48 protein-coding genes and 2 tRNA genes (1 of these 50 only partly in view) are annotated in these 57671 nt (G+C 72.9%); 29 read left to right on the forward strand and 21 right to left on the reverse strand.

The genetic code is table 11. The features are described from left to right. Positions 1-234 precede the first annotated feature (234 nt). Both Cch01nite_RS19950 and Cch01nite_RS19955 read left to right on the forward strand, forming a co-directional pair. Complete coding sequence (locus tag Cch01nite_RS19950; protein ID WP_203758255.1) at positions 235-1515, forward strand: threonine/serine exporter family protein; 1281 nt, start codon at positions 235-237, stop codon at positions 1513-1515. Positions 1516-1566: 51 nt separating this feature from the next. Then, positions 1567-1655 (forward strand) — tRNA-Ser (locus Cch01nite_RS19955). A 69-nt stretch (positions 1656-1724) separates the two neighbouring features. On the opposite strand, the gene Cch01nite_RS19960 is transcribed toward Cch01nite_RS19955, so the two are convergent. Further along, complete coding sequence (locus Cch01nite_RS19960; protein ID WP_203758256.1) at positions 1725-2963, reverse strand: low temperature requirement protein A; 1239 nt, start codon at positions 2961-2963, stop codon at positions 1725-1727. Positions 2964-3071: 108 nt separating this feature from the next. On the opposite strand from Cch01nite_RS19960, the gene Cch01nite_RS19965 reads away from it, so the two are divergent. Then, positions 3072-3144 (forward strand) — tRNA-Arg (locus Cch01nite_RS19965). 199 nt (positions 3145-3343) lie between these two features. Here Cch01nite_RS19965 and Cch01nite_RS19970 read toward each other — a convergent pair. Continuing rightward, complete coding sequence (locus tag Cch01nite_RS19970) at positions 3344-4300, reverse strand: hypothetical protein (RefSeq protein ID WP_203758257.1); 957 nt, start codon at positions 4298-4300, stop codon at positions 3344-3346. Next, positions 4297-5925 (reverse strand): hypothetical protein, encoded by a 1629-nt coding sequence (locus Cch01nite_RS19975; protein WP_203758258.1) that lies wholly within the window; start codon positions 5923-5925, stop codon positions 4297-4299. The genes Cch01nite_RS19970 and Cch01nite_RS19975 overlap by 4 nt, the downstream gene beginning before the upstream one ends. A 744-nt stretch (positions 5926-6669) precedes the next feature. Between Cch01nite_RS19975 and Cch01nite_RS19980 the strand changes: the two genes are divergently transcribed. Both Cch01nite_RS19980 and Cch01nite_RS19985 read left to right on the forward strand, forming a co-directional pair. Further along, the gene (locus Cch01nite_RS19980) at positions 6670-7227 is read left to right on the forward strand and encodes a hypothetical protein (protein WP_203758259.1); all 558 of its coding nucleotides are present in this window, start codon (positions 6670-6672) and stop codon (positions 7225-7227) included. A 204-nt stretch (positions 7228-7431) separates the two neighbouring features. Next, entirely contained in the window at positions 7432-7881 is a 450-nt protein-coding gene (locus Cch01nite_RS19985; RefSeq protein ID WP_203758311.1) for an NUDIX hydrolase, read from the forward strand. A 24-nt stretch (positions 7882-7905) separates the two neighbouring features. Here the strand turns inward: Cch01nite_RS19985 and Cch01nite_RS19990 are convergent, their stop codons facing one another. Then, positions 7906-8841, reverse strand: coding sequence for an NADP-dependent oxidoreductase (locus Cch01nite_RS19990; protein WP_203758260.1), 936 nt, complete (start codon positions 8839-8841; stop codon positions 7906-7908). A gap of 166 nt (positions 8842-9007) precedes the next feature. On the opposite strand from Cch01nite_RS19990, the gene Cch01nite_RS19995 reads away from it, so the two are divergent. After that, positions 9008-10084, forward strand: coding sequence for a sodium:calcium antiporter (locus Cch01nite_RS19995; protein WP_203758261.1), 1077 nt, complete (start codon positions 9008-9010; stop codon positions 10082-10084). Positions 10085-10169: 85 nt separating this feature from the next. Here Cch01nite_RS19995 and Cch01nite_RS20000 read toward each other — a convergent pair whose 3' ends face one another. Next, positions 10170-11534 carry a CHAP domain-containing protein gene (locus Cch01nite_RS20000; RefSeq protein WP_203758262.1) on the reverse strand — a complete coding sequence of 455 codons (1365 nt, stop codon included), beginning with the start codon at positions 11532-11534 and terminating at the stop codon, positions 10170-10172. 228 nt (positions 11535-11762) lie between these two features. Here Cch01nite_RS20000 and Cch01nite_RS20005 point away from each other — a divergent pair, with 228 nt between their 5' ends. The 5 genes from Cch01nite_RS20005 (at position 11763) to Cch01nite_RS20025 (ending at position 17192) form a co-directional block, all read left to right on the forward strand. Further along, positions 11763-12668 carry a dihydrodipicolinate synthase family protein gene (locus Cch01nite_RS20005; RefSeq protein ID WP_203758263.1) on the forward strand — a complete coding sequence of 302 codons (906 nt, stop codon included), beginning with the start codon at positions 11763-11765 and terminating at the stop codon, positions 12666-12668. Between the two features lie 148 nt (positions 12669-12816). Next, positions 12817-12984, forward strand: a complete 168-nt coding sequence (locus Cch01nite_RS20010) for a hypothetical protein (protein WP_203758264.1) — start codon at positions 12817-12819, stop codon at positions 12982-12984. A gap of 60 nt (positions 12985-13044) precedes the next feature. Continuing rightward, positions 13045-13557: a hypothetical protein gene (locus Cch01nite_RS20015; RefSeq protein WP_203758265.1), complete on the forward strand. Its 513-nt coding sequence runs from the start codon at positions 13045-13047 to the stop codon at positions 13555-13557. 78 nt (positions 13558-13635) lie between these two features. Beyond that, positions 13636-16146, forward strand: a complete 2511-nt coding sequence (locus Cch01nite_RS20020) for a sodium-translocating pyrophosphatase (protein ID WP_203758266.1) — start codon at positions 13636-13638, stop codon at positions 16144-16146. Continuing rightward, positions 16143-17192, forward strand: coding sequence for a glycosyltransferase family 1 protein (locus Cch01nite_RS20025; protein WP_203758267.1), 1050 nt, complete (start codon positions 16143-16145; stop codon positions 17190-17192). Before Cch01nite_RS20020 ends, Cch01nite_RS20025 begins: the two co-directional genes overlap by 4 nt. Positions 17193-17197: 5 nt before the next feature. Here Cch01nite_RS20025 and Cch01nite_RS20030 read toward each other — a convergent pair whose 3' ends face one another. From Cch01nite_RS20030 to Cch01nite_RS20040, 3 genes are all read right to left on the reverse strand, one after another. Continuing rightward, positions 17198-17611 (reverse strand): hypothetical protein, encoded by a 414-nt coding sequence (locus tag Cch01nite_RS20030; protein ID WP_203758268.1) that lies wholly within the window; start codon positions 17609-17611, stop codon positions 17198-17200. Between the two features lie 523 nt (positions 17612-18134). Beyond that, on the reverse strand, positions 18135-18350 hold the full coding sequence (locus tag Cch01nite_RS20035) for a hypothetical protein (protein ID WP_203758269.1): 216 nt from the start codon (positions 18348-18350) through the stop codon (positions 18135-18137). A gap of 329 nt (positions 18351-18679) precedes the next feature. Next, entirely contained in the window at positions 18680-19447 is a 768-nt protein-coding gene (locus Cch01nite_RS20040) for an alpha/beta fold hydrolase (RefSeq protein ID WP_203758270.1), read from the reverse strand. Between the two features lie 287 nt (positions 19448-19734). On the opposite strand from Cch01nite_RS20040, the gene Cch01nite_RS20045 reads away from it, so the two are divergent. From Cch01nite_RS20045 to Cch01nite_RS20075, 7 genes are all read left to right on the forward strand, one after another. Continuing rightward, complete coding sequence (locus Cch01nite_RS20045) at positions 19735-20778, forward strand: LacI family DNA-binding transcriptional regulator (RefSeq protein WP_239071134.1); 1044 nt, start codon at positions 19735-19737, stop codon at positions 20776-20778. A gap of 58 nt (positions 20779-20836) precedes the next feature. Then, complete coding sequence (locus Cch01nite_RS20050; RefSeq protein WP_203758271.1) at positions 20837-22210, forward strand: ABC transporter substrate-binding protein; 1374 nt, start codon at positions 20837-20839, stop codon at positions 22208-22210. A 67-nt stretch (positions 22211-22277) separates the two neighbouring features. Next, positions 22278-23219 (forward strand): carbohydrate ABC transporter permease, encoded by a 942-nt coding sequence (locus Cch01nite_RS20055; protein ID WP_203758272.1) that lies wholly within the window; start codon positions 22278-22280, stop codon positions 23217-23219. Next, positions 23216-24157 carry a carbohydrate ABC transporter permease gene (locus Cch01nite_RS20060; RefSeq protein ID WP_203758273.1) on the forward strand — a complete coding sequence of 314 codons (942 nt, stop codon included), beginning with the start codon at positions 23216-23218 and terminating at the stop codon, positions 24155-24157. Before Cch01nite_RS20055 ends, Cch01nite_RS20060 begins: the two co-directional genes overlap by 4 nt. A 15-nt stretch (positions 24158-24172) precedes the next feature. Continuing rightward, positions 24173-26302, forward strand: coding sequence for a beta-galactosidase (locus Cch01nite_RS20065; protein WP_203758274.1), 2130 nt, complete (start codon positions 24173-24175; stop codon positions 26300-26302). Beyond that, the gene (locus Cch01nite_RS20070) at positions 26299-28308 is read left to right on the forward strand and encodes a beta-galactosidase (RefSeq protein ID WP_203758275.1); all 2010 of its coding nucleotides are present in this window, start codon (positions 26299-26301) and stop codon (positions 28306-28308) included. Before Cch01nite_RS20065 ends, Cch01nite_RS20070 begins: the two co-directional genes overlap by 4 nt. Positions 28309-28398: 90 nt before the next feature. Then, the gene (locus Cch01nite_RS20075; protein ID WP_203758276.1) at positions 28399-29451 is read left to right on the forward strand and encodes a helix-turn-helix transcriptional regulator; all 1053 of its coding nucleotides are present in this window, start codon (positions 28399-28401) and stop codon (positions 29449-29451) included. On the opposite strand, the gene Cch01nite_RS20080 is transcribed toward Cch01nite_RS20075, so the two are convergent. Continuing rightward, entirely contained in the window at positions 29429-30013 is a 585-nt protein-coding gene (locus Cch01nite_RS20080; RefSeq protein ID WP_203758277.1) for a mycothiol transferase, read from the reverse strand. The genes Cch01nite_RS20075 and Cch01nite_RS20080 overlap by 23 nt on opposite strands. A 298-nt stretch (positions 30014-30311) precedes the next feature. Here Cch01nite_RS20080 and Cch01nite_RS20085 point away from each other — a divergent pair, with 298 nt between their 5' ends. Then, positions 30312-30596, forward strand: a complete 285-nt coding sequence (locus Cch01nite_RS20085; protein ID WP_203758278.1) for a hypothetical protein — start codon at positions 30312-30314, stop codon at positions 30594-30596. A 17-nt stretch (positions 30597-30613) separates the two neighbouring features. On the opposite strand, the gene Cch01nite_RS20090 is transcribed toward Cch01nite_RS20085, so the two are convergent. The 3 genes from Cch01nite_RS20090 to Cch01nite_RS20100 all read right to left on the reverse strand — a co-directional run bounded on the left by Cch01nite_RS20090 (position 30614) and on the right by Cch01nite_RS20100 (position 33144). Next, positions 30614-31450: an aldo/keto reductase gene (locus Cch01nite_RS20090; protein WP_203758279.1), complete on the reverse strand. Its 837-nt coding sequence runs from the start codon at positions 31448-31450 to the stop codon at positions 30614-30616. Positions 31451-31535: 85 nt separating this feature from the next. Continuing rightward, the gene (locus Cch01nite_RS20095; RefSeq protein WP_203758280.1) at positions 31536-32714 is read right to left on the reverse strand and encodes an RtcB family protein; all 1179 of its coding nucleotides are present in this window, start codon (positions 32712-32714) and stop codon (positions 31536-31538) included. A 43-nt stretch (positions 32715-32757) separates the two neighbouring features. Continuing rightward, positions 32758-33144, reverse strand: coding sequence for a DUF4406 domain-containing protein (locus Cch01nite_RS20100; RefSeq protein WP_203758281.1), 387 nt, complete (start codon positions 33142-33144; stop codon positions 32758-32760). 40 nt (positions 33145-33184) lie between these two features. On the opposite strand from Cch01nite_RS20100, the gene Cch01nite_RS20105 reads away from it, so the two are divergent. The 3 genes from Cch01nite_RS20105 to Cch01nite_RS20115 all read left to right on the forward strand — a co-directional run bounded on the left by Cch01nite_RS20105 (position 33185) and on the right by Cch01nite_RS20115 (position 37084). Continuing rightward, positions 33185-33943, forward strand: a complete 759-nt coding sequence (locus tag Cch01nite_RS20105) for a DeoR/GlpR family DNA-binding transcription regulator (protein ID WP_239071135.1) — start codon at positions 33185-33187, stop codon at positions 33941-33943. 198 nt (positions 33944-34141) lie between these two features. Beyond that, positions 34142-36613 carry a glycogen/starch/alpha-glucan phosphorylase gene (locus tag Cch01nite_RS20110; protein WP_239071136.1) on the forward strand — a complete coding sequence of 824 codons (2472 nt, stop codon included), beginning with the start codon at positions 34142-34144 and terminating at the stop codon, positions 36611-36613. A 99-nt stretch (positions 36614-36712) separates the two neighbouring features. After that, positions 36713-37084, forward strand: coding sequence for a DUF5997 family protein (locus Cch01nite_RS20115; protein ID WP_203758314.1), 372 nt, complete (start codon positions 36713-36715; stop codon positions 37082-37084). 42 nt (positions 37085-37126) lie between these two features. Here Cch01nite_RS20115 and Cch01nite_RS20120 read toward each other — a convergent pair whose 3' ends face one another. From Cch01nite_RS20120 to Cch01nite_RS20135, 4 genes are read right to left on the reverse strand one after another with little or no spacing between them, the layout of a single operon-like run. Continuing rightward, entirely contained in the window at positions 37127-38023 is an 897-nt protein-coding gene (locus tag Cch01nite_RS20120) for a YhjD/YihY/BrkB family envelope integrity protein (RefSeq protein ID WP_203758283.1), read from the reverse strand. Between the two features lie 5 nt (positions 38024-38028). Further along, positions 38029-38844 carry a LysR family substrate-binding domain-containing protein gene (locus tag Cch01nite_RS20125; RefSeq protein WP_203758284.1) on the reverse strand — a complete coding sequence of 272 codons (816 nt, stop codon included), beginning with the start codon at positions 38842-38844 and terminating at the stop codon, positions 38029-38031. Beyond that, entirely contained in the window at positions 38841-39584 is a 744-nt protein-coding gene (gene trmB / locus Cch01nite_RS20130) for a tRNA (guanosine(46)-N7)-methyltransferase TrmB (RefSeq protein ID WP_203758285.1), read from the reverse strand. The genes Cch01nite_RS20125 and trmB overlap by 4 nt, the downstream gene beginning before the upstream one ends. A 5-nt stretch (positions 39585-39589) precedes the next feature. Beyond that, positions 39590-40375 (reverse strand): VOC family protein, encoded by a 786-nt coding sequence (locus tag Cch01nite_RS20135; protein WP_203758286.1) that lies wholly within the window; start codon positions 40373-40375, stop codon positions 39590-39592. Positions 40376-40601: 226 nt separating this feature from the next. Here Cch01nite_RS20135 and Cch01nite_RS20140 point away from each other — a divergent pair, with 226 nt between their 5' ends. Together Cch01nite_RS20140 and Cch01nite_RS20145 are read left to right on the forward strand one after the other, a co-directional pair. Then, positions 40602-41609: a cation diffusion facilitator family transporter gene (locus tag Cch01nite_RS20140; RefSeq protein WP_203758287.1), complete on the forward strand. Its 1008-nt coding sequence runs from the start codon at positions 40602-40604 to the stop codon at positions 41607-41609. Between the two features lie 99 nt (positions 41610-41708). Then, complete coding sequence (locus Cch01nite_RS20145) at positions 41709-43106, forward strand: ion channel protein (protein ID WP_203758288.1); 1398 nt, start codon at positions 41709-41711, stop codon at positions 43104-43106. On the opposite strand, the gene Cch01nite_RS20150 is transcribed toward Cch01nite_RS20145, so the two are convergent. Beyond that, on the reverse strand, positions 43021-44049 hold the full coding sequence (locus Cch01nite_RS20150) for an alpha/beta hydrolase (protein WP_203758289.1): 1029 nt from the start codon (positions 44047-44049) through the stop codon (positions 43021-43023). The two genes, Cch01nite_RS20145 and Cch01nite_RS20150, sit on opposite strands and share 86 nt — an antisense overlap. Before the next feature lie 127 nt (positions 44050-44176). Here Cch01nite_RS20150 and clpB point away from each other — a divergent pair, with 127 nt between their 5' ends. From clpB to Cch01nite_RS20165, 3 genes are all read left to right on the forward strand, one after another. Beyond that, complete coding sequence (clpB, locus tag Cch01nite_RS20155; RefSeq protein WP_203758290.1) at positions 44177-46795, forward strand: ATP-dependent chaperone ClpB; 2619 nt, start codon at positions 44177-44179, stop codon at positions 46793-46795. Between the two features lie 359 nt (positions 46796-47154). After that, a complete protein-coding gene (locus Cch01nite_RS20160) occupies positions 47155-51009 on the forward strand; it encodes a tandem-95 repeat protein (RefSeq protein WP_203758291.1) in 3855 nt (1284 codons plus the stop codon). 88 nt (positions 51010-51097) lie between these two features. Beyond that, on the forward strand, positions 51098-52147 hold the full coding sequence (locus tag Cch01nite_RS20165; RefSeq protein WP_203758292.1) for a Gfo/Idh/MocA family protein: 1050 nt from the start codon (positions 51098-51100) through the stop codon (positions 52145-52147). 16 nt (positions 52148-52163) lie between these two features. On the opposite strand, the gene Cch01nite_RS20170 is transcribed toward Cch01nite_RS20165, so the two are convergent. From Cch01nite_RS20170 to Cch01nite_RS20180, 3 genes are all read right to left on the reverse strand, one after another. Next, on the reverse strand, positions 52164-52757 hold the full coding sequence (locus tag Cch01nite_RS20170) for a DUF4190 domain-containing protein (protein WP_373309971.1): 594 nt from the start codon (positions 52755-52757) through the stop codon (positions 52164-52166). A 104-nt stretch (positions 52758-52861) separates the two neighbouring features. Continuing rightward, positions 52862-54079, reverse strand: coding sequence for a DUF4190 domain-containing protein (locus Cch01nite_RS20175; RefSeq protein WP_203758293.1), 1218 nt, complete (start codon positions 54077-54079; stop codon positions 52862-52864). A 67-nt stretch (positions 54080-54146) separates the two neighbouring features. Next, complete coding sequence (locus tag Cch01nite_RS20180; protein WP_203758294.1) at positions 54147-54944, reverse strand: exodeoxyribonuclease III; 798 nt, start codon at positions 54942-54944, stop codon at positions 54147-54149. A gap of 174 nt (positions 54945-55118) precedes the next feature. On the opposite strand from Cch01nite_RS20180, the gene Cch01nite_RS20185 reads away from it, so the two are divergent. Then, the gene (locus Cch01nite_RS20185; protein ID WP_203758295.1) at positions 55119-55874 is read left to right on the forward strand and encodes an SDR family NAD(P)-dependent oxidoreductase; all 756 of its coding nucleotides are present in this window, start codon (positions 55119-55121) and stop codon (positions 55872-55874) included. Between the two features lie 21 nt (positions 55875-55895). On the opposite strand, the gene Cch01nite_RS20190 is transcribed toward Cch01nite_RS20185, so the two are convergent. Then, the gene (locus Cch01nite_RS20190; protein ID WP_203758296.1) at positions 55896-56486 is read right to left on the reverse strand and encodes a TetR/AcrR family transcriptional regulator; all 591 of its coding nucleotides are present in this window, start codon (positions 56484-56486) and stop codon (positions 55896-55898) included. 106 nt (positions 56487-56592) lie between these two features. Between Cch01nite_RS20190 and Cch01nite_RS20195 the strand changes: the two genes are divergently transcribed. Continuing rightward, positions 56593-57671 carry the 5' end (the start) of an MMPL family transporter gene (locus Cch01nite_RS20195; protein WP_203758297.1) on the forward strand. Its footprint extends 1516 nt past the window's final position, so only the first 1079 of its 2595 coding nucleotides appear in the window; the start codon lies at positions 56593-56595; its stop codon lies beyond the right edge, outside the window.

A 57671-nucleotide genomic window follows, 5' to 3' on the forward strand; every position in this document is an offset into this window, starting at 1 on the left:
TGCGGCGTCGTCGCCGGATGAGGTGGGGATGTGAGCCGCAACGCTAGCGGCGCCCTCTGACATCCCCGTCTCGCAGGGATTGCCGCTGGTCAGCACATCAGCGGCCGCGACGGAGGGTCAAGGGAGATTCGCCGGGAGCGGACAGGGGACTCTCAGGAACCTCTCAGGTGTTCGCCGACCCGCCTCGGGCCCCTGGTCCTGCCGGGAGGCCCGGGTCCCGGCCATGATGGGCGGGTGCCCACCGCGCCCACGGACGACGAGCTCGAGCTGATCCGACGTTCCGGCGTCGCCCTGCGGGTGGGCCGCCTCAGCCTGTCCGCGGGCACCGGCTCGTACCGGGTGAAGGCGTCGATGGCCCGCATGGCGCGTGCGCTGGGCGTCGACCGGCACGAGGCGCAGGTGACGCTCACCGAGATCACCACGACGTCCCACCGGGGCCGCAGCTTCCGGACGGAGGTGTCCGAGGTCCGCCGGGTCGGCGTCAACGCGGACCGGCTCGCCGACCTGGAGATCCTCGTCAGCGACCTCGAGCGGGAGGCGACGACCACCGGCACGGAGGTCACGGTCGAGCGGGCCACGGCCGAGCTCGACCGCATCGCCGCCAAGCCCCCGCTGTACCCGGCCCTGCTCAACGCGCTCTGGTCGGGCGTCGCGTGCGCCGCGTTCGCGTTCCTCAACAACGGCGGCCCGGTGGAGATCGGCGCCGTGGCCGTCGGCGCCACGCTCGGACAGCTCGTCCGCCGCGCGATGCTGCACCGCGGGTACAACCAGTTCGGCGTGACGATGCTCGCGGCCGCCGTCGCGGCGTCCACCTACCTCGGGCTCGTCGAGGCCCTGCAGGCGCTCGGGGTCGTCGAGGGACGTCACCAGGCGGGCTACGTCTCGGCCGTCCTGTTCCTCATCCCCGGCTTCGCGCTCGTCACCGCGGCGCTCGACCTCGCCCGCCTCGACTTCTCCGCCGGCCTGACCCGCCTGACGTACGCGCTGATGATCCTCGTCTCGGCCGCGCTCTCGCTGTGGGCGGTGTCCAGCATCGTCGGCCTCGCACCCGACCCGGCGACCCCGCTCGACCTCGACCCGGGCGTGCTGCTCGCGCTGCGGTTCGCCGCGAGCTTCCTCGGCGTGCTCGGGTTCGCCCTCATGTTCAACAGCCCGTGGCGGATGGCGCTGCTCGCCGCGACCGTCGGCATGGTCGCGAACGTCGGACGCCTGATGCTCGTCGACGCCGGGTTCGCGACGCAGAGCGCCGCCGCCGTCGCTGCGCTCGCCGTCGGGGTGCTCGCGGCGTACGCGGCGCCGCGGATCCACGTCCCGCGCGTGACGATCTCCGTCCCCGCCGTCGTCATCATGGTCCCGGGCGCGACCGCCTACCGGGCGGTGTTCCACCTGGCCGACGGGGCGACGATCCTGGCGCTGTCCTACACGGTGCAGGCCGCGCTCGTCGTCGTCGCGCTGTCCATCGGCCTCGCCGTCGCACGCATGCTCACCGACCGGACCTGGGCTTTCGACCGCTGACGGACGGCTTTGGTGCAGGGCCCTGCGCCCGGGTACCCTGTCCCACGTCTTGGAGACGTCGCATAGCCAGGTCTAGTGCGCGACCCTGCTAAGGTCGTGAAGGGGCAACCCTTCCGTGGGTTCAAATCCCACCGTCTCCGCTTCACGAAGGCCCGGTCCACGACGGACCGGGCCTTCGTCGTGGGCGTTCCGGGCAGATCGGGGCGGGCTCAGTCCGCCGCAACGGTGCGCCGGCGGCGCTGCGGGACGACGTCGCCCACGATGACGGCGAGCAGCACCGCGTTCGTCGCCCAGCTCAGCGTCAGCGGCGTGACGACCCCGTGCAGCGCGACCAGGCCGACGGACGCCGCGACGCCGACGAGGTGCGGCACCGACCACGGCCCGCCCGTCGCCCGCCGGAACAGGGCGTTGCCCAGCAGGTAGACGGCCGCCGCGCCGCACATGATCCACGCGGTCCACGCGTCGGTCGCGCCGCCCTCCGCGCCCAGGTGCACCAGCACGAGGTCGTCGGCCACGGCCGTGAGGACGATCCCGGTGATCAGCAGGAACGGCACGTACGTGTAGGCCGTCTGCGCCACCATCCCGGGCTGGTCCTGCGCGGCGAAGTACGCGGCCGCCTTCTGCTCGGACCGGTCGAAGAACAGCAGCCACATGAGCACCGTGCTGACGAACGCCGCGAGGAACGCGACGACCGTGACCACGTCGACGTCGAGCTCGGAGAACGCCGCGCCCGTCACGATGATCGACTCGCCCAGACTGATGATGATGAACAGCGACACCCGCTCGGCCATGTGCGAGCTGCGGACCTCCCACGTGTCCGGGTTCGTCGGGCCGAGACCCGGCACCCAGAACAGCGCACGCGGCCCGACGACGTCGAGGAGTGCCGCCACGACCCACAGCGCGACCCGCGCGTCCTCGACCAGTGCGCCCGCGATCCAGAACGCGCCCGACGCGCACTGCCAGATCGTGATGCGCACGAAGTTCATGGCGTTGTCCGGCCAGTGCCGCCCCATCGCCCACGTCGTGAACGCCGTCCGCCCGACCTGGATGATCACGTACGGCACGGCGAACAGCAGGGCCTTCTCGCCGAACGCCTCCGGGATCGCGCTCGACATCATCAGCCCCAGCAGCATGAGGACGATGAGCATCGTCCGGACCGGGACCCGGTCGGGGTCCAGCCAGTTCGTCACCCACGTGGTGTCGATCCAGAGCCACCAGATCGCCCACGCCAGCACGAGCACCTGTCCCAGGTGCTCGACGTCCGGGTGCGCGATGAGCGTGTGCGACAGCTGCGTGACCGCGAAGACGAACACGAGGTCGAAGAACAGCTCCACGAACCCGACCCTGCTCGAGTCGTGCCCGCCGCCGTGCCGCAGCACGTCGGCCCGCATGCCCCACCGGCCGCCGCCCGTGCCGAGCCGACCAGTGTCCGCCGTGGGTGCCGTCATGCGCGCGATCCTGCCAGGGGCTGCGGGGACGTGGGCAGGGTCACCCGCATCCGGTTTGGGCGGCGGGCCGTCGACCTGTATCGTCTTACGCGGCCCGCAGAGGGCCATGCGCCCGTAGCTCAATGGATAGAGCATCTGACTACGGATCAGAAGGTTGGGGGTTCGAGTCCCTTCGGGCGCACATCAGCCCCTCATCAGGCACCACGCCTGGTGAGGGGCTTTTCGTTTCCCGGCCACCGAGGACCGTTCCCCAGTCAGCGCCCCTCGCGGTACGTCCCGCGTCAGGTCGCCAGCTCGCCCGCCAGAAGCCGGAGTGGTCGCCTGTCGTCGTCCACAGCCTCACCCGTTCGCGCCCGCGCCGGGACCGTGCCCCCGTGCGCTCACGGCGTCCCGAGGTGCAGGGATGCCCGCGAGAGGTCACCGTCCTCGAGCGTGAGGACCTGCAGCTGGTGGTCGTGGTCGACGTAGGCCGCGGTCGCCCGTGCGTCGTTCCCGACGGCCAGCGCGGTCGGCCGTTCGATGGGGTCCGTCGCGGCCTCCGCGACGGTCGTGCCGTCGTCGGACCGGAGCACTCGGAGGACGGTGCGCTCGGAGTCCTCGGCACCTTCCGAGACGAGCATGACGACGTGGCTGCCATCGGCCGAGCCGGCCGAGTACGCCACTCCGTCCCAGCGTCGCCTCCCGGCCTCGACCCAGCCGCCGTCGTGCTCCACCAGCTCGACGAGCGTGTCCACGTCGTGCACGGCCAGCCGGCCGTCGCCGAAGGGGTAGAGGAGGCCGGCCGGCGTGAGGTCGAGGCCGTCTCCGTGCCACGTCTCCTCGTCGGGCTCGCCCAGCTCGCAGACCCGGAGCCAGGGCGTGCCGGCGGAGAAGTCGAGGTCGGGCCCCTGACGTCCCCAGAGCACGGCACGGCGGCCGGCGGCGAGCAGACCGTCGACCTCGACACCGGACCAGCGCGGGCCCGAGGCGTCGGGGGTGAGGTCCGGGCCTGACCACGCACGAAGCGCCACGTCCCGGGCGTCGGCGACGACGGCGACCACCGTGCCGCCGAGCAGCCGCAGCCGCGTGACTCGCTCGTGCGCGTCGAGAGTCACGGACCGTGCCGGGGCTGTGCCGCCTACGGGGATGAGGCTGAGCCGACCGTCGCCGCACACCGCGACCGCGTCACCGTGCTCGTCGAGGGCGCACAGCGAGACCGGGTGCCCGGCGTCGAGCAGCTGCGGCTCGTGCTGCGGGGAGCGCGCGCGTACGACGAGTACGGTCGAACCGGTCGGGACGGCGACGTGAGACCCGTCCGACGAGACGACCGGCGACGGCGGTACGGGGACGTGCGTCACCGGAGCAGCCTCCTCACATCCACGAGCGGCTGTCCGGTCAGGTGCGCCCTCAGCAGCGACGTCATCGCCCCGCCGGCGCGGATGTCGGTCTTGTCGTCGGCGGTGAGCGCGGCGGCTGCCGTAGAGATCGCGGCCAGCCTCGGGTTGCCGGGCGCGGCCGCGGCCGTGCAGTCGGCGTGCGACGCGGCCTCGACCGCGGTGACGAACGCGTCGATGCGCACCGAGTTCGTCGGGTTGACCGTCTCCGGGTGCCAGTAGTCGCGCACGGCGGTCCGGAACGTCCTCGCTGCGGGCGGCAGCCCAGCCTCGCTGTCCCAGGCGGTCTTGACGTAGGCGTACGCGGTGTCGTGGTACAGGTGGTCGAAGATCGCCCACTGGCGGGCCCTCCAGCTCCGGCCCCAATGTTGGACGACGCGTGTCGGGGACTCCGCGTCGTACTCCCTGCTGCCCAACCAGTACGCGTTGAACTCGGTCCGGTAGAGCTCGAAGTTGCCGGTGCCGTGATGGTCCGCGCCGTGCTGCGCCTCGTGCTTGAGCACCGACCAGAGGTAGTCCCTGCCGCGCGCGAGCGCGGTCTCCATCAGCGCGATGTCCGAACCGTTCTGGAAGCCGTCGACGTTGGCATCGTCCTGGACGTCGACGTTGGTGTTGTCGAACCCCTCGGTCGGCATCTTCCTGCGGTAGTACACCGCGCTGCTGTACAGGTCGCCCGCGGGATAGGAGAACCATGTCGCACCGGCCGGAAACCCCGAGGCCGCCGCCCGGGCCGTCGAGTCGTGGGTCGCGGAGAGGATGAAGACCTTCGACCTGCCCGTCTTCACCCACTCGCAGGAGTTCTTCAGCGTGCGGTCGGCGACCTGGTTGAAGCCCTCGTCGACCCATGTCGTGGCCTGCGTGCGGTTGGCGTCGTGGTGCGTCTTGGCGGCCTCGTACGCCGCGATGTCGGCAGTCTCGCTCGCGGCGAGCGGGCCCGTCAGACCGGCGCCCAGCGGGTTGCGGAACGCCGTGCTCGTCGTGAGCATCTGCATCGCCGTCCGGAGCGCGGCTGCCGTCCGCGGGACGGTGGCGAGGTCCACCGTGGCCCCGGAGCCCATCACGACGGCACGCTCAGCCGGTGCCGTCGCCGACCCGTAGTCGTCGTTCGACAGCAGCCACTGGGCGTGCACGAAGTCCTGCACCGCCGCCACGTCGTCCTTCTTGTTCGCCAGGCCCACGCCGATACCGTCGCTGATCGCCACCCGCATCAGGTTCTGCGCGACCGGAGCCGCCAACGTCGGCAGCACCAGCCGTCGCCACGCGGCGATCGTCGCACCGATCTGGGCGACCGGCACCGCCGCCCCCGCAGGCAGTGCGGTCACGCGGGCGTGCTCGGTGCCGTAGTCGGCGTCGTTCAGACCCCACATGACGTGCAACCGGTCCATCCAGCGCAGGACGTCCTCGCGGATGTTGACGCCCGTCGCATCCGCGTCCCCGACCCGGCCACCGCCTGACAGCGTGAGCTCTGCGCGCTGCACGACCGGCCGCGCGCCCGGTGCCGCGGTCGCGACCGCGCGGTTCCCGGCCGAGCGTTGCAGACGCAGGAACGAGGCTGCGTCGCGCAGCGCCGCACCGGAACGCGCGACCACGTCCGGCTCCGCCCGGGCCGGTGGAGCAGCCGCTCGCGAGGTGCCCGGTCGCGGCTGCGCGACCCGGGTTCCGCCCTCGTTGCATGCGCTCGGCGCCACACCCCACCTGCCGGTACCCGTCGACCAGGAGGCCGCGCGTCGCCCGCGAGGAGTCGCTCGACCTGCAGAGGCTCCACGACGGCCTCGGAGCGACACGTCAGGCCTCGGACGGACACTATCGACGGACTGCGGCCGGAGGGCTGCCCGATAGGGCAGGCGCGGGTGCGGGCCTGCGAGACGGCACTGGTGGCCGCAGGCGGCGGAGGTGCTTGGCGCGGTCTGACGTGCGGACCGGCTGCGGCGGGCGTGCACGGATGCTTCGTCGTTCTGCCGAGCCACGACAATGACGCCGGTCGCCGAGGCCCGTCGTTGCACGGTGACCGGCTCGACGCAGGGCCACTTGTGGCGGTGCATCGACGGAGCTGACCCACCCACGCGCGGACGCCCATCCCACGGCCGTCGGGTGAGCTGCCGGCTCGTCGCACCCGCATCCGTCCGAGCACGTCGGGGCCTGCGATCTGGGACCTACGTCCTGTCGGTGGGGTGATGTGGAGAGCGATCGGCCCCGGCTGAGCCCTCGGCGACGACGATGCGCCACCAAGTCCACCCTCGCGCCGTTCCGCCCGTGCCAAGGTGCGACCGGTGACAGCGCGGCGCCCGCCGTGCGACGCCGACCATGCTGTGCCGACGACGGGAGAAACACTCATGCGAAAGCGCCTCATTGCTGCTGCGACCGTGGCCCTGGCCGCGCTCGGTTCCGCCGGCGTCGCGGGGGCCGCGTCCGCCGCGCCGCCGACCGTGCCCGCGCCTCACGCGGTCGACTCGCGTTCGGCCGCGCGGCCGGTCGGCCCCGACGGCAAGCGGATCAACGACGGCACGTTCAGCTGGGGGACGACGAGCGGGATCACCACCTTCGCGTTCCCGGGGAGCCGGGCGTTCACCGGCAGCTTTCGCGCCTCGGTGAACGGCGCGCCCTTCCTCAACGCCGCCGCGGGGAGCATCCAGCTGAACATGACGGCGTCCAACTGCACGGCAGCCGTCCCGTACATCTACGTCCGGCTCGAGCGGAAGGTCGACGCCGCGTACACGGACGAAGGGCCCGCCGTCTACTGGCCCTGCCGAAACGCCGGACAGCTGCAGTACACCTGGACGAACCAGCGGGCGGACGAGTTCCGGTTCGTCTTCTACCGGCCGAGCACGGCGAACGCCGCCACCACGAACAACGACTGGAAGTACATCAGCGGGACCGCGTACTTCAACTGACCCTCGTCTGCCGGCGGTGCGTCCGCGCTGACGGCGTCGCCCCGGGCGGCGCCGTCAGCCGGCTGCCGTGCCTGGTCAGCCCGCAACGAAATCGCCCATGCCGGCCAGGCCGAGGCGTCCACCTCCTGGGGGCCGAACCGACCTCGTCGAGCGGGCGGCTGCCACGTCGGGCCTGGCTCCGCGTACCGTCACTCGGTGCCAGACATGCCGCTGCTCTTGCGCGCCGTCCCTGCTCCCACCTGGCTCCCGCCCGGGAGCAGCGCCGACGTGATGCTCGGCGAGCCGCCCGCCGACGAGCCGACCGGTCTGGTCCGGCTGCTCGTCGTGCGCGACGGCCGGGTCTTCTGCGTGCCGCGGGACGACGGCCGGACGGATATCCCGACCCGGGAGGTCCGCACCGGGTGCGACCCGCGCGAGGAGGCGAACGCGCTCGCGAGGTCGGTGCTCGGCAGGGCGGTCGACATCCGGCCGGTCGGGTACGTCCGGAACCTCGTCGTCGCGCCCGAGCCGGACTACCCGTGGCCGGTGCCCGTCGCATGCTTCGTCGTCTGGACGCCGACGGGTCCGGCGGAGCCGCACGTGCCCGGCTCGTGGTGCGGGGAGGCGGAGCTGCGCGAGCGGCACTGGTGGCCGCTCGTCGCTGCCACGGCCTGAGTGCCCCGCGCCCGGGGGTCGCAGTCAGTCGTCGACGGTGATGACGATCTTGCCGAGCTTGCTGCCGGAGTACGCCGCCAACGCGTCGAGGGCGCCCTCCAGGGAGAACGTCTGGTCGATCAGGGTGCGCACGCGGCCGGTGGCGTGGTTCTCCGCGATCGTCGCGAGCGTCTCGGGTGAGGGGTGCGCGGCGACCGGGACGACCGTGACGGTGTCCGACGGGAGCATCTCGGGCGAGAACACGAGCAGTGAGACGAACCGCCCACCGGGCCTCGCCGCCGCGAGCGCGCCCGCCGCGTCACCGGCGAGGTGCACGACGACGTCGACACCTTCGGGTGCCAGGGCGTGCACCTGTGCGGCGAGGTCGGCGTCGTAGTCGACGACCTCGGTGACGCCCAGCGCGGCGAGGTAGGCGCGCTGCTCGGCGTTGTGGGCCGTGCCGATCACGCGGGCGCCGGCCAGCTGGGCGAGCTGCGTGACGTGCGTCCCGACCCCGCCTGTCGACCCGACGACGAGCACGGTCGTGCCGGGCTCGAGCTCTGCCGCCACGACGCAGTCGTGCGCCGACGACCCGGCGAGCCCGAGCGCGGCGCCGTCGGTGAAGCTGATGCCGTCGGGCAGGTGGGCGAGGCCGACGTCCTGCGCGACCGTCGTGTACTCGGCGTAGGAGCCCTCGCGCAGGAACGTCTTGGTGACGACGCCGAACACGCGGTCGCCGGGTGCGAAGCCGGTGACGTCGTCGCCGACGGCCTCCACCACCCCGGCGAAGTCCTTGCCGACGACGACCGGGGGCAGGTACTCGAAGTACGCGGACATCCACCCGGCGACGACGGCCACGTCGAACCCGTTGACCGACGCGGCTCGCACCCGGACCAGGACCTCGCCCGGTGCCGCGGTGGGGACGGGCAGGTCCTGCAGCGACGGCCGGCCGCCGAGCTGACCGAGGGCGAGGGCGCGCATCGTGACTCCGGTGGCTCGAAGGGGGCGCAGTGCGACGAACGTAGCGCGGGGAGCCGCGCGGGCGGCAGGGGCGTGGCACCCCCGCCATCCGTTGCCGGACCGTGCGGGACCCGACACGCTGGGGTTCGCGTCCGCTCTGCAACGTCGGCCCGGCGGAGGGCTGCCCGTGCTCCCGGTGATCGAGTTCGTGCTCGGTGTCGCGCTGCTCGTGTACAGCGCGGAGAAGCTGATCGGCCACCTGGTGGGTGTGGCGAGCCGGTGGGCGGTGTCCCTGTTCCTGGTCGCGGTCGTCTTCACGGGCGTCGAGCTCGACGACCTCGCGTACGGGGTCGTCGTGAACGTCGAGGGTCAGGAGCAGGTGGCTCTGGGGTCGGTGATCGGGACGTCGATCGCGATGACGGGGATCGTGCTGGCGCTCGCCGCCCTCGTCGCGCCGAGCCGCGTCGAGGTGCCGAGAGACTACCTCGTGCTGTTCGTGGCGGGGCCCGTGGCGATGTTCGTGCTGGCGCTCACCGGGGTGCTGACGCTCGCGGTCGGTGTCGTGCTCGTGGTCCTGTTCCTGGCGTTCGTGGCGTGGGTGGCGGTCCGCGAGCACGCGTCGCGGCGGCCCGTGTTCCGGAACGCCGACCTCTACGAGGAGCTCGAGAAGGTGGGCGCCGGGTCGACGTCAGGCCCGGCCCGGCTGCCCGAGGCGCCCCGCGCGCCGGCCGGGGCGTTCGAGCTCCCCGCCGACCTGCGCGTCGACCAGGCCATCCTCCGGGCCCGTCGACGCTCCGCCCCGGCCGGCCTCGCGCTGGCGGCGGTGGCGCTCGCGGGGCTCGTGGTGGGGTCGGTCGTCGCGGGGCGCGGCACGGGCGGGGTGCTGGAGACGTTCGGCATCGACGGCACCGTGTTCGGCGTGACGATCGCGACGCTGGCGCTCTCGCTGGAGGACGTGTTCCTCACCGTGGAGCCGGCCCGCCGGGGTGTGCCGGAGATCGGCATCGCGAACGTCGTCGGCAGCGTCGTGTTCTCCGTGACCGGCAAGCTCGGGATCGTGCTGCTCGCCGGCGGGGCGATCACGGTCGACCGGACGGTGCTGACCTGGCACCTCCCGGTCCTGCTGGTGATGACGGCGCTCGCGGCGGTGTTCCTAGCGACCGGGCGGCTGCGCCGCTGGCACGGGGGCGTGCTGCTCGGCTCGTACGTCGTCTACTTCGTCGTGAGCCTGGTGGCCTTCGGGGGTGTCCCGCTCGACGACTGAGCCGCACGGCCGCACCGTCGCCGGGGACGGACGACGGCGCCGCCCGTCACGGGGCGACGCCGTCGTCCGGCTCAGGCCGGAGCCGTCACTCGAGGACCATCACCTGCGGCCACGCGCCGCCCTTGTTCACCGCGCTGATCGGCCCGCTGCCGACGGTCAGGCCGGTGGACGCGCTGTGCCACGCGGTGTCGCCGTACGTCTCCCACAGGACGCCGTCGCGCGTCGTCATCACGATCGGCGAGGTGCCGCCCTGGTTCACCGCGCTGATCGACCCGTTCCCGGCGGACTGACCGGTGCTCATGCTGTGCCACCCGTTGGAGTCGCCCCACACGCTCCAGAGGGCTCCGCCGACATTCAGGAATGACACCGGCCACGGCGTCCCCATGTTTACCGACGTGATCGAGCTGTAGGCGTTGGTCATTCCCGTGGTGGCAATGTGCCAGCCCTGGGTGTCGCCCCAGATCTGCCACACCGTCGACGAGTTCACGAGCATCACCTGCGGCCACGTGCCGCCCATGTTGACGGCCGAGATGGGATTGTTGCCGATCGTCAGGCCTGTGCTCGCCTTGTGCCATCCGGCGGAGTCGGCGTAGATCTGCTGGAGGACACCGCCGTCGTTGGTCATCACCTGCGGCCACGTCCCGCCCATGTTGACGGCCGAGATCGCCGCGCCGTCGCTGACGGCGATCCCGGTGTCCATGTCGTGCCAGCCCGACGAGTTCGCGAAGATCTGGTGGAGCGAGCCGCTCTCGACCGCCATGACCTGCGGCCAGGTGCCGCCCATGTCGACCGTGGAGATCTGGCTGCCGGGGACGAGCTGCAGCGCGGTGCTCATGTCGTGCCAGCCGGCCGTGTCGCCGAACACCTGGTGCAGGAAGCTGCCCGACACCCCGCCACCGCCGATGACCGGGTGCAGGTAGTGCGACGGCGTGGAGGCGGTGATGTTCCGCCAGCGGAACGGGCCGGTCTGCGCGCCGCCGTTCCAGGCGTCCTCCGAGATCGTGACGGTGTCGCCGCTCACCGCCTCGACGTAGGCCACATGACCGGCGGACGTCATGCCGCCGGCGTTCGCGTCCCACTGGGCGATCGCGCCCACGGACGGCGAGTGGTCCACGGTGATGCCCGCGGCCGCCGCCATCCGGGCCCACCCCTCGGCGTTGCCGCGGGTGAGGAACGAGGCGACGCCCAGGCTCTGCAGGCGCCACGCGACGTAGTTGGTGCAGTTGTGGCCGCCCGCCTGGCCCCAGTACGAGGCCCACTTGCCGTCGATCTTGCGGGCCGCCGCCCACTGGGCTCCGTTCGGACAGGCGGTCTCGGTGCACAGGTAGCTCGTGGCGGCGTGCGCCGGCTCGCTCGTCGTGACCGAGGCCGAGAAGGTCACGAGCAGCGTGAGGGCGCCCGCAATGAGCGTGGACCGGGACCGTGAAAGGCGCGGAATTCTCGTGGACATGGCATTCCTGTCATTCGGGGACCAACCGCACGGATCGGCGTGGCGGCCACAGCGTGGTGGCAATTCAGGCCCCGTGTCAAGAATCCAGGTTCTTCACAATAATGCCTGCGAAGAACGCCGTCGTGACAGTATTCTGGAGGGTTCGACCGCGCATTGAATTCGAAATGAACATCAGGAGTGGAGCGGATTTCGCCTGACGCGGCCCGAGCGTCTGGTTAGGCTGCCGAGATGCCGCTCCTCGGACCTCTCGTCGTGTACCCGCCCACCCCGCGCACGGTCGACGGTGACGTCGCCGAGGAGGCGCTCGCCGCGCTCGTCGACCGGGCGGTCGACGCAGGCGTGGACGGGATCGCGGTCCTCGGTTCGACGGGCGGTGCGGCCTACCTGGACCGCGCGCGACGCCGGCGGGTCGTCGAGGTGGCCGCGGAGGCGGTGGCCGGTCGGGTCCCGCTCGTCGCGGGCGTGGGGGCGACGACGACGGAGGCCGTGATCGCGCACTCCGACGACGCCGTCGCCGCCGGGGCGGACGCGCTGCTCCTGGGCACGGTGTCGTACCTGCCGCTCACCGACGACGAGGTCGTCGGCCTCTTCGCGGACGTCACGCGGGCGGTCGACCGGCCCGTCTGGGCGTACCACAACCCCACGACGACGCGGTTCTCCTTCACCGTCGAGACGCTGCTGCGGGTCGCGGCGCTGCCGGGCGTCGGCGGGGTGAAGGACCGGGGGATCGACGCGGCGGAGCTCCGGGCGCGCGCCGCGCGGCTCCTCGCGGACGCGCCGACGACGGTGGAGGTCGGGTTCAGCGGCGACCTGCTCGGTGTCGAAGGGCTGCTCGCCGGCGCCCGGACATGGCACACGGGCCTCGCGTCGGTGCTGCCGGGGCCGTACGTCGCGCTCGCCCGGGCGGGTGCCGCCGGGGACCGGGCGGAGGTCGACCGGCTGCTCGACGCGGTGCGGCCCGTGGTCGAGCTCGCGCTCGCGCACGGGGGCCCTCGGGTCGTGCACGCGATCGGCGAGATCCTCGGCCTGGGCACGGGCCGTCTGCCGGCACCTCTGCTGCCTCCGGCGCACGAGGTCGTCACCCGTCTGGAGCAGATGATCCCTGAGCTCGTCGGGACAACCGCGGCCCCCTGACCTGCGACGACGTAGGCGGCCGGCGAGGTCGGGGCGACGAGGTCCGTGGCCCGTGACCTAGGTCCGATGTCCCTGGCGGCGGGCGAGCGCACAGTGAGGGAGCGGCCACAAGCCGTACATCACGATGTGCTCAACGAGGAGACCCCTGATGCATCCCGACCTGGCCATGGCCCTGTACGTCCGCGAGGAGCACGACCTCGAGCTCCGTCTGGAGCGGCGACGCTCCAGCCTCGAGAGCTACGGCCGGCGGATGCCGCGGCCGCACCGGATGCCGTCCTTCCACCTCCACCACGTCGCCGCGTCCGAGCGGCGGTAGCTCCCGGGACGTTCGGCCCTCGCCCCCCGGTGGGGGCCGGACGAGCCTGGAGGTGTGCGGGTGGTCCTCGTGGTCGAGTCCATGTTCGGCTCGACGCTGCGCCTGGCCCAGCACGTCGCCGTCGGGTGTGCGTCGATGGACGCCCGGTGCGACGTGATCGAGGCGGGGTGCGCCGTCGGGCGGGTGCCGCCCGACCGTGACCTGCTCGTGCTCGCGTGCCCCACGCACCTGCGGCGCGCCCCGACGCAGCGGTCACGCGCCGCCGCCGCGACCGACGGACCCGTCCTGTCCCACGCCGGGGTCACGGACTGGCTGGCGACCGCGGGCCTGCGCCGGGGCGAGCCGGTGGCCGTGTTCGACACGCGGGTCGACGCGCGCTTCGCCGGGTCCGCCGCGAAGGAGCTGGCCCGGCAGGTCAGACGTGCGGGCGGTGCGCTCGTGGTGCCGCCGACGTCGTTCGTCGTCGTCGGCCGCCACGGCGGACCCGCCGCCGGCGAGGACGACCGCGCGTACGCCTGGGGCCGCGACCTCGTCCGTACCGCGGCCGCTCCTGACCCGGGGGCCGAGAAGTGACTTTGGTCTCAGATGAGGGCTGACCTGCGCACCTAGGTTCCCAAGCACGTGAAGGACGTGTGACGAGGTGAGGACGCCGTGGTCGGGACATCAGCAGGTGCGGGGATCGGCACGGCCGGCGGGGAGGCGAGCCTCCAGCTCCCGGACCTCGGCGGCGTCGAGGTGCTCTGGGGGGTCTCGGGGCGGGTGCTGCTCGCGCTGGGACTCGTCGTCTGCATGGCGGGGCTCGCGTTCGGGGTGGCGGTGTACCGCGAGCTGCGGAGCCTGCCGGTGCACACGTCGATGCGGGAGGTCTCCGAGCTCATCTACTCGACGTGCAAGGCGTACCTGACGAAGCAGGGGAAGTTCCTGCTGATCCTGTGGGTGTTCATCGCCGCGGTGATCGTCGTCTACTACAAGGTGCTCGTCGGGTTCGGCTGGGGGCGGGTCGCGGTCGTCATCGCGTTCTCGCTCGTCGGCATGGCCGGCTCCTACGCGGTCGCCTGGTTCGGCATCCGCGTCAACACCCTCGCCAACTCCCGCACCGCGTTCGCGTCGCTGCGCGGCAAGCCCCTGCCGCTGCACCGCATCCCGCTGCGGTCCGGCATGTCGATCGGCATGGTGCTCATCAGCCTCGAGCTGATGATGATGCTGCTCATCCTGCTGGCCCTGCCGAGCGACATCGCAGGCGCGTGCTTCATCGGGTTCGCCATCGGCGAGTCGCTCGGGGCCTCCGCGCTGCGGATCGCGGGCGGCATCTTCACGAAGATCGCCGACATCGGCTCCGACCTCATGAAGATCGCGTTCAAGATCAAGGAGGACGACGCCCGCAACCCCGGCGTCATCGCCGACTGCACGGGCGACAACGCGGGCGACTCCGTGGGTCCGAGCGCCGACGGGTTCGAGACGTACGGGGTCACGGGCGTCGCGCTCGTGACGTTCATCCTGCTGGGCGTCCACGACCCCGCCGTGCAGGCGACGCTGCTCGTCTGGATCTTCGTCGTGCGGGCCGTGATGATCGTGGCCGCCGCCGCGTCGTACCAGGTCAACGACGCGTGGACCCGGCGCAAGTACCGGGACGCGGAGCGGATGGACTTCGAGGCGCCGCTGTCGAGCCTCGTGTGGATCACGTCCGGGGCCTGCATCGTCGCGACGTTCCTGACGACGGCCGCGGTGCTCGGCGGCAGCGGGGCCGACGCCCAGTGGTGGCGGCTCGCGCTGATCGTCTCGTGCGGCACGATCGCCGGTGCGCTCATCCCGGAGCTGGTCAAGGCATTCACGTCGACGCAGAGCCGGCACGTGCGTGAGGTCGTCAAGAGCTCGCGGCAGGGCGGCCCGTCGCTCAACATCCTGTCCGGCCTCGTCGCCGGCAACTTCTCCGCCTACTGGCTCGGGATGGTCGTCGTCGGGCTCATGGGCGGCGCGTACCTCATCAGCACGCAGGGGCTCGGCGACCTCATGGTGGCCCCGTCGGTGTTCGCGTTCGGGCTCGTCGCGTTCGGGTTCCTCGGCATGGGGCCCGTGACCATCGCGGTCGACTCGTACGGCCCGGTGACGGACAACGCGCAGAGCGTCTACGAGCTGTCGGTCATCGAGGACGTCGACGACATCGACGCCGAGCTCGACCGGGACTACAGGTTCACGCCCCAGTGGGACCGCGCCAAGCGGATGCTCGAGGAGAACGACGGCGCCGGTAACACGTTCAAGGCGACCGCCAAGCCGGTGCTCATCGGGACGGCCGTGGTGGGCGCGACGACGATGATCTTCTCGATCATCGTCGGCCTGACCGACGGCCTCACGACGGGCCTCGAGAACCTGTCGCTCCTGCACCCGCCGTTCCTGCTCGGCCTCGTCACCGGTGGCGCGATGATCTTCTGGTTCACCGGCGCGTCCATCCAGGCCGTCACCACCGGCGCCTACCGGGCCGTCGAGTTCATCAAGGCCACCATCAAGCTCGACGGCGAGACGAAGGCCAGCGAGGAGGACTCCCGCCGGGTCGTGGAGATCTGCACCCAGTACGCCCAGCAGGGGATGCTCACGATCTTCCTCGGCGTCTTCTTCGCCACCCTCGCGTTCGCGTTCGTCGAGCCGTCGTTCTTCATCGGCTACCTGATCTCCATCGCGATCTTCGGCCTCTACCAGGCGATCTTCATGGCGAACGCGGGCGGTGCCTGGGACAACGCGAAGAAGATCGTCGAGGTCGACCTGCACGCCAAGGGCACCGCGCTGCACGACGCGACGATCGTCGGCGACACCGTCGGCGACCCGTACAAGGACACGTCCTCGGTCGCGCTCAACCCGGTCATCAAGTTCACGACCCTGTTCGGCCTGCTCGCCGTGGACCTCGCCGTCGACATGACGGACCGCGGGCAGCACGGCCTCGCGGTGACGCTGGCGGCGGTGTTCTTCGTCGCCTCCGCGTACTTCGTGCACCGGTCCTTCTACGGCATGCGGATCCGCAGCTCGCTCGAGGAGGATCCGTCGGCCGCCGCCGTCGACGGGACCGCCCCGCTCGTGCCCACGCAGGCGACGGAGAGCGCCGCGCCCGACGCTGCGGCGACCGACGACGCGGCCGCGCAGGCGCCGCTCCTGGAGGCTCCGGGACGATGACCAGGGTCGCGATCCGCTACGGCCACCTGCTCGTCGAGGGCGGGCGGGTGGCCGGGCACGACGCCGGTGCGACGCTGGTCCGGCGCCTCCTGCGGGTGTTCCCCGGGGCGCTCGTGATCAGTGACGGGCCGCGGCGGTGCGACGGGTTCGACATGCTGCCGCTCGAGTTCGTCGACGCCGCGGACACGGTCGTCATCAACATGGACGTCGTCGACTCGGTGAGCGTGTGGCGCCGGCTGCGTGCCGGCTGCGACGAGCCGAAGGTCATGAACTTCGTCTGGTGGGACACCGCGCAGTTCGAGCACCGCGTCGAACGTGCCGCCCTCGCCATGTCGTGCGCCCTGTTCCCGACGTTCGCGAACTCGGAGCGGACCGCGACCGAGGTGCGCGAGATCGTCGCGCAGTGGACCGTGCAGCAGCTCGCCGAGAAGGCCCGCATCGGGTGGGTCAACCTCGGCATCCGGCTGGAGCACGTGCGCCCCCGGCACGAGCCGGACGTGCCCGTCGTGCTGTACCCGGCGATCTACCTGTCCGACCGGAAGGCGCCGGCGACGTTCGTCGACGTCGTCGAGCGCGTCCACCGCCGCACGCCGATCCGCGTCGAGGCCCGGCTCGTCGAGTCCCACCTGGTGTCCGAGCAGGCCATGCGGCTGTCCCGGCACCCGTGGTGCTGGGTCGGCCCGCTCACCGCGAGCCGCGACGACTACTGGGAGGCGCTCGCCCGCACGACGGCCTTCCTCGCGACCGCCACCGAGGAGTCGTACGGCCTGGAGTACATCGAGGCCCTCGTCGCCGGGGCCGTCGGGGTGTTCCCCGACCTGCCGTGGGCGCGCGCGATCCTCCCGCCCGCGTTCCCGTTCTTCTACCGGACACCCGCGGAGGCCGAGGAGCTGCTCCTGCGGGCCGTCACCGACACCGCCGCGTGCCGTCGCGAGCTCGACCGGACCGCGGGCGGCAGCTTCCAGGAGTGGCTGCGGGCCCGGCACGACGACGACGCGTTCGACCGCGCGATCGTCGACCACGTGCGGCGGTGGTTCCCGGGCTGAGGTCGTCAGCCCTGCTGACCCGCCTGCCAGGCGAGCTGTTGTGCGTACCTGACCTGCTCGAACGCCTGGAACCCGGCCGGCGACGCCCGCGGGATCTGGGTGACGTGCACAAGGTGGCCGGACCGGACGGTGACCTCGATGTACCCCTCCATGCGGGTCTCCTTGACCAGGAGGAACAGGAGCCCGAGGAAGAAGAAGAAGCCGACGACGGCGAGGACGATGGCCCACGTCGGGGTCTTCTGGACCGGGAACGACAGGTCGCGGACCGTCCACTGCGAACCGGCCAGCGGTGCTGGGCCGTTCGGTGTGACCACCCAGTGCGCGGAGACGACGATGTCGCCGACCTGGACGAGCGGCTGCTCCGGCGCGCCCTGCGGCGGTAGGGCCGGGTCGCTCGGACCGATCATGTCTGCCGGCATGCGCCAGATCTCTCCGTCCGTGCGGTTCGACGTCGGTCGACTCTACTGGCCGGTCATGCCGCGGAACACCCGGGATCCGCCCTGCCGGTCAGACCGTGAGCTGGCCCGTCATCCAGGCAGTCCGGGTAGGTGCGGAGCAGGACGTTGTCGCGTCCGATGTGCTCCGCGCTCCAGAAGAGGCCAACGCCGTACTCGCCCTCCACGCCGTTCGTCTCCGACAAGAGGTCGCGAAGGTCGTCATGCTCGAGGGGGCCAGTGGTCCACGTCCACCGCCCCCAGGGACGCCCGGCAGGCCCCGACCGAGCGCGCGCAGCAGGATCCGCAGATTGTGAGACTGAACTTCCGCAGATTGTCGAGTGGAACATCCGCACGATGCGGCCTCGAACTTCCGCAGTCTGTGGGATGTGACCGTAGACGCCTGAACGGATGGGCTCGGTCCCGCTGCACTCGCGTCAGCGAGACGCTTGGAGTGGCATGGGACCCCGGTCCGGGGAGGGCCTGGGGCCCGTTCGACGGACGAGCCTCAGGTCTCGGTGGGGTTCGCGCCGTCGGGGTCGACAGGTTCTTCGACCCTTGGGTCGGTGGGCCCAGCCGCAGGCGACGCGAGCGCGTCGCGGAGCGTCGCCCGCCAGATGGCGGCGACGACCTCGTCCTCCGCAGCCGTCAGCGCGGCCTCGTACTCGTCGAGGGACTCGCCGGCCAAGGGCTCGCGGTAGCCGCCCGCGCGCGGTTCGGTCATGCGTCGTCGCTCCCTCCCGGTGTCGCCGGGCCGAGTGTCGGTGTCGCGGGGACGCCGGTCCGCTGCCGGACCGGCCGTACTCGTGCCGCCGGTCCGCTGCTGGACCGGCGTCGGTGCCTCGTAGCTCGGTGCCGCCGGGTGCGGTGTCTTCGCCCTGGCGTGGGTCTCGCGGTGCTGCAGGTGCCCGCCCGCGAACCGGTGCCGCGGTGCGACGTGTCGCCGGTCGTGCGCGGGTGCGTCGTCGCAATCGGGCGTGCCTATGGTGCCGCTGTCCGGTTCCGGGCGGTAGTCCCCCGTGAGTGGTGATCTTGCGGGTCGAGGCGGGGAGGTCAGGCGGGCGGGAGGCGGTGCAGCCACTGCGTGAGCAGCGCGTCGACGACGGCGGGCTGCTCGAGGATCGCGTTGTGGCCGGCGTCGTCGAGGACCGCGAACGTGGCCCGGGGGTAGTGCTCCAGCAGCTCGAACGCGTCCCGGTACCCGACGACGTGGTCGTGGCGGCCGGTGACGACGAGCGCCGGGCCGTCGAAGGTCCGGGTGTCGGGGTCGTCGGACAGCGCGTACCGGGACCGGACCGCCGCGAGGGTCTGCGGCGAGGCGGCGCGCATGCCGGGCAGCACGTGGTCGCGGAACAGCGCCCACGTCTCGGGCGACTGCACGACGGCCATGAACGCGTACTCGGCGGCCTCGCCCGGGTCGAGCGAGGACAGCAGCGCGGGGTCCTCGACGGCGACGTGCTGCGGCGGCACGTCGCGGACGTCCGCCCCGACGACCGGGCACAGGAGGGCGAGCCCGGTGACCTGCTCGCCGAGCCGGGCGGCGAGGCCGCGGGCCAGGAGCCCCCCGTACGACGAGCCGACCACGGCGAACGGCTCCGAGCCGATCTCGGTGGCGACGAGGTCGAGCAGGGCGCCGAGCACGTCGTCGGAGCTCGATGCGGGGACGTCCGCGCTGCGGCCCGAGCCGGGCAGGTCGACGTACACGCGGCGCCGGCCGGCGGCGGCGATCGTGGCGTCGAGCGGGGTCATGAAGCGGTGGTCGAGGCCGAAGCCGTGGACGAGCAGGACGGCGGGGCCGTCGCCGCGGGTGTCGCTGTACATGGGCCGTCCTGGGGTCGGGGGCGGTGAGCCGGGGCGCGCCGGAGCCTAGCGGCGGCGTCCGACATGCCGGATCCGCGGTGGCCGTCTTCTCGCTGACGACGTCGTCCCGCGGCGCGCGACCCACCCTGCGGACGGTGGTCGCGCTCCCTCGGGACGTGGTCGCGCTCCCGCGGGCGCAGATGTCGAAACCGACGCGGTTTTGTGACCTGGATCACTTGACTACGTAGTCAAGCCGGGCTTTGACTACGTAGTCATCCGACAGGGACGCCCAGAAGGGACACATCGCCGTGACCGACGAGATCGTCACCAGCAAGCCGAAGGCCGTCGTCGCCATGGACGTCGCCCGGGCCGCCGGTGTCTCGCAGAAGACGGTGTCCCGCGTCATCAACGGCGACCCGCACGTCAGCGCCCAGGTGCGCGACCGGGTGCACGAGGCGATCAAGACCCTCGGCTACCGGCCCAACCGCGCCGCCCGGAACCTCGTGCTCGGCCGCAGCCGCACCATCGGCGTCCTGTCCGTCGGGTCGACCGACTACGGCCCGTCGTCGCTCATGGTCGCCGCCGAGCACGCCATCCGCAGCGCCGGCTACACGATGTCCGTCGTCAACACCCTCCAGGGCGAGCCGGAGACGATCACCGCGGCCCTGCGGGACCTCATGGACCAGGGCGTCGACGGCGTCGTCGTCAACGAGCCCGTCGGCGTGTTCAGCCTCGCGCCCGGAGGCATCGGCGAGCTCCCGCTGCTCAGCCTCTCGGGCCGGTACGGGGTGTCGTCCAACGAGGTCGTCGCGGACGCCGACCAGGCGGGCGGCGGCCGTCAGGCCACCGAGCACCTGCTCGGCCTCGGACACCGCACGGTCCACCACGTCGCCGGGCCGCAGGGCTGGCGCTCGAGCGGTCTGCGCCACGACGGGTGGGCGGACGCGCTGCGGACCGCCGGCGTCGAGGTCCCGCCCGCCCGCTTCGGCGACTGGTCCGCACGGTCCGGGTACGAGGCGGGCGTGCACCTCGCGGCCGACCCGGACGTCACCGCCGTCTTCGTCGCCAACGACCAGATGGCCATCGGCGTGCTGCGTGCCATGACGGAGGCGGGGCGCGACGTGCCCGGCGACGTGAGCGTCGTCGGCTTCGACGACGTCCCCGAGGCCGCGTACCTGCCCCGGGCCCTCACCACCATCCGGCAGGACCTCGGCCACCTGGCCACCTTCGGCGTCGGCCTGCTCGTCGACGCCATCGAGAACCCCCGGCAGCAGGACCGCCGCGAGGACGTCCCGGTCGAGCTCGTGGTCCGGGAGACGACAGCCGCACCGCAGGGTCACCGGCGGGCCTAAGCAGACGGCCACCGTGACCGACCCCCGCAGGACCATGCAGAACACGAAGGAGTGGAGCATGACCAGAACCACGACGTGGCGTCGCAAGGCCACGGGACTGACCGCAGGGATCGCCGTCGCCGCGCTCGCGCTCACCGCGTGCAGCAGCGGCGGAGGTGGCGACGAGGCGACGACGGCCGCCGTCAGCCAGGCCGACATCGACAAGGCGATGCAGACGCCGACCACGCTGACCTTCTGGACCTGGGTGCCCGACATCCAGAAGGAGGTCGACCTGTTCGAGAAGGCGTACCCGCAGATCAAGGTCGAGGTCGTCAACGTCGGCCAGGGCGCCGACCACTACAAGAAGATGCGCAGCGCGCTGCAGTCCGGCAAGGGCGCCCCCGACGTCACGCAGATCGAGTTCCAGCACGTGCAGTCGTTCGCCCTCGGCGACAACCTGCTCGACCTCACGCCGTACATCCCGGCCGACACCAAGGACGACTACGTGCCGTGGGTGTGGAAGCAGGTGCTGTCCACGGACGGCTCGAAGATCTGGAGCATCCCGCAGGACTCCGGCCCCATGGGGATCCTCTACCGGGACGACATCTTCCAGGCCGCCGGCGTCCAGGTCCCCGCGACGTGGGACGACTTCGCGACCGCCGCCCAGACGATCCACACCGCGAACCCGAGCACCTACATCACCAACCTGCCCGGCAACGACATGGGGCAGTTCACCGGGATGATGTGGCAGATCGGCGCCCGCCCGTTCGGCTGGGACGGCGACAAGACCGTCACCATCGACGTGAACTCCGACAAGGCCCAGCAGCTCGCGCAGTACTGGCAGGACCTCATCCAGAAGGACCTCGTCTCGGTCGACCCGGACTTCACCGACACCTGGTACCAGGGGCTCGCCAACGGCAAGTACGCGAGCTGGTCGCCGGCCGCCGCGTGGGGCCCGGTGTTCCTGCAGGGGACGGCGGAGAGCACGTCGGGCCTGTGGCGCGCCGCGCAGGTGCCGCAGTGGGAGGCCGGCGGTGACCCCGTCTCCGCCAACTGGGGCGGCTCGTCGGACGCGGTGCTGAAGAGCACCAAGAACCCGATCGCCGCCGCGCAGTTCGCGCTCTGGCTGAACCACGACCCGTCGTCGACGCTCATGATGGCCAACGAGCAGTTCCTCTTCCCGACGACGAACGACACGCTCGCCAGCCCCGAGTTCGCCGACCAGAAGTCGGAGTTCTACGGCGGCCAGGAGGTCAACAAGCTCTTCGCCGAGATCTCGACGACCGTCCCCGAGGACTTCGGGTGGCTGCCGTTCATGGACTACGCCTACTCGGCGGGCCAGGAGACCGTCGGCAAGGCGATCGCCGACAAGGGGGACGTCGTCGGCGCCCTCAAGGCGTGGCAGGACGACCTCGTCGGCTACGCGAAGCAGCAGGGCTTCACCGTCAAGTAGCACGGGACCCCGCGCCGCCCCGCGCCCACACCCGCGGGGCGGCGCACCCGGCCTGAGGAGACCCACCATGACCACAGCCGACCTTCGCGCGCCCGAGAAGCCCACCGTCCTTCGTCGCGGACCATCACGGCTCCGCCGTCGCGAGAGCGCCGCCGCCTGGGTGCTCATCACCCCGTTCGTCGTCCTGTTCCTGCTGTTCCTCGTCGTGCCGATCGTGTACTCCGGCTACCTCAGCCTGTTCCGCGAGCAGCTCGTCGGGGGGAACACGTTCGTCGGGCTGGAGAACTACACGCGGGCGCTGACCGACCCGTCGTTCCTGTCCGGCGTCGCCCGCATGGCGCTGTTCCTGCTCATCCAGGTGCCCGTGATGCTCGGCCTCTCGCTGGTGTTCGCGCTGCTGCTCGACGCGGGCGTGCTCTACCTGCAGAAGGTCGTGCGGCTCGGCATCTTCATCCCGTACGCCGTGCCGAGCGTCATTGCCGCCCTCATGTGGGGCTACCTGTACGGCCCGGACTTCGGGCCCTTCGCGCAGCTCGCCGACAAGCTCGGGACGAGCGCGCCACCGTTCCTGTCGGCCGACTGGATGCTGTTCTCGCTGATGAACATCGTGAGCTGGGAGTTCATCGGCTACAACATGATCATCCTGTACGCGGCCCTGCGGTCCGTGCCGCGCGAGCTGTTCGACGCCGCCGCGGTCGACGGCGCCGGCACCGTCCGCACCGCGTGGAGCATCAAGATCCCCGCGATCCGGCCGGCCATCCTGCTGACCGTCATCTTCTCGGTCATCGGGTCGTTCCAGCTCTTCAACGAGCCGAGCATCCTGCGCAACCTCGCGCCCAACGTGATCGGCATCGACTACACGCCGAACCTCTACGCGTACAACCTCGCGTTCATCAACCGGGACAGCAACTACGCCGCCGCGATCGCCTTCATCCTCGGCATCGTCATCATGGTCGTGTCGTACACGGTGCAGCTGTCCGCCCAGCGCAAGGAGCGTGCAGCCCGATGACGACCATCCGCGCCACCGCCGAGCCGGTGCTCACCGGCATCCCTCGCGAGACGCCCCCGCCGCCGCGTCGCCGCCGGACCCACTCGTCCGACCAGCCGCGCCGCAGCAAGTTGCTCACGATCATCATGATCGTCACGCTCCTGTACTTCCTGCTGCCGCTGTGGTGGCTGGTCGTCGCGTCGACGAAGTCCAACGCCGACCTGTTCACGAGCTTCGGCCTGTGGTTCTCGGGCACGAACTCGCTGTGGGCCAACATCCAGGACGTGTTCACGACGCAGGACGGCGTGTACCTGCTGTGGCTGCGCAACTCGCTCGTCTACGCGATCACCAGCGCCGTCGGCGCCGCGTTCCTCGCGACGATGGCCGGGTACGCGTTCGCGAAGTACCGGTTCCGCGGCGGCAACCTCGTGTTCAGCGGGATCCTCGGCGCGATCATGATCCCGACGACCGCGCTGACGATCCCGACGTACCTGCTGTTCGCCAACGCGGGCCTCACGAACACCCCGTGGGCCGTCATCCTGCCGTCGCTCGTCAGCCCGTTCGGCGTCTACCTCATGCGCGTGTACGCGGCCGACGCGGTCGACGACACCCTCATCGAGGCCGCCCGCGTCGACGGCGCCGGGGAGCTGCGGATCTTCTTCACCGTCGGGCTGCGGCTGCTCGTGCCGGGCATGGTCACGGTGCTGCTGTTCGCGCTGGTCTCGACGTGGAACAACTACTTCCTGCCGCTGATCATGCTCAACTCGCCCGACCTGTACCCGCTCACCGTGGGTCTCGCGCAGTGGCAGGCGCTCGCCGCCGGCGGGTCGGGGTCGCGGGCCCTGTTCTCGACGATCATCACGGGCGCGTTCATCTCGATCATCCCGCTCGTCATCGCGTTCCTGTTCCTGCAGCGGTACTGGCAGAGCGGGCTCGCGAGCGGTTCGGTCAAGGGCTGACGGGGAGGACGGGACATGGCTGTGGAGCACCGCGGGGTGCGCTTCGGCGCCGCGTACTACTACGAGTACGCGGGGCCGGGCGACGACCCCAAGCCCGAGACCCTCGAACGGGACCTCGACCTCATGTCGGCCGCCGGGTTCACCGTGATCCGCGCCGGCGAGTCGGTGTGGTCCACGTGGGAGCCCGACGAAGGACGGTTCGACCTCGACTGGCTCGAGCCCGTCCTCGACGGCGCGCACGCCCGCGGCATCGAGGTGGTGCTCGGCACCCCGACGTACGCGGTGCCGATGTGGCTGGCCCGCCGGTACCCGGAGGTCGCCGGGGAGTTGGGCACCGGAGAGCGCATCGGGTGGGGTGCCCGGCAGGAGGCCGACTTCACGCACCCCGCGTTCCGGTTCCATGCCGAGCGGATCCTGCGGCTCGTCGTCGAGCGGTACCGGGACCACCCGGCCGTCGTCGGGTGGCAGGTCGACAACGAGCCCGGCCTGCACCTGCTGCACAACCGCGGGGTGTTCGAGCGGTTCGTCGACCACCTGCGGCATCGCTACGGCGACGTGGAGACGCTCAACCGGGAGTGGGGGCTCGTCTACTGGTCGCACCGGCTGTCCACCTGGGCGGACCTGTGGACGCCCGACGGGAACGTGCAGCCGCAGTACGACCTCGCGTGGCGGCGGTTCCAGGCGTCCCTGACCACCGAGATGATCGACTGGCAGGCCCGGGCCGTGCGTGCGCTCGCACGGGACGACCAGTTCGTCACCACCTGCATCGCCTACGAGCGGCCCGCGCTCGACGACGCCGACCTCGCGTCCGTCCTGGACGTGACCAGCGGGAACGCCTACTACGGGATGCAGGACGCGCTCCTGCACCCGAGCAGCGAGACGCCGGCCCAGTACTGGACCGCGTACGGCACCTGGGCGCTGTTCCAGGTCGGGGACGTCATGTTCTCCAGCCGCGGGGAGCCGTTCCTCGTCACCGAGACGGACGCGCAGTCGATCGGCGGGCCCTCGACGAACTTCCCGGCCTACCCGGGCCAGTGGCGGCAGGCCGCGTGGGCGCTCGTCGCCCGGGGGGCCCGGATGATCGAGTACTGGCACTGGCACACGCTGCACTACGGCGCCGAGACCTACTGGGGCGGCGTCCTGCCGCACAGCGGCCTGCCGGGGCGGGCGTACCGCGAGATCGCGGGGCTGGGTGCGGAGCTCGGGCGGGTCGGCCCGGCGCTCGCGGACGCCGTGCCCGACGCGGACGTCGCGATCCTGTCCTCGACGGACGCGCGGTTCGCGCTCGCGGGCCAGCCGCCGCTGCAGCGCGACGACGGGACCGGGGACCCGAACAGCTACCCGAGGATCGTCAGGGCCTTCTACCGGGGGGCGTTCGACGCGGGTCTGCAGGTGCGGGTCGTCCGGCCGCAGCACCTGTTCGTCGACGACCCCGCGGCGGTCGTCGAGCGGCATCCCGTGCTCGTCGCGGCCGGGTACTACCCGGCGTCCGACGCGGACCTCACCTGGCTGCTGCGGTACGCCGAGGCCGGCGGCCACCTCGTCGTCGGGCCGCGCACCGGGTACGCGGACCACGAGGGGCGGGCGCGGGCTTCCGTGCAGCCGGCGATGCTGTCGGAGGCGGCCGGGGTCTCGTACGACGAGCTCTCGAACCTCGTCGGGCCTGTGCCCGTCACCGGGGCGCTGACCGGGGACGCCACCGCGTGGGCCGAGTGCCTCGTGCCCGACGGCGCCGACGTGCTCGCGACGTTCGACCACCCGCACCTGGGGGCGTGGGCCGCCGCCACGACGAGGTCCCACGGCTCGGGCCGTGTCACCGTGGTGGGGACCGTCCCCGGTCTCGACCTGGCGCGGTCGCTCGCCGACTGGCTCGTGCCCGCACCCCTCGCGGGCTGGGCCGACCTGCCGCCGAGCGTCACCGTCCACACCTCGACGCGGCCCGACGGGTCCCGCGTCCACGTCCTGCACAACTGGTCCTGGGAGGCCGCCACCGTGACCGCACCTGTCGACCTGTCCGTCCTCGTCACCCCGCGGGGTGCCGCCCTGGCCGACCCGCCACCCGCTTCCGACGGCGGCGGCTCGCTGACCGCCGGCGAGACCGTGACCCTCGGCTCGTGGGACGTGCTCGTGGCGGTGACCCGGTGAGCCGCTGGACGGGCCGCTGGCCCACCGACGGCATCGCGTTCGGCGCCGACTACAACCCGGAGCAGTGGCCGCAGGAGGTGTGGGCCGAGGACGTCTCCCTGATGCGCGAAGCGGGTGTGAACCTCGTCAGCCTCGGCATCTTCTCCTGGGGGCAGCTCGAACCCGAGGAAGGCCGGTTCGAGTTCGAGTGGCTCGACCGGATCCTCGACCTGCTGCACGAGGCGGGCATCGGCGTCGACCTCGCGACGCCCAGCGCCGCACCGCCAGTCTGGCTGCACCTGGCGCACCCCGAGATGCTGCCCGTCGACGCCGACGGCCTGCGGTTCACGCACGGCAGCCGCGAGTCCTGGTGCGTGTCGTCGCCCGTCATCCGGGCGCACGCCACCCGAGTCGCCCGTGTGCTCGCCGAGCGGTACGGGCACCACCCGGCCGTCCGCATGTGGCACGTGTCCAACGAGCTCGCCTGCCACAACGGCCGGTGCTACTGCGACGTGTCCGCCGCGGCGTTCCGCGACTGGCTCGGCAAGGAGTACCCGGACGTCGACGCCCTCAACCTCGCGTGGGGCACCGCGTTCTGGGGGCAGCGGTACACGTCGTTCGAGCAGATCCTGCCCCCGCGCCGCACCACGACCATCCCCAACCCGGGCCAGCGGCTCGACTACGACCGGTTCTCGTCCGACGCGTTCGTCGCGCACCTCGAGGCCGAGGCGGCCGTGCTCCGCGAGGTCACCCCGCACCTGCCCGTCACCACGAACTACATGGTCATGGGCGACTTCCACCAGCTCGACTACCAGGCGACCACGCCGCTCGTCGACATCGTCTCCAACGACCACTACCTGTGGGCCGAGGACCCGCGCGGCTGGGCGGAGCTCGCGTTCAGCGCCGACCGGGTCCGCGGGCTCGCCGGCGGCAAGCCGTGGATCCTCATGGAGCACTCGACGAGCGCCGTGAACTGGCAGCCGCGCAACCTCGCCAAGGAGCCCGGGCAGATGCTGCGCAACTCGTTGCAGCACGTGGCCCGGGGGTCGGACGGGGTGCTGTTCTTCCAGTGGCGGCAGTCCCGGGCCGGTGCCGAGAAGTACCACTCGGGGATGGTGCCGCACGCCGGACGCGACTCCGACGTGTTCCGCGAGGTCGTCGACCTCGGCGGGGTGCTGGGGCGGCTCGCGGAGGTGCGCGGGTCGGTCGTCGCGCCCGCGCGGGTCGCACTGCTGTGGGACACGCAGGCGTGGTGGGCGACCGACCTGGAGGCCCACCCGAGCGTCGACGTGCAGTACCTCGACGTCGCACGCGACCTGCACGGCGCCCTGCTCGACGCGGGTGTGGCCGTCGACGTGCTGCCCGCGTCGTCCTCCCTCGACGGGTACGACGTGGTGCTCGTGCCGACGCTGTACCTGGCGCCCGACGGCCTGTCGGCGCGGCTGTCGTCCGTGGTGGAGCGCGGCGGGCAGGTGCTCGTCACCTACTTCTCCGGGATCGTCGACCACGCCGACCGCGTGATCCTCGGCGGGTACCCCGGGGCGTTCCGGGACCTGCTCGGGGTGCGGGTCGAGGAGTTCGCCCCCTTGGCTGCGGACGGTGCGGTCACGCTGAGCGACGGCGGCGCAGGGCTCGTCTGGAGCGAACGGCTCACGGCGCCGGGTGCGGAGGTCCTCACGACGTTCGTCGACGGGCCCTCCGCCGGACGGCCCGCGCTGACCCGGCGCGACGTCGACGGCGGCGGGGGCGCCTGGTACCTGGCGACCCGGCTCGACGCCCCGTCGGTCGCCGCCCTGCTGGACCAGGTGCTGTCGGCCGCCGGTGTCGCGCCCGTCGTCCCGTCGCCCGGTGGCCTGGACGTCGTGCGCCGGACGTCGCAGGACGGGTCGTGGCTGTTCGCGATCAACCACACCGACGCCGACGTCCCGCTGCACGCGACCGGCACGGACCTGGTCCGGTCGGCACCGCACGCGTCGGGCGACGTGGTCCCGGCCCGCGGCGCGGTGGTGCTGCGCGAGATCGACTGAACCCCCGCCCACCCGGGCCAGGGCCAAGGCCGGGCCGGGGTCGGTAGCGTGGCCGGATGCGGACGGGAGGCGTCCGGATCCGGAGGTGGCGTGAGCGAGGAGCAGAACCCGACCGCGCGGGCGCTCGTCGCGCTCGAGCTGATCCAGCGGTCGCCCGGGATCACCGCGCAGCGGCTCGCGGACGCCCTCGGGGTCACCGAGCGGGCCGCGCGGCGGTACGTCGCCACGCTCAGGGCAGCCGACATCCCGATCGTCGCGACGCGTGGCCCGTACGGCGGGTACCGGGTCGGCCGCGGGGTGCGGCCGCCGCCGATGCTGTTCTCCGCCGACGAGGCGCTCGCCCTGGTCATGGCACTGCTCGACGGCCACCACGACGTCGCCGACCCCGGCGCGCCCGTCGGCACCGCGCTCGGCAAGATCCTGCGGTCCCTGCCCGAGTCGGTCGCGCAGCCCGCCCAGGCGGTCCGTGCGGCGGTGTCGCCCGCCCCCGACGGCAGCGCGGCGCGCCCCGACCCGGCCACGACGACGACCCTCGTCGAGGCGTCCACGGCCCGCCGCTCGGTGCGGCTGGAGTACCGGTCGGAGAGCGGTCGCACGTGGCACACCGACGTGGACCCGTGGGCCGTCGTCGTGCGGCACGGCCGCTGGTACCTGCTCTGCCACGCGCACCACGCCGACGCCCGGCGCGCGTACCGGGTGGACCGGGTGCTCGGCGTGGAGCTGCTCGACGCGACGTTCACGCCGCCCGACGACCTCGACCCCGTCGCCGAGCTCGAGGCGCACCTCGCGGTCGGGTGGGAGTTCGGCGTCGACGTCGTCATCCAGGCGCCCGTGCACCGGGCGCGGGCCTGGGTGCCGCGGACCATCGGGCGTCTGGAGGCGCTCGACGGCTCGTCGTGCCGGCTGGTCGCGACCACGTCGAACCCCTACTGGTACGCCGAGCGCCTCGCGGTCCTGCCGGTGCCGTTCCGGGTGGTCGGGGGACCGGAGCTGCTCGCCACCGTGCGGTCGCTGGGCCGGCGGATGACCTCCGCGACGAGCGGGACGACGGGCGCCACGGACAGCGCCGCCCCGAACAGTGCGGCGAACGCCTCGACGGACCCCGGCGCGCCGGACGGCGTCACGCCCGCCACAGCCACGTGAGCTGGTCGCCGGCCTTCGGCAGCCACCCGTCGGGCGGGTCCTCCCCGACGCGCCCGTCGACGACCTCCCGGATCAGGTCGGCGTGCCCGGCGTGCCGGGCGTACTCCTGGACGAGGTCGAACAGGAGCCGCCGCAGGCTGCACCGGTTCCCGTCGTCGTCGGCCCGGTGGACGAGCTGGTCGAGCCCGCCGTCCGCGAGCGCGGCGCGCAGCCGCGACCGGGAGCGGTGCATCGCGCCGTCCCAGATCGCGTAGAGCTCGTCGGGTGTGTCGCCGGCGGCGGCGAGGAGCTCGGAGTGGTTCTCCTCCCAGTTCTCGGGGTGCCAGATCGGTCCGGGGTGCTGCCCGGCGAGGTGCCACGAGAAGTAGGTGTCCTCGACGGCGGCGAGGTGCTTGAGCAGGCCGCCGAGGGTGAGCGTGGACGCCCCGACGGTCTGGTCGAGGCCCGCGGCGTCGAGGTCGTCCGCCTTCCAGCGGAACGTGACGCGCATCAGGTCCAAGGAGCCGACGAGGTGCTCGACCTCGGTGCCGGCGAGCGGTGTCCCGAACTGTTCGTAGGTCATGCGACGGACGCTAGGGACGGTTCCGGACGATCTCCGTCCGGAAGGCCGACGCGAACATCACTCGATCGTGCACCGCGCGCACGGGTGAACCGGGACAAATCGGCGCACGTCCACCCGTACCGTCGCTCGTGCAACCCGTGCACGTCCTCTGGAGCGGAGTCTCGTGACAGGCGAACAGCCGAACGGCCGCAGCGCGGTGGCGCCGGTTCGCCACCCCTACCGGCGAGAACGCCCGGGCGCACCGGGGGATCGCGACACGCTGAGCCCCCTGGCGACGACCGGGTCCACGCGTGCGGTCGTGCACGCCGCACGCATCGTCGTTCCGCTGCTGGCGGCGATCGGCTACCTGGTCCTGGTCGACGTCCTTCTCGTCGGTGTGTCCGATCGGCTGCTGCCCACGACGTCGGTCGACCCGCACCCGCTGGCGAACCAGGTGCTCGCGGTGGCGGCCGTCTACCTGCCGGGTGTCGTCTGGGCCGCGATGTCGTGGCTGACACGGCACCGACGGACCCTCGAGCAGGTGCTGTTCCACGTGGCCGCGCTGGTCGTGCTCGCGCCGCTGGCCCTCGTCCTGGCGTTCTGACCGACGTCGACGAGTCGTCAGGCCGGGGGCATCCGGTCGAAGGTGTCCGGGTCCGGGCCGGTCCGCTCGTCGCGGTTCAGGCCGTCGATGTCCGTGAGGTCCTCGGCGGTGAGCTCGAAGCCGAAGACGTCGAAGTTCTCCTCGACGCGAGCCCGGGTGACCGACTTCGGGAACACGACGTGCCCGTGCTGGAGGTGCCAGCGCAGGATCACCTGGGCGGGCGTGCGGTCGTGCGCGTGCGCGATGCGCGCGATCGTCTCGTCGCCGAGCACCGCACCCTGCCCGAGCGGTGACCACGCCTCGACCGCGATCCCGTGCTCGAACGCGAGCGCCCGGAGCCCGGTCTGAGTGAGGTACGGGTGCACCTCGATCTGGTTCACCGCGGGGACCACGGTCGTCTCGTCGAGCAGCCGGCGCAGGTGGGCGCGCTGGAAGTTGGAGACCCCGATCGCCTTCGCCCGGCCGGACGCGTAGACGTCCTCGAGCGCCCGCCAGGTCTCGACGTAGTCGCTGAGCATCGCGAGCGGCCAGTGGATGAGGAACAGGTCCACGTACTCGGTGCCGAGCTGGTCCAGGGTCCGGTCGAACGCGTCGCGCGCGGCCTGCGGGGCGTGCGCGGCGTTGTTCAGCTTGCTCGTGACGAACACGTCGGCGCGGTCCAGTCCCGACTCCGCCAGGGCCTCGCCGACGCCGCGCTCGTTGCGGTAGCTCTGCGCGGTGTCGATGTGCCGGTAGCCGACCTCGAACGCCTGCAGGACGGCGTCCTTGGTCTCGTCGGGCGGGATCTGGAAGACGCCGAAGCCGAGCTGCGGGATCTTCACGCCGTTGTTCAGCGTGACGTGAGGGGTGCGCATGGCCCCATCAGACATCGAGCGGTCCCTGTCTGTCGTCGTGGTGTCCACGCTTCGGCCCCCGCCGGTGGGCGGGGGCCGGAGCGCGTCAGTCGCCCTTCACGTTGAGGATCTGCCGCAGCGTGTGCCGGACCTCGACGAGGTCGGCGGCGTCGGCCATGACCTGGTCGATGTCCTTGTACGCCGCGGGGATCTCGTCGATGAACGCGTCGGTGTCCCGGTACTCGATCCCGGCCATGGCCTCCCGGAGCTGCTCGTGCGTGAACAGCCGGCGGGCGGCGGACCGGGAGTGGTTGCGCCCGGCGCCGTGCGGCGACGAGCACAGCGACAGCCGGTCGCCCTTGCCGACGACGACGTACGACGCGGTCCCCATCGACCCGGGGATGAGCCCGGGCACCCCGGCGCCGGCGTGGATGGCGCCCTTGCGGGACACCCACACGTCCTTGCCGAAGTGCTTCTCCTTCTCGGTGAAGTTGTGGTGGCAGTTGATCCGCTCGCGCTCGTCGACGGCCTCGCCCATGTGCGCGGAGACGGCCCCCACGACCCGGTCCATCATCTCCTCGCGGTTCAGCAGGGCGAAGTGCTGGGCCCACCGCAGCTCGCGGACGTAGGCCCAGAACTCGTCGGTGCCCTCGACGAGGTAGGCGAGGTCCGGGTCCGGCAGGCTGATCCACCACTTCTTGCACAGGTCCGCGGCGACGGCGATGTGCTTCTGGGCGATCTTGTTGCCGACGCCCCGTGACCCCGAGTGCAGGAACAGCCACACCGTGCCGGTCTCGTCGACCGTCACCTCGATGAAGTGGTTCCCGGACCCGAGCGACCCGAGCTGCAGCCGCCAGCTCGCCGCGTACCGCCCCGGGTCGAACCCCGCCTTCTCGGCGAGCGCCTCGAGCTCGCGCACCCGCGCCTCGGCCGTGGGCGTCAGCGACGCGTTGTACTGCCCGGCCGACAGCGGCACGGCCGCCTCGATGGCCTCGCGCAGCGTCGTCAGCGACCCGGCGGCCCGGACCTCGTCGGCCGTCCACTGCGTGCGGACGGCGATCATGCCGCAGCCGATGTCCACGCCGACGGCCGCGGGGATGATCGCGCCGAGCGTCGGGATCACCGAGCCGACGGTCGCGCCCTTGCCGAGGTGCGCGTCGGGCATGAGGGCCAGGTGCGGGTAGACGAACGGCATCGTCGCGGTGCGGACGGCCTGGTCCCGGGTGTTCGGCTCCAGGATCGACGCCCAGCTGATGAGGTTCTTGGAAAGGTGCTCTCGCGTCATGGAGCGGGATCCTCCCAGCGCCGACGGGGCTGCCGCCGGTCTATTACCCGACCGGAGAAGCCGCCACGAAGCCCGGGACGTCCTCGACCCGGTAGTACACGGGAAGTCCACGTTCCTGCGCGATTGCGACGTCCTGGTCGGCGCCCGTCGACTCGCCCTCCAGGCGGAGGACGGCGTCGCAGTGCTGCAGCAGGCGCTCCGCGGTGGGGTACATGACGCTCTCGGCCAGGGGGCTGAGCGGGCCGTCCGCGCCGGCGCTGCTGAGCACCGGAAGCGCCACCCACTCGCCGATCATCGGGATGTGGCCGCTGCGGAAGATCGGCCAGGCGGCCTGTTCGAGGCGTGCGAGGTTCTGCGCCATCAGGGCCGGGTCGTCACCGGTGCCGGAGCGGTAGGGGCCGGCGATGAGGATCATCAGTGGTGTCGTCATGTGCAGTAGTATGCACGAGTCGGAACAATCAAGGAGAAACGTGCAACGGCTGGCCTCAGAACGCAAGGAGCTCCTGCTCGACCGGCTGCGGGTCGACGGGCGGCTCGTCGCGAAGGACATGGCCGCCGAGCTGGACACGTCCGAGGACACCATCCGCCGCGACCTGCGCGAGCTCGCCGTCGCCGGCCTGTGCCGGCGCGTGTACGGCGGCGCGATCCCGGTAGCTCCGGCCGCCGCGAGCTACGCACGCCGGCAGGAGATCGCCACCACCAGCAAGCACCGCGTGGCCGTCGCCTGCCTGGAGCTGATCCAGCCGGGGAGCACGGTCATCCTCGACGGTGGCACGACCGCGCTCGAGGTCGCCCGGCTGCTGCCTCACGACCTCGACGTCACGGTGATCACCCACAGCCCGACGATCGCCGTCGCGCTCGTCGACCACCCGGCCGAGGTCTTCATCCTGGGCGGCCGGCTGTTCAAGCACTCGGTCGTGGCATCCGGTGCGGCCGCGGCCGAGGCGGCGGCGCAGGTGAGCGCCGACCTGTTCCTGATGGGCGTCACCGGTGTGCGGCCGGACACCGGCCTGACGACGGGCGACGTCGACGAGGCGGCGATGAAGCGCACCCTGTCGCGAAGGGCGGCGCAGACCTGGGTCATGGCCAGCGAGGAGAAGATCGGTGCGGCCTCGCCGTTCCCGGTGCTCCGTCTCGACGAGGTCGCGGGCATCGTCAGCGACGCGGACCCGCAGCACCCCGTCCTCGCGGAGCTCGCGCGAGCCGACGTGCGGGTGCTGCAGGCGTAGGCCACCCCGGGAACGTCGCGCGACGAACGAGGGGTGCACCCCTGCCGCTTGATGCGGTGGTGGTCGCGGTCGATGCCTGCGGGCCGTCGCGACCTGGTCGGCGAGCGTGCGCGGACGGTCGCCCCGGGCGACGTGGTGACGTACTTCGTCGTCCGCTCGCCTGGCACCCGACCCCCGGACGTGGCTAGCGTGCGAAAGGTGACCCAGAACACGGAACCCATCGCCATCCGCGAGCGCACGGTCGACGGCTTCACGCGCGAGTTCCTGCGGGAGCTCAACTTCGGGCAGGGGGTCGACCTGTCACGGGCCTCGGTCAACGACCAGTACCTCGCGCTGGCGAGGACCGTCCGGCACTACCTCATGGTCCGCTGGCTGGAGACGTTGCGGCGGCAGTACGAGCTGCAGGCCAAGTCGGTGGCGTACCTGTCGGCGGAGTTCCTGCTGGGGCGGCAGCTCGACAACGCGCTGCTCGCGTCGGGCCTGCAGGACGTGGTCGAGGAGGGGCTGGGGAACCTGGGGATCGACCTGGCGACGCTGCGTGACGCCGAGGTGGAGCCGGGTCTCGGCAACGGCGGCCTGGGGCGGCTGGCGGCGTGCTTCGTCGACTCGCTGGCCACCATGAATGTGCCCTGCATCGGGTACGGGATCCGGTACGAGTACGGCATCTTCCGGCAGACGTTCGTCGACGGCTGGCAGGTGGAGAAGCCCGACAACTGGCTGGCCCTGGGGTCGCCGTGGGAGTTCCCGCACCCGGAGGCCGCGGTGACGGTGAGCTTCGGCGGTCACACGGAGACGTACGACGACGAGGGCACGGAGCGGACCCGGTGGGTGCCGGGCTGGAGCGTGCTGGGCGTCCCGTACAACTACATGGTCCCGGGGTTCGAGAACGGCCGTGTGAACACGCTGCGGCTGTGGAGCGCGCAGGCCACCCGAGCGTTCGACCTGGAGATCTTCAACGCCGGCGACTACGCCGAGGCCGTCCGGGCGCAGACGTTCGCGGAGAACATCTCGAAGGTCCTGTACCCGGAGGACTCGACCCCGCAGGGCAAGGAGCTGCGCCTGCAGCAGCAGTACTTCTTCGTCGCGTGCTCGCTCGCGAACTTCCTCGAGGAGGTGCTGCCGGAGGACTTCGACCTGCGCCGCCTGCCCGAGCGCATCATCTTCCAGCTCAACGACACGCACCCGGTCATCGCGATCCCCGAGCTCATGCGGATCCTCGTCGACGAGCGCAAGTGGAACTGGGACGACGCGTGGGCCGTCATCCAGAAGGTGTTCGCGTACACCTGCCACACGCTGCTCCCCGAGGCGCTGGAGGTGTGGTCGGCGGACCTGCTCGGCCGGCTCCTGCCGCGGCACCTGGAGATCATCTACCGGATCAACGAGGAGTTCCTCGACGGGGTCCGCGAGCGGTACCCGGACGACGAGCTGCGGGTGCGGCGGATGTCGATCATCGCGGAGCACCCCGAACGGTCGGTGCGGATGGCGTTCCTCGCGACGGTCGCGGGCACCAAGGTCAACGGGGTCGCCGCGCTGCACTCGCAGCTGCTGGCCGACAAGGTGCTGCACGACTTCTCGGAGTACTTCCCGGAGAAGTTCACGAACGTCACGAACGGCATCACGCCCCGCCGGTTCGTCCGGCTCGCCAACCCCGGCCTGTCGGGGCTGATCACGGGAGCGATCGGGGACGGCTGGGTCACGGACCTGGAGCGGCTCAAGGAGCTCGAGCCGCTCGCGGACGACGCCGAGTTCCGGCGGCTGTTCCGCGAGATCAAGACGAACAACAAGCACCGCCTCGTCGACGTGCTGCGGGAGCGGGACGGCATCGAGCTGGACCCGGACACGATGCTCGACGTCATGGTCAAGCGGCTGCACGAGTACAAGCGCCAGACCCTCAAGCTGCTGCACGTCGTGTCCCTGTACGAGCGGATCACGTCGGGCGTGCTCGACATCGACAAGGTCACGCCCCGCACGTTCGCGTTCGGCGCGAAGGCCGCGCCGGGCTACCGGATGGCGAAGCAGATCATCGGGCTCATCAACGCGGTCGGCCGCACCATCAACGAGGACCCGGCGGTCAAGGGCCGGCTGAGCATCGCGTTCCCGGCGAACTACAACGTGACGCTCGCCGAGACGCTCATCCCGGCGGCCGACCTGTCCGAGCAGATCTCGCTGGCCGGCAAGGAGGCGTCCGGCACGGGCAACATGAAGTTCGCGCTCAACGGCGCCCTGACGATCGGCACGGACGACGGCGCGAACGTCGAGATCCGCCAGCTCGTCGGCGACGACCACTTCTTCCTGTTCGGCCTCACGGAGCCGGAGGTCGCGGACGTCGTCGACGCCGGCTACCACCCGACGTCCTACTACGAGTCGAACAAGACGCTGCGGCACGCCCTCGACCTCATCGCGTCGGGGAAGTTCTCCGGCGGGGACCGGCACGTGTTCGAGCCCGTCGTCGCGAACCTGCTGCAGGAGGACCGGTTCCTGGTGCTCGCCGACTTCCAGGCGTACCTCGACGCGCAGGACCGGGTCGACGCCGCGTACGCCGACACGGACGCGTGGACCCGCTCGGCGGTGCTCAACGTGGCCCGGTCGGGGTTCTTCTCGTCGGACCGCAGCATGCGCGACTACATCGACCGGATCTGGCACACGCCGCCCATCGACCCGAACGCCTGAGCGCCCGGCCTCGGCCCGCCCCCGGACCGTCCCCGCGTGGGACCGGCCGGGGGCGGCGCTCGTTACCCTGGTGCGGTGACCCCCAAGAAGCCCCAGGAGATGAAGCCGTCCACGGCGGCCGCCAAGCTCGACGTGTACCTGCCGGCGACCCCTGAGGAGTTCCAGCAGGGGACCGTGACGCGCGAGGAGCTCGCCGAGCTGCAGCGCAACCCTCCGCAGTGGCTCGTGGACCTGCGCCGCGACGGACCGCACCCCCGCAACGTCGTCGCAGGGCGGCTGCGGGTGTCGATCAGCGGTCTCGCCCGCGGCGGCGTCACCGAGCCGCTGACCACCGAGCAGATCGCCGCGCTCGTCGCCGACCCGCCCGAGTGGCTGGTGCGCGAGCGGGCCACGCAGGACGAGGTCCGCCGCGAGGAGCGCCGGCAGCGCTCGCGGGAGGCCGACCGGCGCGCGGAGGCCGAGCGGGCCTGAGTCGCCCGTGCACCGGCTGGCGCGCACACGGTCCGTGCGCCGTCAGTCCGCCGTGTCGTGCCAGTCGGACAGCGGCTCCCCGCGCACGACCCGCCCGAGGCGCCCGTCGTCGAGCGCGCACGCCCGCCCCACCACGGACGCGACGACCACGGCGAACGACAGCGCGAACAGCCACCCGATGTACGCGAACGTCATCCCGAGCACCCCGAACTGCCGTGCGCCCGCCTCGAGGGCCAGCGGCAGGTAGATCCCGCCGACGGCGGCGAGCACGGCGAGCGCGACCGCGGACAGCAGCCCCCCGCACACGAGCACCCGGGCGGGCACCTCGTGCTGCAGCAGCACCCACGGCACGAACGTCCAGACGGCGGTCCACACGAGGACCTCCACGGCGGCGTCCGCGAGCCCCGACCAGGTCCCCCCGGCGGTGGCCTCGCGGGTGATCCGCAGGAGCGCGACGGCGGCGACGACCGCGCCGATCGTCGCGAGCCACCGCCACGCGGACCGCAGGCCCGGCCGCTCGACCTCCCAGATCTTCGCGTACATCCGTTCCAGCGCCCGTGAGTACGACGTCGCGGTGATGAGCGCGACGAGGATCCCGGCCACACCGATGCTGCTGCTGACGTCCGCGCCGCTCGGCACGCTGCCCTCCAGCGAGGCCCGCGCCTCGGGGGACAGGCCGACGGTGTCGGCGAGCGCGTCGCCCGGCCCACGGTGCGACGGGCCGAAGGCGGCGGCGACGATGAGCACCGGCACGATCGACGTGAACGCCTGCGCGGCGAGGGTCATGGCCCGGTCGAACGGCTCGATCCGCACGAGCCCCGTCGCGCAGGCCGTCCAGAGCCGCCACGCACCGGTTCCCTGGAGGCGCAGCACCTGCTGCACGCCCGCGTCCCGCAGCCGTCGCACGAGGCCTCCGGTCGTGCCGCGGGCGTCGGCCATGGTCCTCAGCGGCCCCCGCGCGGCTTGCGTGCGCCGCGCTTCGGGCTCGCGCCCCGCCCCGAGGTCCGCTTCGCGGTGCCGGACGAAGGACCTTGACCTCTCGTCGACCCGCCGCGCTGCGACGACGCCGACTTTTTCGCGTCAGCCGTCGGCTTCTTCGGCGAGGCGGGCGGTGCTCCCCGGCCGCGGGACGACCCTGCCGTGCGCCCGCGCACGATCCCGATGAACTCCTCGGTGAGCTCGTCGTCCGCGTCGACGAGCCAGGCCAGGCCGATCGCCGACCCGGGAGAGTCGACGACGGGGCGGGCGGTGAGCCCGCGGCGCTGGTGCAGCCGCGCGACCGACTGGGGGAGCAGCAGCACCCCGACACCGGCCGCGACGAGGTCCACGGCGTCGGCGGTCGTCGGCACCGCTCCGCCCGTGAACGGGGTGCCGGGGGCGTCCGACCAGCCGACGAGGTCGTCGTCGGGGCGGATCACGGTCTCGTCGGCGAGGTCCTCGGGGGTGACCTCCTCGGCGACCGAGAACACGTGGTCCTTCGGCACCATCACGACCGTCGCCTCGGTGTACAGCGGGATGACGTGCAGGCCGTCGCGGTCCACCGGCAGCCGGACGAGGGCCACGTCCGTGCCGCCGTCGCGCAGGGTCGTCACGGCGTCGGCCGGGTCGGCGTGCAGCAGCCGCACCGGCACGTCCGCGAGCCGCTCCTGCCACACGCGCAGCCACCGGTCAGGGTTGACCCCGGGCACGATGAGCACCCGGAACTCCCGTCCGCCCCGCTCGGCGTCGTCGCCCGTGCTCGTCGTCCCCTGCTCGCTCATCGGACCCTCCGCACCACGACGTCACGCACCTCGTGGCCCAGGTCCAGGCCGCGCTGCTCGAACTTGGTCACCGGCCGGTGCGCGGGCCGCGGCACGAACCCGACGGCGGTGTTCGCCAGGCCCGGGTCGGCGGTGAGCACCTCGAGCATCTGCTCGGCGTAGTGCACCCAGTCCGTCGCGCAGTGCAGCGTCCCGCCGACCCGCAGCCGGGACCGCAGGAGCGCGACGTGCGCGGGCTGCACCAGCCGGCGCTTGTGGTGCCGGGCCTTGGGCCACGGGTCGGGGAAGAACACGTGCACCGCGTCGAGCGACCCCTCGGGCAGGGCGCGGCGGACCAGGTCGAGCGCGTCACCGTGCCCGACGCGGACGTTCGTCAGGCCGAGCTCCTCGACCAGCCCGAGCAGGTTCGCGACCCCCGGCAGGTGCGCCTCCAGGGCGAGGTAGTCCCGACCGCGGTCGACGGCGGCCATCGCGGCGGTCGTCTCGCCCATGCCCGAACCGATCTCCAGCACGAGCGGGGCGTCCCGGCCGAACAGGGCCCGCACGTCGAGCATGCCGTCAGGTGTCCGCGGCATCGGCCCGTGCGCGTCGTCGTGCACGGAGAACCCGAACCGCGGCCACAGCCGGGCCAGCGCGTCCTCACGGTCCCGGCCCAGCGGCGCGCGGCGCGGGTGGAACGTGCGCAGCGGCTCGTGCGGGCGCGACGCCACGTGGCGGAAGGCGTCGGACGGCAGGCTCACGACGGTCAGCCTACGGACGTCGTCGGCCCCATCAGCGCGAACACCTCGCCGAACGGCCCCCGGACGAGCGCCATCCGGCCGTACGGGGTGTCCGTCGGCGGGCTCGCCACCGTGCCGCCCAGCTCCGTGGCCCTCGCCGCCGACGCGTCCGTGTCGTGCACCCCGAAGTACAGCGTCCACGCCGCCGGTGCCTCCGGGCCGGCCTGGCTGCCGTACCGGCCGACCCCCGCGACCGTCTGCCCGTCCACCGACACCGTCGCGTACACGAACCCCGGCCCCGACATGTCGTCGACCCCCCACCCGTACACGCGCCGGTAGAACTCCAGCGCGGCCGGCTGGTCGTGCGTCATCACCTCGGACCACACCACGGAGCCGGGCTCGTCGACCGCGTCCCACCCCGTGTGCGTGCCGGGCTGCCAGCCGCCGAACACCGCACCGGTCGGGTCCACGTAGATGGCCATGACCCCCATGTCGAGGATCGGCATCGCGCTGACGAGCACCCGGCCTCCCGCGTCGGTGACCGCGGCGGTCGTCGCCGCCATGTCGTCGGTCGCCAGGTACACGCACCACGCCGACGGCGGCGCGGGGTCCTCACCCATCGGCTCCGCCATCCCCGCCACGCGGCGGCCGGCCAGCGTCGCCTGCACGTACCCGCCCGTCGCCGGCCCGCCGACCTCGAACTCCCAGCCGAGCAGCGGCCCGTAGAACGCCCTCGCCCGCGGGACGTCCGGGACGGTGATGTCCGCCCACGCCGGTGTGCCGGGCGGGAAGGGGGCGGCGTGCGTCGACATGTCGAGCCTCCTTGCCGTGACCTGCGGACGGCCCCATCACACACCCATCCCCCCACCACCGCCCACTCGCCGCCTGTCGTCGAGACCGTCACTTCGGGGTGAGAACGGCACTCTGAAGTGACGGTCTCGCCCCGAAGTCACGTTCTCGGCGGGCGCGGTGCTGGGATCGCGGGCGGGAGGGGGGCCGGGCGGGCGGGGTGGCGGTGCGTGTGCTACCCACGGGTGCATGGGTGGTGGGCAGCCGGGGGAGGGGAACGAGCCGGTCGTCGCGGTGCTGCCGTCCGGGGCGGCCGAGCAGGCGCAGGAGACCGGCGGCGAGAGCACGCTCACCGTCGTCGTCGCGTTCGCGGCGAACCTGCTGATCGCCGTCGCGAAGACCGCGGCCGCGGTGATGACGGGTGCCGCGTCGATGCTCGCCGAGGCGGCGCACTCCTGGGCGGACACCGGCAACGAGGTGTTCCTGCTGCTCGCGCAGCGCAAGGCCTCCCGCGCGGCGGACCGGACGCACCCGTTCGGCTACGGCCGCGAGGTGTACGTGTGGTCGCTGTTCGCGGCGATCGGGCTGTTCGCGGTGGGGGCCGGGGTGTCGATCACGCACGGCATCCAGGAGCTCGTGCACCCGGAGCCGGCGACCGACTTCGGCGTCGCGTACGCGGTGCTGGCCGTCTCGTTCCTGCTCGAAGGGGCGTCGTTCTTCCAAGCGTCCCGGCAGGCGAAGCGGTCGGCGGCGAAGCGCGACCAGGAGGTCCTCTCGCACATCCTCGCGACGTCCGACCCGACCGTGCGGGCGGTGTTCTTCGAGGACGCCGCCGCGCTCGTCGGCATCGTCATCGCCGCCGTCGGTATCGGGCTGCACCAGGCCACCGGCTCGGCCGTCCCTGACGCGGTCGGGTCGATCCTCGTCGGTGTGCTGCTCGGCGTCGTCGCGGTGGTGCTCATCGACCGCAACCGCAGGTTCCTCGTCGGGCAGGCCGCAGACGAGGGGCTGCAGCGCGCGGCGATCGGCGCGCTGCTCGACCAGCCGGAGATCGCCCGCGTCACGCAGCTGCACCTGCAGTACATGGGTGCCCAGCAGATCTTCCTCATCGGGGCCGTGGACCTCGACGGCGACCCCGGCGAGACCGAGGCGTCGCACGTGCTCGCCGCGCTGGAGCGCCGGATCGCCGCGCAGCCCGGCGTCGTCGCCGCGGTGCTGTCCCTGTCCGAACCGCAGGAGGAGTCGCTGCACCCGTGACCAGGTTCCCCTCCGCACGCCGCAGGGTCCTCATCCCGTGCGGGTGACGCGGCCGACCGCCCCCAGAGGCGACGCTGGACGACGACCCGAGGAGCGCCCATGACCGAGACGGCCACCGAGTTCCGCGTCCCTGTCCGACGCCTGCTCGCGCTCACCGTGCCCGCCGCCGTCGTCGGCGTCGTCTGCTCGGTGACGCTCGTCGGGCTGAGCGGGCTCGCGGGTCTGCTCGAGGACTGGCTGTGGGACGACCTGTCGGGCGTGTTCGGGCTCGACCGTGAGTCGCCGGCATGGATCGTCGTGATCCTCACGCTCACCGGTCTGCTGGTCGGCCTCGTCGTCCGTTACGTGCCGGGCCACGCCGGGCCGGACCCGGCGACCGCCGGGCTCGTCGAGGCGCCGCTGCGCATCGGCGTCGTCCCCGGCCTCGCCCTGGCGATGGTCCTCATGCTCGCCGGCGGCGTGAGCCTCGGGCCCGAGAACCCGATCATGGGGATCAACGCGGCGCTGCTCGTGTGGTTCGGCGGGCGCTGGCTGAGGAAGATCGACGCGCCGCTGTGGGTGATCCTGTCGACGGCGGCGACGCTCGGCGCGATGTTCGGCACACCGCTCGCGGCCGCGCTGATGCTCACCGAGATCGACCCCGGCGACAAGCGGATCCCCATCTGGGACCGCATGTTCGGCCCGCTCGTCGCGGCGACCACCGGTGCCCTGACCACGATGCAGCTGTCGCCCGACCTGACCTTCGACATCGGACTGCCGGGCTACGACGCGACGTCGCTCGGCGACATGGGCCTCGCGGTGCTGCTCGCGATCGGCGCCTCGGCCGTCGGGGTGCTCGCGGCGTACGCGTTCACGCCGCTGCACCGGTTCGTGCACCGGGTGCGCAACCCCGTGCTGCTCCTCACGGCCGGCGGTCTCGTGCTCGGCGTGCTCGGTGCCGCGGCCGGGCCGATCACGCTGTTCAAGGGCCTCGAGCAGATGAAGGAGCTGCAGGGCCTGATGGCGACGACGACAGGCCTCGGGTTCCTCGTGTTCGCGCTGGTGAAGCTCGTCGCGCTGCTCGTCGCGAGCTCCGTCGGGTTCCGCGGCGGACGCATCTTCCCGGCCACGTTCGCCGGGGCGTCGCTCGGGTTCGCCGTGCACGGGTTCTGGCCGTCGGTCGACGTCACGCTCGCGGTCGGCGCGACGACGGTCGGGGTGCTCGTCGCAGCCACCCGCAGCGGGTGGCTGGGGCTGCTGCTCGTCATCGTGATGCTGCCCGACCGTGAGCTGTTCATCCCGATGCTGCTCGCGACGCTCGCGGCGTGGCTGGTCGTCACGAACCGGCCGGAGCTGCGCGCGAAGGACACGGAGACGGTGCCGCCGCCCGCGCCGGCCGAGACGACGGCGCCGGTCGTCGAGGACGCGGCGGTCAGTCCGACGCCGGCCAGTCCGACGCCGGACGGTCCGCCGCCGGGTGAGCCGTCGCCGGGCGACGGGACCCCGCGTCCGGCGTGAGGTGCGTGTCGAGGAACCGCACGACCTCGTCGAGGTAGCGCTCGCGCGCGGGCGACGGCGACAGGGCCAGGTCGTGCGCACCGCCCGGGACCTGCACGAACGTCACGTCGGCGCCGAGCAGCGGCGCCCGGGCCGCCATGTGGGCGACGTCGAGCACGGAGTCGCTGGTCACGAGCTTGTCGTGCAGCCGGTCGTCGGGCCCGGACGTGTCCGACGCGAGCACCAGCACGGGGACGTCGACGTCGAGCCCGCGGGCGACGCGCGCGTGCCCGCGCCGGATCGTGCGGATGAACCCCGCACGCGCGGGGAAGCCCTCGTGCGGCTTCCACGCGAGGTCGTACGTCCACTCGCCGCCGGTGTCGGCGTGCAGCGCGCGACCGTAGTGCGGCGAGACGTGCCCGACGACGAGGTTCGGTGCGACCCGCCCGACGACGTCGAGGACCGGCGTCAGCACGTGGCGCTCGAACCACGAGCCCCGCAGGTCGAGCCACGGGCTGTTGAGCACGAGGGCGTCGACGAGGCCCTCGCCGCGACGCGCGTCGGCCCACAGCGCGGCGACGAGCCCGCCTGTGGAGTGGCCGAGCAGCACGAGCTGGTCGTGGTCCGCCCGGATCAGGCGGACGGCGGCGTCGATCTCCTCGGTGTACGTGGCGAGGTCGGTGGTGTCGTTCGGTGGGCGGCCGTCGCGGATGGACCGGCCGTAGTCGCGCAGGTCCAGGGCGTACAGGTCGTACCCGTGGGCCGCGAGGGCGTCGCCGACGTGGGCCTGGAAGAAGTAGTCGACGAACCCGTGCACGTACAGGACCGCGCGCCGGGACGGGGTGTCGGTCACCCGGTGCACGAGAGTCGCGACGGGGGCGTCGCCGCGTGCGTCGGGCTTGAGGGGGAGCGTCCGGGCCGTCCAGCCGGGACCGAGCACATCGGGGACGTCGTCGTCGACCATGCGCGTGATCCTGCCACGGCGCGCCCGTCGTCGCGGATCCCACTGGCGCTCAGAGTTGAGCGGAATAGACTCAACTTCGGCAGTCGTTGGGTGGTGCAGAGCCATCCATCCCCACACAGGAGGTCATGTGGACGCCAAGTTCACCACCCGTTCGCAGGAGGCCCTGGGCGACGCCGTCCAGCAGGCGTCCGCCGCCGGCAACCCTCAGCTCGAGCCCGCGCACCTCCTCAACGCGCTGCTCCAGCAGGAGGGCGGCGTCGCGAACGGGCTGCTCGACGCGGTCGGCGCGGACCGTGCCACCCTCGGCCGCTCGGTCCGGTGGATCCTCGTCGGCCTGCCGTCGTCGTCGGGCAGCACCGTCGCGCAGCCCACCGCGTCGCGCGCGACCGCCTCCGCCCTCGAGGCCGCGTCGTCCGAGGCGCGCGCCCTCGGCGACGACTACGTCTCCACCGAGCACCTGCTGCTCGGGCTCGCCGCCGGGCAGTCCGGCGTCGCCGACGCCCTGCGGTCGGCCGGTGCGTCCCGCGACGCCCTGCTCGCGGCCCTGCCGACCGTGCGCGGCTCCGCCCGGGTCACGTCCCCGAACCCCGAGGGCACGTTCAAGGCGCTCGAGCAGTACGGCATGGACCTCACCCAGCGCGCCCGCGACGGCAAGCTCGACCCCGTCATCGGCCGCGACGCCGAGATCCGCCGCGTCATCCAGGTGCTGTCCCGGCGCACCAAGAACAACCCTGTGCTCATCGGCGAGCCCGGCGTCGGCAAGACCGCCGTCGTCGAAGGGCTCGCGCAGCGGATCGTCGCGGGCGACGTCCCGGAGTCCCTGCGGGGCAAGCGGCTCGTCGCGCTCGACCTCGCGGCGATGGTCGCCGGCGCGAAGTACCGCGGCGAGTTCGAGGAGCGGCTCAAGGCCGTGCTCGCCGAGATCACCGGCGCCGAGGGCGAGGTCGTCACGTTCATCGACGAGCTGCACACCGTCGTCGGTGCGGGCGGCGGCGCCGAGGGCGCCATGGACGCGGGCAACATGCTCAAGCCGATGCTGGCCCGCGGCGAGCTGCGCCTCGTCGGTGCCACCACGCTCGACGAGTACCGGGAGCGCATCGAGAAGGACCCCGCCCTGGAGCGCCGCTTCCAGCAGGTGTTCGTCGGGGAGCCGTCCGTCGAGGACACCGTCGCGATCCTGCGCGGGCTCAAGGAGCGGTACGAGGCCCACCACAAGGTGACGATCGCCGACTCCGCGCTGGTGGCCGCCGCGACGCTCTCCGACCGGTACATCACCGGCCGCCAGCTGCCCGACAAGGCCATCGACCTCGTCGACGAGGCCGCGTCCCGCCTGCGCATGGAGCTCGACTCGTCGCCCGTGGAGATCGACGCGCTGCGCCGCGCCGTGACGCGCCTCGAGATGGAGGAGGTCGTCCTCTCGGAGTCCGACGACCCCGCGTCCCGCGACCGGCTGGAGCGCCTCCGCAAGGACCTGGCCGACCGTCGCGAGGAGCTCGCGTCGCTCACCGCCCGGTGGGAGAAGGAGAAGGCCGGCCACAACCTCGTCGGCGACCTCAAGGCGCGGCTCGACACGCTGCGCTCGGACGCGGAGCGGCTCCTGCGCGAGGGCGACCTCGCCGCGTCCGCCCGCATCCAGTACGGCGAGATCCCGGCCCTGCAGCAGCAGATCGCCGAGGCCGAGGCGTCCGAGGAGTCCGTCGACGCGGACGTCGCCCCGCAGGGGACGCCGATGATCGCCGAGAAGGTCGGCCCCGACGAGGTCGCCGAGGTCGTCGCGCAGTGGACCGGCATCCCCGCCGGACGCCTGCTCGAAGGGGAGACCGCCAAGCTGCTGCGGATGGAGGAGGTCATCGGCGCGCGGCTGATCGGGCAGTCCACGGCCGTCGCCGCCGTCTCCGACGCCGTCCGCCGCGCCCGCGCCGGCATCTCCGACCCCGACCGGCCCACCGGCTCGTTCCTGTTCCTCGGCCCCACCGGCGTCGGCAAGACCGAGCTCGCCAAGGCGCTCGCGGACTTCCTGTTCGACGACGAGCGGGCCATGGTCCGCATCGACATGAGCGAGTACTCCGAGAAGCACTCGGTGGCCCGTCTGGTCGGTGCACCCCCCGGGTACGTCGGGTACGAGGAGGGCGGCCAGCTCACCGAGGCCGTGCGCCGCCGCCCCTACTCGGTGGTGCTGCTCGACGAGGTCGAGAAGGCGCACCCCGAGGTGTTCGACGTGCTCCTGCAGGTGCTCGACGACGGGCGCCTCACCGACGGCCAGGGCCGCACGGTCGACTTCCGGAACGTCATCCTCGTGCTCACGTCCAACCTCGGGTCGCAGTACCTCGCCGACCCGATGCTGTCCGACGAGGACAAGCGCGACGCCGTGATGGGCGCCGTCCGGGCGGCGTTCAAGCCCGAGTTCCTCAACCGGCTCGACGACGTGGTGCTGTTCGACCCGCTGTCGCTCGAGGAGATCGGGCGGATCGTCGACCTGCAGGTCGACGCCCTCGGCCGGCGGCTCGCCGACCGGCGGCTCACCCTCGACGTGACGCCCGCCGCCCGCGAGTGGCTCGCGCTCGAAGGCTACGACCCGGCCTACGGAGCCCGGCCGCTGCGGCGGCTCGTGCAGAAGGAGATCGGCGACCGGCTCGCCCGCGGGGTGCTCTCGGGCGACGTCAAGGACGGCCAGACGGTGGTCGTCGACCGCGAGGCCGACACCCTGACGGTGTCGTCCCACGCGACGGCCCCGTCCCGCACCTGACGGGCACCCTCTGGCGGGGGTCACCCGGTCGGCCGTGCGGGCCGGCGCCCTCCGGGACACCCGATCGGGGCCGGGGCGCCCGAGATGCCCCGCTCGGCACGAACGTCCTGGGCCGACCGGGTGGGGTGCTGGCACCTGTGCGCGGGCTCACAGGCGGGAATGCTCGCCGGGACCCCGAGAACCGTCGATGAGCAGCGCGGACAGGACCCTGTCCCCCGCCCCTCGACGGAGGACACCCCGTGCCGTTCGTACCGCCCGCCCTCGCGCGTCTCGCCAGGAGCCGACCGTCCGATCCCGGGGCCCCGCGGACCCGCGCCGCATCGGCCCCGCGTCCCCGGGCCGTCGCGGCAGCCGCCGCCGTGCTCGCGGTCCTGGCGACCATGCTCGTGGTCAACGTCGGGACGCCCGCCGGTGCCGTCGGGAGCGGGACCGTGCTGCTGCAGGACGACTTCATGCAGCCGACGACGGTCGGGAAGAACTACATCGTCGGCGGGCGGAACTTCACGCCGTGCCTCACGGCCGGGACGAGCACCACCAGCACGCCGATCCCGGGCTGCGGCGGTGCGGCGGACGCCGCGGGCGCCGGTGCCCTGCGGCTCACGGACGCCGTCACGAACCGGGCCGGCTTCCTGGTGTACGACAAGGCGCTGCCGACCAAGGCCGGCCTCGACATCACGTTCAACGAGTACCAGTACGGGGGCACCCTCGCCGACGGCATCTCGTTCTTCCTCACGGACGGGCAGTACACGCTCGACCACGCCGGCGCCTACGGCGGCTCCCTCGGCTACCACCACAATGGTGCGACGGAGGGCGTCCCGCACGCCCTGCTCGGCGTCGGCCTCGACGTGTGGGGCAACTACACGGTGGAGACCAACGACACGGCCTCATGCACGGCGAACTACGTCGGCACCACGCCTGACGACAACAAGAACACGATCGCCGTCCGCGGCCCCGGCGACGGCAAGACCGGTTACTGCCTGCTCGGGCCCGCCGTGTCCGTGCCCAAGCTGGGCGACGCGACCCATCGCACGGGCTCGCCGCGACCGCCGGCCATCACGGTGCGCATCGTCGTCGACCCGCCGGGCGACCCGTCGCCGAAGGTCAAGGTGTACCTCGACGGCTCGTCCACGCCGGTCACCACGGTCGACGAGCCGGCGGCGCTGAGGACGACGCCGACGTTCAAGTTCGGCTGGGGCGCCTCCACCGGCGGCTCCACCGACATCCACGAGATCAACTTCCTGCGGGTCGAGTCGGTCAACCCGATCAAGTCCGACCTCGCGCTCGACGTGTCCGCGTCGACCGTGCCGAGCGGTGACGCCGCGTCGATGGTCCTGACGGCCCGCACGGACGCCGCGTCCGGCCCGGTCCCGGCCGGCCAGCCCGTCACCCTCACCGCCACCGCCCCGGCCGGCACGGCCCTCGGCACGCCGAGCGGCACCGGGTGGGACTGCACCGCGAGCACGTCGGCCAGCCTCTCGTGCACCAGGACGCCCGCGGTGGCGATCGACCCCGCGACCGCCCTGCCGCCGGTGACCGTCGGGATGACGCGCGTGACCACCGGTCAGAGCGGGACCTCGACGATCTCCGCCGCGGTCGCGAGCCCGCTGGACGACGACCAGCTGCTCGGCGACAACGCCAGGTCCGTGACCGTGAAGTGGAGCCCCGTCGCCTCCGCCGTCACCGGCACCGCCGTCGTCACGTCGGCCACGCCGACCGGCGTCACGGTCGCGCCGTCCGTCGTGGGCACCGGGCCGTACACGTACGCCGTCACGTCGACGACCCCCTCGCTCGGGACCGTGTCCGTGTCCGGCCAGTCCCTGGTGGTCACGCCCGTCGCCGGTGCGTCCGGCCTCGTGACCGGCACCTACCAGCCGACCGACGTCGACGGTGTCGTCGGCAACGTCGCGACCGTCCAGCTCGCGGTCGCGCCGATCGCCGGCGGCGGGTCGATCACGACGGACGTCGACGTCCAGGGCAGCGTCACCCTGCCGCTCCCGTCGGGGACCGGCACGTTCACCGCGGAGGTCATGGGCCGCTCGGCCGGGCTCGCGTCGGCGTCGGTGAGCATGGTCGCCGGCCAGCCGGTGCTGCGCGCGACGTCCGCCGCCCGCGTCAGCGGCGACGGCTGGGTCGACTACCGCGTGGTCGACGGCTCGGGCGTGCCCAGCGCGCCTGTCCGGGTCCCGGTGCACGTGCGGCCCGTCGCGGCGAGCGACACCGTGCTGCTCGAGCTCGACGAGGACGGTGACGCCTCCCTGACGACGGCGCTCCCCGCCGGCGTCGGCACCGCGCCGCTCACCTACGCGCTCGTCGACGACGGCGACCTCGACGGCGCCACCGTCACGCTCGGCACGAACGGCTCGATCACGGTCGTCGCCGACACCGGCGTCAGCGGCTCGTACGCGGTGCCGTACACGGTGAGCGACGCCGTCGGCACCAGCACGCACGCGACCGTGACGATCGAGGTGCACCCGTACCTCGGTGCCGTGGCCACCACGTACGGCACCGCCGACGCCCCGACGACGGCCGCCACCCCGACGCTCGTCGCCACGGGCCCCGTCACGTGGACGCACACCACGCCGGCGGGCACGAGCGTGTCCGTCGCCACCGACGGCACCGTCACGCTCGACCCCCGGGGCACCAGCGGTTCGTTCACCGTGAGCCTCACGGCGGTCGACGCGGACGGGCTCGTCTCCGCGGCCCGCACGCTCGTGTTCGTCGTCGCGCCGGTCGCGACGCCGCTCGACGGCGACGCCGTCGCCTCCGCGACGCCCACGGCGACCGTGCTCACGCCGACCGCGACCGGCACGGGACCGTGGACGCTCGCCGTCGCCACCGGCCTCGCGCCCGAGCTCGGGACGGTGACCGTCGTGGGCGGCACGCTGCAGGTCACCGCCGCCGCGGGTGTGAGCGGTGTCCTCACCGCGTCGTACACGCTGACCGGTCGCCACGGGGTCGCGAGCGCGCCCGTCGCCGTCGTCGTGCGTGTCCGGCCGGTCGCGGCCGCTGCGTCGGCCGTCGTCCCGTCCGGCACCACGACCGCCGTCACGCTGCCGACGCCGACCGGGACGGGTCCGTTCACGTGGACGCTCGAAGCGGTCGACGAGCCCGCGGCGGGTACCGTCACGGTCTCCGGCGGCGTCGCGACGATCGACGCGGCCGCCACGTGGTCCGGCCCGGTTGCGGTCCGGTACACCGTCACCGACGCCGACGGCCTCGTCAGCGCGCCGGCCACCCTGACGGTCACGGTCGACCCGGTCGCGCCCGACGGCGGCACCGGCACGAAGGCCGTCCAGCCCGGCACCGCCGGCGGCCCCGTCGCCGGCCCGACGCCCAGCCCGGCCGGCACCGGTCCGTTCCGGTTCGAGATCGTCACCGGGCCGACGCCCGAGCAGGGCACCGTGACGATCGACCCGGACACCGGCGTCGTGACGTTCGTGCCCGCGCCCGGGTTCAGCGGCCCGGTCGACGTCCTCTACCAGGCGACCGACGGGCACGGCACGCCCGCCGCGCCCGCGACGGTGACGTTCCAGATCGCGCCCGTCGCCGCCCCCACCGGCGGCACGCCGACCGGAAGCCCGACGCGACCGCTGCGGACGAACACCGGGAAGCGGGTCACGACCCCGCTCCCGACGCCCGTCGGCACCGGGCCGTTCACCTACGAGCTCGTCGACGGCCCCACGCCGGACCAGGGCACCGTCACGATCGACCCCGTCACGGGCGAGCTCGTGCTCGTGCCCGCGCCCGGGTTCAGCGGCACCCTGACCGCCCGGTACCGGGTCGTCGACTCGACCGGGCTGGTCAGCGAGCCGGAGACGTACCGGCTCGACGTGGCGCCGACGGCCGGCCCGTCGTCGTCGACACTCACCGCCGGGAAGGCCGCCACCGTGCAGCTCCCGACGCCGCAGGGCCGAGGGCCGTTCACGTGGACGCTCGTCGGCGGCCCGACGGCCGACCAGGGGACCGTCGTGCTCGACCCGGCGACGGGCCGGCTCACGTTCGTCGCCGCCCCCGGCTTCACGGGTGCCGTGCACCTCACGTACACGGTGACGGACGCCGACGGCATCGTCAGCGAGGTCCTCTCCGCGAACGTCCAGGTCCGGACGGTGCTCGCCGCCACCGGGGCCACCCTGGCGCCCCTCGCGGGAGCCGGTGCCCTGCTCGTGGCGCTCGGCGCGGGCCTCGTGCTGGCGGTGCGACGGCGCCGCGCCTGACGCAGCCGCGCCTGACGCTCCCGCGTGTGGTGCGTCGACCGGGCCCTGGGGGCGTCTCCCCGGGGCCCGGTCTGGCACGCTGACCTGCATGCCCGACGTCCTCACCCTGCCTGAGCCGCGCACGCCGGACCCTGCCGACGCCCCGCCCCTGCGGTGGGGTGTGCTTGCTCCCGGGCACATCGCCGGCAGGTGGACGGAGGCCGTGCAGCAGCACACCCGGCAGCAGGTCGTCGCCGCCGGGTCGCGCTCGGCCGACCGGGCGCGGGCGTTCGCCGACGCGCACAGGATCGCCCGGGCGCACGGGTCGTACGAGGCGCTCGTCGACGACCCGACGGTCGACGCCGTGTACGTCGCGAGCCCGCACAGCCACCACCACGACCAGGCCATGCTCGCCCTGAGGGCCGGCAAGCACGTGCTCGTCGAGAAGGCGTTCACCCGCAACGCCGCCGAGGCCCGTGCGCTCGTCGCCGCCGCCCGGGACGCCGACGTGCTGCTCATGGAGGCGATGTGGACGCGGTACCTCCCGCACACGGACGTCGTCCGGCAGCTCCTCGACGACGGTGCGCTCGGCGACGTGCACCGCATCGTCGGCGACTACGGCGTCCGCACCGACGCCGCCCCCACCCACCGGCTCCTCGACCCGGCGCTCGCCGGCGGCGTCCTGCTGGACCTCGGCATCTACCCGCTGTCGTTCGCGTCGTTCGTCGCCCGGCACGCCGGGCTCGGCACGACGCCGCGCAGCGTCCAGGCGGCGGGCTCGCTCACGTCGACCGGGGTGGACGCGCAGGTCAGCATGCAGATCGCCTACGGCGACGCGGAGGCGCAGCTGTTCACGTCGATGCTCACGGCGTCCGGTCACACGACGCACGTGCTCGGCTCCGCCGGGAGGGTCGACGTCGACGACCGCTGCTACGTGCCGGCCGGTGTGACGCTCACCGTCGGCGACCGGTCGGCCACCTGGGACGCGAACCGGATCACCGGGTACGGCGGCCTGTGCTTCCAGGCGGCGGCTCTCGCGACCGGTGTCGCCGAAGGGCGTCGGGACTCCCCGCTGCTCCCGCTCGACGAGACCGTGACGATCCTCGAGACGGCCGACGAGGTCCGCCGCCAGGTCGGGGTCGTGTACCCGGGGGAGTGAGCGCCGCCGGGCCGCGTCAGGGGGCCGGGGTCGCGCTCGGGGTCGGCAGGGTTGCCGACCCGTCGAGGAGCGAGCCCGTCACGTCGTCGTCGAGCACCGCGAGGCACAGCCCACGGCGGTCGCCGCGGGACCAGCCGGCCTCGGTCGGGGCCCAGGTGACGGTCCGGACGCCGGCGGCGGCCTCGTCGTCGTCCAGCACGCACGCGCGGGCCACGCGGGCGTCCGCGGCGTCCTGACCGGGCCAGACGGCGTTCGACGTGAACTCGTAGTCGGTGACGACCTGCGCGGCGTGCGGCTCGGCGCACGGCACGACGCGCACCGTCTCGACCGTCCCGTCGGCGGGCAGCGCGGCGAGGCAGTTGCCGGTCACGAGCTGGGCGGCGTGGGCGTCCCGGGCCTCGGGCACGTCGGGCGGCAGCGAGCGCTGCGCGGACGCGGTCAGGACGGCCACGACGACGCCGACGACGAGCGCGACCGTCCCCACCGCGCCGAGCACCACCCCCGCGATCGCGAGCCTGCGGCCCCTCGTCTGCTGTGCCGCGGTGCGGCGCAGCGCCACGAGCCCGAGCACGAGCGCGACCGGTCCGAGGAGCAGCACACCCGTGACCAGTGCGGCGACGGCCGTCGGTTCGAGAGGCGCGGGCGCGGGCTCCCACCCCGGCGCGTAGTGCGGCTCGGGGTAGCCGGTGGGCTCGTCGGTCGGCGGGGGAGTGCTCAGGACGCGGTCACCCCGACGGCCAGGTCCCCGCCGGCGATGGAGCCCGTGAGGCTCTCGCCGTCGGACACGAAGACGCACCACGCGGCGTCGCCGCCGGGCTCGGCGAAGTCGTCGGGGTGCGGCGTGTAGACGTCCGCGAACCCGTCGATGTCGAGCAGCCCCGGCGCGGCCGCGTCGATCTGCTCGACGCAGGCGTCCACCGCGTCGGAGTAGCCCGAGTCCTCCGGGTCGGTCGTCACGGGGGCGGTGAGCTGCACCGTGCCGACCACCTCGGTGTCGTGCGGGGTCGCGCAGTCGACGAGCTCCGCGTCGCTCATGTCGTACTCGGCCGGGTACGCGGCGATGCAGGTGCCGACGGTCAGGTCCGTCCGCAGCTCGTAGTACGGGTCCTCCGTGCTGCCGGACGCATCGCCCGACGTGCCCTCCGACCAGCCCTCGTCGAACGCCTCCCGGAACTCCGGGTCTGTCTGGTACATCGACAGCATCCACAGCACCATGGCGACGAAGCCGAGCAGGCACAGGGTGCCGAAGCCGCCGACGACGACGCCGGCGATCGCCATGCCACGGCCGCCGGCACCGGTCCGCCGGATGCGTCGCAGCGACGCGATGCCGAGCCCCAGGCCGACCGGCGACGGGATGCCGGCGAACACGACGAGCCCGGCGATGCTGGTGACGAGCGACCCGACCGCGAGGCCGTCCGTGCCCGGGTTCGCGTCCACGTGGGGGCCGGGCGCACCCGGGTAGGGCGACCCGTAGGTGGGGCCGGAGGTCCCGTACGGCGACGCGGGCGAGCCGTACGGCGCTCCGTACGTGGGGGCCGGGTACCCGGGGGCGGCCGCGGAGCCGTAGGCGGGCGCGGCCCCGTAGGGCTGCTCGGGCGCCGAGCCGTACGGCGGCACGGGCGCCGACCCGTACGGCGGAACCGGTGCGGAGCCGTACGGCGGCACGGGCGCCGACCCGTACGGCGGAACCGGTGCGGAGCCGTACGGCGGAACGGGTGCGGAGCCGTACGGCGGAACCGGTGCGGAGCCGTACGGCGGAACCGGCGCAGACCCGTACGACGGCGTGGGCGGGACCGCCTCGTACCCGCTGGGTGCCGGCGGGACCGCCTCGTACCCGCTCGGTGCGGGTGCGGGCGACGCTCCGGCCCTCGCCTGCGCGGGCTGCTCGTCGGGCGCGGCGTACGGGTTGGCCCCCCCGGGGCTGTCGCTCATGCGGGCAACCTAGCGGACGGCCCGGACGTCGAGCCGGTCGCGTCCGTCAGATCACCCGGCCGTGCCGTCACGCGGGGTCGGCGATCTCGAGCACCACGGGCACGTGGTCGGACGGGGCCTTGCCCTTGCGCTCGTTCCGCTCGATCGTCACGCCGGTGACCCGCGCGGCCAGGGCGGGCGACGCGTAGGTGAGGTCGATCCGCATGCCTTCGTTCCGCGGGAAGCGCAGCTGCTGGTAGTCCCAGTACGTGTAGGTGTGCTCGGCCGGCTGGTGGACGCGCGAGACCTCCGTGTACCCGGCTTCACCGAGGGCGGCGAAGGCCTCCCGCTCGGCGGGCGTCACGTGGGTGCGGCCGGCGAAGAACCCGATGTCCCACACGTCGGTGTCCAGCGGTGCGATGTTCCAGTCCCCGACGAGCGCGACCTGGGCCTGCGGGTCGGCGGCGAGCCAGCCGTGGGCGGCGTCGCGCAGGCGGGCGAGCCAGTCGAGCTTGTAGGCGTAGTGCGGGTCGTCGATCTCCCGCCCGTTCGGCACGTACAGGGACCACAGCCGCACGCCGCCGCACGTCGCACCGATCGCCCGGGCCTCCGCCGCGGCGGGGTCGCCCCACGTCGGCATGCCGGGGAAGCCCACCTCGACGTCCTCGATGCCGACCCGGGACAGGATCGCGACGCCGTTCCACTGGCTGAACCCGCTCGTCACGACCTCGTACCCGAGCGCCTCGAACGCCTCGCGGGGGAACTGGTCGTCCTTGCACTTGGTCTCCTGCAGCGCGAGCACGTCGACCCCGGTCCGCTCGAGGAAGGCGACGGCCCGGTCGGTGCGGGCACGGATCGAGTTGATGTTCCAGGTGGCGAGGCGCATGAGGGTGGAGGCTACCGGCGCCCGCCGAAAGGACGGTCACCCCGACGGACGCCGCCGACGGCCGTTCGGACGAACGGGACGAAGCGGGTGTTGAGGGCAAACGTTCCTGTCCAGTACGGTCCGCCTCACGGTGCGGGAACGGTCCCAGCCCGGATCGTGCGAGGGAAGGTGGACGTGGACGAGGACCTCAAGGGCCGCCGCGCGCTCGTCACGGGTGGCGCCTCGGGCATCGGGCGTGCCGTCGCTGTCGCCCTGGCGCGGGCCGGGGCGGACGTCGCCATCACGTACCTCGCGCACGAGCCGGCGGGCGTCCTGGCGGAGATCGAGGAAGCCGGTCGAGGCGCGACGGCGTTCCAGCTCGACGCGCGGCGCAGCTGGGACGTCGACAAGGCGGTGACTGACGCCGCGGCGGCGCTGGGCGGCGGGATCGACGTGCTGGTCAACAACGTCGGCGGCATCGTCGAGCGGCGCACGCTGGCGTCCCTGGACGACGCGCACTGGCACCACGTCCTCGACCTCAACCTGTCGTCGGCGTTCTACGCGAGCCGTGCGGCCCTGTCGGTGATGCCCGACGGCGGCCGCATCGTGACGGTCGGTGCGCAGGCGGCCCGCAGCGGCGGCGGCACGGGGATGGTCGCGTACACCACGGCGAAGGCCGGCATCGAGGGGTTCACCCGGGCCCTGGCCCGCGAGCTGGGCCCGCGGCGGATCACCGTCAACGCGGTCGCGCCCGGGTTCGTCACCGGCACCCCGTTCCACACGCAGCACACCCCGGAGCCCGCGCAGCGGGGCGCCGTCGCGGCGTCGTCGCTCAACCGTGCGGGTGTCCCGGACGACGTCGCGAGCGCCGTGCTCTACCTGGTCTCCGACGGGGCCGCGTTCGTCACCGGCACGGTGCTCGACGTCAACGGCGGCGCCTGGTTCTCCTGACGGGCGCCGCGGGCCCCGGGCTCAGACCGGGTCGGCCGCGGGCCAGCCGCGGACGGCGGCCCACGCCCACGTCGCCGCGTCGTGCGCCGGGGCGAGCGGCTCCTGCTCGAGCCAGGCGACGAGCACCCCGATGACGGCCCCGCCGAACGCGGCGGCGGCCACCTCCGGGGGGAGGTCCGCGAGCGCTCCCGGTGTGCCGTGCAGACGGAGGCCCTCGAGCGACAGCTGGTCGACGCGGCGGCGCAGCCGGGTGACGGCGACGGGTGAACCGTGCTCGCCGAAGGCGCGGCGGTAGAGGTCGGCGTGCTCGGCGAGGTGCTCCGCGTAGCGGACGAGCACGTCGGGGGGCGCCGCACCGAGTCCCGGGTGGATGCTGGACAGGTCGGCTCCGGCGGCGGCCGCGCGGGTGTCGAGCGCGTCCGCGAGCAGCGTGTCGGTGTCGGGATAGTGCTGGTAGAAGGTGCTGCGGTTCACGGTCGCGCGGTCGGCGACGTCCGCGACGGCGATCTCGTCGAGGGTGCGCTCGCGGGCGAGGGCCAGCAGCGCGTCCTGCAGGAGCGTGCGCGTGCGCTGGACCCGGGGGTCGAGTCGGGCGTCGTCGTCCTGGGGCACCGGCTCATGATGGCACGGGAACTGTCCGACAGTTGTCGTATAACCTGCATCCGTCGACCAAGCGGTCGCGTCCATCCCCGCGCCCACCCCGACCCGGAAGACCACCATGGCTGAGCTCCTGTACCGCCTGGGCCGCACCGCCGCCCGCCACGCCCGCGCCGTCGTCGCCGCGTGGTTCGCCGTGCTCGTGGCCGTCGGCGTCGCGTTCGCCGTCGCCGGCGGCACCCTCGCCAGCAGCTTCTCGATCCCGGACACCCCGACGGCCGAGGTCACCGAGAAGCTCGCGTCCGAGCTGCCCGAGGCGGCCGGCGGGAGCGGCACCATCGTCTTCTCCACGCAGGACGGCTCCGCGTTCACCGTGCAGCAGCAGGCCGCGATCTCCGCGCAGGTGGCCGCCGCGTCCGACGTCGAGGGCGTCGAGCAGGTCGTCGACCCGTTCGCCACGCAGACGCAGCTCGACGCCCAGCGCCAGCAGGTCGAGGACGGCCAGGCGCAGGTCGAGCAGGCCCGCACGCAGCTCGAGGACGGCCAGGCCCAGCTCGACGCGGGCAAGGCGCAGCTCGACGCCGGCCAGGCGCAGCTCGACGCCGGTCAGGACCAGCTCGACGCCGCACGCGCCCAGGCCGAGGCGGCCGGGGCCGCGGCGCAGGCCGGTCCGCAGCTCGACGCGCAGCAGGCCGCGATCGACGCCCAGCAGGCCCAGCTCGACGCGCAGCGTGCCGCCGTCGAGGCGCAGCAGGCCACGATCGACGCCGGCACGGCCGAGCTCGAGGCGAAGGAGCCGCAGCTCGAGGCCGGTGCCGCCCTGCTCGACATGGCCTCCGACATCCGTCTGGTCTCCGCGGACGACAACGCCGCCGTCGCACCGGTGACGTTCACGGTCGCGCAGATGGACCTCTCGCAGGAGACGAAGGACGACCTCATGGCCGCCTTCACCGCCGAGCCGATCGACGGCGTCGACGTCGACTTCTCCACCGAGATCGCGGGCGGCGTGCCCGAGCTGCTCGGCGTCGGCGAGGTCCTCGGCGTCGTCGTCGCCGGCGTCGTGCTCGTCGTCATGCTCGGCACGTTCGTCGCCGCCGGGCTGCCGATCCTCACCGCGCTGATCGGCGTGGGCATCGGTGCGCTCGGTGCGATGTCGCTGTCGGGCGTCATCGAGATGGTGTCCGTCACGCCGATGCTCGG

Source organism: Cellulomonas chitinilytica (genome assembly GCF_016862675.1).
In the GTDB taxonomy this organism is placed as follows: domain Bacteria; phylum Actinomycetota; class Actinomycetes; order Actinomycetales; family Cellulomonadaceae; genus Cellulomonas; species Cellulomonas chitinilytica.

What these genes read in the sequence shown, in the direction of transcription:
- Cch01nite_RS19960 (WP_203758256.1), bottom strand. Translation starts at nt 2,963, where the DNA reads ATGACGGCACCCACGGCGGACACTGGTCGGCTCGGCACGGGCGGCGGC.
- Cch01nite_RS19980 (WP_203758259.1), top strand. Translation starts at nt 6,670, where the DNA reads ATGCGAAAGCGCCTCATTGCTGCTGCGACCGTGGCCCTGGCCGCGCTC.
- Cch01nite_RS19985 (WP_203758311.1), top strand. Translation starts at nt 7,432, where the DNA reads ATGCCGCTGCTCTTGCGCGCCGTCCCTGCTCCCACCTGGCTCCCGCCC.
- Cch01nite_RS19990 (WP_203758260.1), bottom strand. Translation starts at nt 8,841, where the DNA reads ATGCGCGCCCTCGCCCTCGGTCAGCTCGGCGGCCGGCCGTCGCTGCAG.
- Cch01nite_RS20000 (WP_203758262.1), bottom strand. Translation starts at nt 11,534, where the DNA reads ATGTCCACGAGAATTCCGCGCCTTTCACGGTCCCGGTCCACGCTCATT.
- Cch01nite_RS20005 (WP_203758263.1), top strand. Translation starts at nt 11,763, where the DNA reads ATGCCGCTCCTCGGACCTCTCGTCGTGTACCCGCCCACCCCGCGCACG.
- Cch01nite_RS20010 (WP_203758264.1), top strand. Translation starts at nt 12,817, where the DNA reads ATGCATCCCGACCTGGCCATGGCCCTGTACGTCCGCGAGGAGCACGAC.
- Cch01nite_RS20025 (WP_203758267.1), top strand. Translation starts at nt 16,143, where the DNA reads ATGACCAGGGTCGCGATCCGCTACGGCCACCTGCTCGTCGAGGGCGGG.
- Cch01nite_RS20030 (WP_203758268.1), bottom strand. Translation starts at nt 17,611, where the DNA reads ATGCCGGCAGACATGATCGGTCCGAGCGACCCGGCCCTACCGCCGCAG.
- Cch01nite_RS20035 (WP_203758269.1), bottom strand. Translation starts at nt 18,350, where the DNA reads ATGACCGAACCGCGCGCGGGCGGCTACCGCGAGCCCTTGGCCGGCGAG.
- Cch01nite_RS20040 (WP_203758270.1), bottom strand. Translation starts at nt 19,447, where the DNA reads ATGTACAGCGACACCCGCGGCGACGGCCCCGCCGTCCTGCTCGTCCAC.
- Cch01nite_RS20050 (WP_203758271.1), top strand. Translation starts at nt 20,837, where the DNA reads ATGACCAGAACCACGACGTGGCGTCGCAAGGCCACGGGACTGACCGCA.
- Cch01nite_RS20055 (WP_203758272.1), top strand. Translation starts at nt 22,278, where the DNA reads ATGACCACAGCCGACCTTCGCGCGCCCGAGAAGCCCACCGTCCTTCGT.
- Cch01nite_RS20060 (WP_203758273.1), top strand. Translation starts at nt 23,216, where the DNA reads ATGACGACCATCCGCGCCACCGCCGAGCCGGTGCTCACCGGCATCCCT.
- Cch01nite_RS20065 (WP_203758274.1), top strand. Translation starts at nt 24,173, where the DNA reads ATGGCTGTGGAGCACCGCGGGGTGCGCTTCGGCGCCGCGTACTACTAC.
- Cch01nite_RS20080 (WP_203758277.1), bottom strand. Translation starts at nt 30,013, where the DNA reads ATGACCTACGAACAGTTCGGGACACCGCTCGCCGGCACCGAGGTCGAG.
- Cch01nite_RS20090 (WP_203758279.1), bottom strand. Translation starts at nt 31,450, where the DNA reads ATGCGCACCCCTCACGTCACGCTGAACAACGGCGTGAAGATCCCGCAG.
- Cch01nite_RS20095 (WP_203758280.1), bottom strand. Translation starts at nt 32,714, where the DNA reads ATGACGCGAGAGCACCTTTCCAAGAACCTCATCAGCTGGGCGTCGATC.
- Cch01nite_RS20100 (WP_203758281.1), bottom strand. Translation starts at nt 33,144, where the DNA reads ATGACGACACCACTGATGATCCTCATCGCCGGCCCCTACCGCTCCGGC.
- Cch01nite_RS20115 (WP_203758314.1), top strand. Translation starts at nt 36,713, where the DNA reads ATGAAGCCGTCCACGGCGGCCGCCAAGCTCGACGTGTACCTGCCGGCG.
- Cch01nite_RS20120 (WP_203758283.1), bottom strand. Translation starts at nt 38,023, where the DNA reads ATGGCCGACGCCCGCGGCACGACCGGAGGCCTCGTGCGACGGCTGCGG.
- Cch01nite_RS20125 (WP_203758284.1), bottom strand. Translation starts at nt 38,844, where the DNA reads ATGAGCGAGCAGGGGACGACGAGCACGGGCGACGACGCCGAGCGGGGC.
- Cch01nite_RS20135 (WP_203758286.1), bottom strand. Translation starts at nt 40,375, where the DNA reads ATGTCGACGCACGCCGCCCCCTTCCCGCCCGGCACACCGGCGTGGGCG.
- Cch01nite_RS20140 (WP_203758287.1), top strand. Translation starts at nt 40,602, where the DNA reads ATGGGTGGTGGGCAGCCGGGGGAGGGGAACGAGCCGGTCGTCGCGGTG.
- Cch01nite_RS20145 (WP_203758288.1), top strand. Translation starts at nt 41,709, where the DNA reads ATGACCGAGACGGCCACCGAGTTCCGCGTCCCTGTCCGACGCCTGCTC.
- Cch01nite_RS20150 (WP_203758289.1), bottom strand. Translation starts at nt 44,049, where the DNA reads ATGGTCGACGACGACGTCCCCGATGTGCTCGGTCCCGGCTGGACGGCC.
- Cch01nite_RS20165 (WP_203758292.1), top strand. Translation starts at nt 51,098, where the DNA reads ATGCCCGACGTCCTCACCCTGCCTGAGCCGCGCACGCCGGACCCTGCC.
- Cch01nite_RS20175 (WP_203758293.1), bottom strand. Translation starts at nt 54,079, where the DNA reads ATGAGCGACAGCCCCGGGGGGGCCAACCCGTACGCCGCGCCCGACGAG.
- Cch01nite_RS20180 (WP_203758294.1), bottom strand. Translation starts at nt 54,944, where the DNA reads ATGCGCCTCGCCACCTGGAACATCAACTCGATCCGTGCCCGCACCGAC.